Annotated in this window: 53 protein-coding genes and 1 riboswitch (2 of these 54 cut by a window edge); of the genes, 27 read left to right on the forward strand and 26 right to left on the reverse strand. The window is 64.7% G+C overall.

Features of this window, described 5'->3' with window-relative positions; all coding sequences use genetic code 11:
* From JG743_RS14025 to JG743_RS14040, 4 genes are all read right to left on the reverse strand, one after another.
* A protein-coding gene (locus JG743_RS14025) for a malate--CoA ligase subunit beta (protein ID WP_202301303.1) crosses the window boundary here: on the reverse strand, window positions 1–221 show its start. The gene continues 964 nt to the left of window position 1, outside the view; 221 of the gene's 1,185 nt are visible here — the first part of the coding sequence; the start codon lies at window positions 219–221; its stop codon lies beyond the left edge, outside the window.
* 19 nt (window positions 222–240) lie between these two features.
* Window positions 241–1,197 (reverse strand): HpcH/HpaI aldolase/citrate lyase family protein, encoded by a 957-nt coding sequence (locus JG743_RS14030; RefSeq protein ID WP_202301305.1) that lies wholly within the window; start codon window positions 1,195–1,197, stop codon window positions 241–243.
* Window positions 1,198–1,210: 13 nt separating this feature from the next.
* Window positions 1,211–2,401: an aminotransferase class V-fold PLP-dependent enzyme gene (locus JG743_RS14035; RefSeq protein ID WP_202301307.1), complete on the reverse strand. Its 1,191-nt coding sequence runs from the start codon at window positions 2,399–2,401 to the stop codon at window positions 1,211–1,213.
* Window positions 2,402–2,522: 121 nt separating this feature from the next.
* The gene (locus tag JG743_RS14040; RefSeq protein ID WP_202301309.1) at window positions 2,523–3,194 is read right to left on the reverse strand and encodes a LuxR C-terminal-related transcriptional regulator; all 672 of its coding nucleotides are present in this window, start codon (window positions 3,192–3,194) and stop codon (window positions 2,523–2,525) included.
* A gap of 389 nt (window positions 3,195–3,583) precedes the next feature.
* Between JG743_RS14040 and mgtE the strand changes: the two genes are divergently transcribed.
* A complete protein-coding gene (gene mgtE / locus JG743_RS14045; RefSeq protein ID WP_202301320.1) occupies window positions 3,584–5,002 on the forward strand; it encodes a magnesium transporter in 1,419 nt (472 codons plus the stop codon).
* A 126-nt stretch (window positions 5,003–5,128) separates the two neighbouring features.
* Complete coding sequence (locus JG743_RS14050; RefSeq protein WP_112618641.1) at window positions 5,129–5,515, forward strand: MerR family transcriptional regulator; 387 nt, start codon at window positions 5,129–5,131, stop codon at window positions 5,513–5,515.
* A gap of 30 nt (window positions 5,516–5,545) precedes the next feature.
* Here the strand turns inward: JG743_RS14050 and JG743_RS14055 are convergent, their stop codons facing one another.
* From JG743_RS14055 to JG743_RS14075, 5 genes are all read right to left on the reverse strand, one after another.
* Window positions 5,546–7,690, reverse strand: coding sequence for a beta-galactosidase (locus JG743_RS14055; protein ID WP_202301322.1), 2,145 nt, complete (start codon window positions 7,688–7,690; stop codon window positions 5,546–5,548).
* A gap of 28 nt (window positions 7,691–7,718) precedes the next feature.
* A complete protein-coding gene (locus JG743_RS14060) occupies window positions 7,719–8,864 on the reverse strand; it encodes an ABC transporter ATP-binding protein (protein WP_202301324.1) in 1,146 nt (381 codons plus the stop codon).
* A gap of 67 nt (window positions 8,865–8,931) precedes the next feature.
* Window positions 8,932–9,783 carry a carbohydrate ABC transporter permease gene (locus JG743_RS14065; RefSeq protein ID WP_202301326.1) on the reverse strand — a complete coding sequence of 284 codons (852 nt, stop codon included), beginning with the start codon at window positions 9,781–9,783 and terminating at the stop codon, window positions 8,932–8,934.
* Entirely contained in the window at window positions 9,783–10,667 is an 885-nt protein-coding gene (locus JG743_RS14070) for a carbohydrate ABC transporter permease (protein ID WP_202301328.1), read from the reverse strand. The genes JG743_RS14065 and JG743_RS14070 overlap by 1 nt, the downstream gene beginning before the upstream one ends.
* A 67-nt stretch (window positions 10,668–10,734) precedes the next feature.
* Window positions 10,735–12,006, reverse strand: coding sequence for an ABC transporter substrate-binding protein (locus tag JG743_RS14075; protein ID WP_202301330.1), 1,272 nt, complete (start codon window positions 12,004–12,006; stop codon window positions 10,735–10,737).
* A 114-nt stretch (window positions 12,007–12,120) separates the two neighbouring features.
* Between JG743_RS14075 and JG743_RS14080 the strand changes: the two genes are divergently transcribed.
* On the forward strand, window positions 12,121–13,299 hold the full coding sequence (locus JG743_RS14080) for an ROK family transcriptional regulator (RefSeq protein WP_202301332.1): 1,179 nt from the start codon (window positions 12,121–12,123) through the stop codon (window positions 13,297–13,299).
* Between the two features lie 43 nt (window positions 13,300–13,342).
* Here JG743_RS14080 and JG743_RS14085 read toward each other — a convergent pair whose 3' ends face one another.
* Together JG743_RS14085 and JG743_RS14090 are read right to left on the reverse strand one after the other, a co-directional pair.
* On the reverse strand, window positions 13,343–13,819 hold the full coding sequence (locus tag JG743_RS14085; RefSeq protein ID WP_202301334.1) for a methyltransferase family protein: 477 nt from the start codon (window positions 13,817–13,819) through the stop codon (window positions 13,343–13,345).
* Window positions 13,816–14,811 (reverse strand): DUF1624 domain-containing protein, encoded by a 996-nt coding sequence (locus JG743_RS14090; RefSeq protein ID WP_202301336.1) that lies wholly within the window; start codon window positions 14,809–14,811, stop codon window positions 13,816–13,818. Before JG743_RS14090 ends, JG743_RS14085 begins: the two co-directional genes overlap by 4 nt.
* A 261-nt stretch (window positions 14,812–15,072) precedes the next feature.
* On the opposite strand from JG743_RS14090, the gene JG743_RS14095 reads away from it, so the two are divergent.
* Window positions 15,073–16,272 (forward strand): MFS transporter, encoded by a 1,200-nt coding sequence (locus JG743_RS14095; protein WP_202301338.1) that lies wholly within the window; start codon window positions 15,073–15,075, stop codon window positions 16,270–16,272.
* 3 nt (window positions 16,273–16,275) lie between these two features.
* On the opposite strand, the gene JG743_RS14100 is transcribed toward JG743_RS14095, so the two are convergent.
* Entirely contained in the window at window positions 16,276–17,457 is a 1,182-nt protein-coding gene (locus tag JG743_RS14100) for an aromatic ring-hydroxylating oxygenase subunit alpha (RefSeq protein ID WP_202301340.1), read from the reverse strand.
* 133 nt (window positions 17,458–17,590) lie between these two features.
* Between JG743_RS14100 and JG743_RS14105 the strand changes: the two genes are divergently transcribed.
* The 6 genes from JG743_RS14105 to JG743_RS14130 all read left to right on the forward strand — a co-directional run bounded on the left by JG743_RS14105 (window position 17,591) and on the right by JG743_RS14130 (window position 21,043).
* Complete coding sequence (locus tag JG743_RS14105; RefSeq protein WP_202301350.1) at window positions 17,591–18,283, forward strand: gamma-glutamylcyclotransferase; 693 nt, start codon at window positions 17,591–17,593, stop codon at window positions 18,281–18,283.
* Window positions 18,284–18,347: 64 nt separating this feature from the next.
* Window positions 18,348–18,541, forward strand: a riboswitch (cobalamin riboswitch).
* Window positions 18,542–18,578: 37 nt separating this feature from the next.
* Window positions 18,579–18,758, forward strand: coding sequence for a CbtB domain-containing protein (locus JG743_RS14110; RefSeq protein WP_126054052.1), 180 nt, complete (start codon window positions 18,579–18,581; stop codon window positions 18,756–18,758).
* Window positions 18,759–18,773: 15 nt separating this feature from the next.
* A complete protein-coding gene (locus JG743_RS14115; RefSeq protein WP_202301352.1) occupies window positions 18,774–19,574 on the forward strand; it encodes a CbtA family protein in 801 nt (266 codons plus the stop codon).
* Window positions 19,567–20,088, forward strand: a complete 522-nt coding sequence (gene cobU, locus JG743_RS14120; RefSeq protein WP_202301354.1) for a bifunctional adenosylcobinamide kinase/adenosylcobinamide-phosphate guanylyltransferase — start codon at window positions 19,567–19,569, stop codon at window positions 20,086–20,088. The genes JG743_RS14115 and cobU overlap by 8 nt, the downstream gene beginning before the upstream one ends.
* Window position 20,089: 1 nt before the next feature.
* Window positions 20,090–20,704 (forward strand): cob(I)yrinic acid a,c-diamide adenosyltransferase, encoded by a 615-nt coding sequence (gene cobO, locus JG743_RS14125; RefSeq protein WP_202301356.1) that lies wholly within the window; start codon window positions 20,090–20,092, stop codon window positions 20,702–20,704.
* 24 nt (window positions 20,705–20,728) lie between these two features.
* Window positions 20,729–21,043: a hypothetical protein gene (locus JG743_RS14130; RefSeq protein WP_202301358.1), complete on the forward strand. Its 315-nt coding sequence runs from the start codon at window positions 20,729–20,731 to the stop codon at window positions 21,041–21,043.
* Window positions 21,044–21,058: 15 nt separating this feature from the next.
* Here the strand turns inward: JG743_RS14130 and cbiB are convergent, their stop codons facing one another.
* A complete protein-coding gene (gene cbiB / locus JG743_RS14135; protein WP_202301360.1) occupies window positions 21,059–22,051 on the reverse strand; it encodes an adenosylcobinamide-phosphate synthase CbiB in 993 nt (330 codons plus the stop codon).
* Between cbiB and cobD the strand changes: the two genes are divergently transcribed.
* Complete coding sequence (cobD, locus tag JG743_RS14140; protein ID WP_202301369.1) at window positions 22,050–23,105, forward strand: threonine-phosphate decarboxylase CobD; 1,056 nt, start codon at window positions 22,050–22,052, stop codon at window positions 23,103–23,105. The genes cbiB and cobD overlap by 2 nt on opposite strands.
* On the forward strand, window positions 23,102–23,611 hold the full coding sequence (locus JG743_RS14145) for a tyrosine phosphatase family protein (RefSeq protein WP_202301371.1): 510 nt from the start codon (window positions 23,102–23,104) through the stop codon (window positions 23,609–23,611). Before cobD ends, JG743_RS14145 begins: the two co-directional genes overlap by 4 nt.
* Window positions 23,612–23,618: 7 nt before the next feature.
* On the opposite strand, the gene JG743_RS14150 is transcribed toward JG743_RS14145, so the two are convergent.
* Together JG743_RS14150 and JG743_RS14155 are read right to left on the reverse strand one after the other, a co-directional pair.
* Window positions 23,619–24,422 carry a creatininase family protein gene (locus JG743_RS14150; RefSeq protein WP_202301373.1) on the reverse strand — a complete coding sequence of 268 codons (804 nt, stop codon included), beginning with the start codon at window positions 24,420–24,422 and terminating at the stop codon, window positions 23,619–23,621.
* A 56-nt stretch (window positions 24,423–24,478) separates the two neighbouring features.
* Window positions 24,479–24,862, reverse strand: a complete 384-nt coding sequence (locus tag JG743_RS14155) for a RidA family protein (RefSeq protein WP_202301375.1) — start codon at window positions 24,860–24,862, stop codon at window positions 24,479–24,481.
* A 255-nt stretch (window positions 24,863–25,117) separates the two neighbouring features.
* On the opposite strand from JG743_RS14155, the gene JG743_RS14160 reads away from it, so the two are divergent.
* From JG743_RS14160 to JG743_RS14190, 7 genes are read left to right on the forward strand one after another with little or no spacing between them, the layout of a single operon-like run.
* Window positions 25,118–26,122, forward strand: a complete 1,005-nt coding sequence (locus tag JG743_RS14160) for an ABC transporter substrate-binding protein (RefSeq protein WP_202301377.1) — start codon at window positions 25,118–25,120, stop codon at window positions 26,120–26,122.
* Window positions 26,123–26,124: 2 nt separating this feature from the next.
* The gene (locus tag JG743_RS14165) at window positions 26,125–26,949 is read left to right on the forward strand and encodes an ABC transporter ATP-binding protein (protein ID WP_202301379.1); all 825 of its coding nucleotides are present in this window, start codon (window positions 26,125–26,127) and stop codon (window positions 26,947–26,949) included.
* On the forward strand, window positions 26,936–27,787 hold the full coding sequence (locus JG743_RS14170; RefSeq protein WP_202301382.1) for an ABC transporter permease: 852 nt from the start codon (window positions 26,936–26,938) through the stop codon (window positions 27,785–27,787). The genes JG743_RS14165 and JG743_RS14170 overlap by 14 nt, the downstream gene beginning before the upstream one ends.
* A 33-nt stretch (window positions 27,788–27,820) precedes the next feature.
* On the forward strand, window positions 27,821–29,119 hold the full coding sequence (locus JG743_RS14175) for a cytosine deaminase (protein WP_202301384.1): 1,299 nt from the start codon (window positions 27,821–27,823) through the stop codon (window positions 29,117–29,119).
* A gap of 2 nt (window positions 29,120–29,121) precedes the next feature.
* Window positions 29,122–30,519 carry an FAD-binding oxidoreductase gene (locus JG743_RS14180; protein ID WP_202302614.1) on the forward strand — a complete coding sequence of 466 codons (1,398 nt, stop codon included), beginning with the start codon at window positions 29,122–29,124 and terminating at the stop codon, window positions 30,517–30,519.
* Between the two features lie 8 nt (window positions 30,520–30,527).
* Window positions 30,528–31,109: an NAD(P)H-dependent oxidoreductase gene (locus tag JG743_RS14185; RefSeq protein ID WP_202301394.1), complete on the forward strand. Its 582-nt coding sequence runs from the start codon at window positions 30,528–30,530 to the stop codon at window positions 31,107–31,109.
* On the forward strand, window positions 31,109–31,696 hold the full coding sequence (locus JG743_RS14190) for an NAD(P)H-dependent oxidoreductase (protein WP_202301396.1): 588 nt from the start codon (window positions 31,109–31,111) through the stop codon (window positions 31,694–31,696). The genes JG743_RS14185 and JG743_RS14190 overlap by 1 nt, the downstream gene beginning before the upstream one ends.
* A 46-nt stretch (window positions 31,697–31,742) precedes the next feature.
* Here the strand turns inward: JG743_RS14190 and JG743_RS14195 are convergent, their stop codons facing one another.
* Genes JG743_RS14195 through JG743_RS14215 form a run of 5 tightly spaced genes read right to left on the reverse strand, consistent with a single transcriptional unit; the run spans window position 31,743 to window position 39,321 of the window.
* A complete protein-coding gene (locus JG743_RS14195) occupies window positions 31,743–34,190 on the reverse strand; it encodes a GcvT family protein (protein WP_202301398.1) in 2,448 nt (815 codons plus the stop codon).
* Window positions 34,187–35,368 (reverse strand): pyridoxal phosphate-dependent aminotransferase, encoded by a 1,182-nt coding sequence (locus tag JG743_RS14200; protein WP_202301400.1) that lies wholly within the window; start codon window positions 35,366–35,368, stop codon window positions 34,187–34,189. Before JG743_RS14200 ends, JG743_RS14195 begins: the two co-directional genes overlap by 4 nt.
* Complete coding sequence (locus tag JG743_RS14205; RefSeq protein ID WP_202301402.1) at window positions 35,368–36,267, reverse strand: homocysteine S-methyltransferase family protein; 900 nt, start codon at window positions 36,265–36,267, stop codon at window positions 35,368–35,370. The genes JG743_RS14200 and JG743_RS14205 overlap by 1 nt, the downstream gene beginning before the upstream one ends.
* The gene (locus tag JG743_RS14210) at window positions 36,264–38,717 is read right to left on the reverse strand and encodes a GcvT family protein (protein WP_202301404.1); all 2,454 of its coding nucleotides are present in this window, start codon (window positions 38,715–38,717) and stop codon (window positions 36,264–36,266) included. Before JG743_RS14210 ends, JG743_RS14205 begins: the two co-directional genes overlap by 4 nt.
* 16 nt (window positions 38,718–38,733) lie before the next feature.
* Window positions 38,734–39,321: a helix-turn-helix domain-containing protein gene (locus JG743_RS14215; protein WP_202301406.1), complete on the reverse strand. Its 588-nt coding sequence runs from the start codon at window positions 39,319–39,321 to the stop codon at window positions 38,734–38,736.
* Window positions 39,322–39,557: 236 nt separating this feature from the next.
* Here JG743_RS14215 and JG743_RS14220 point away from each other — a divergent pair, with 236 nt between their 5' ends.
* Window positions 39,558–40,262 (forward strand): nitroreductase, encoded by a 705-nt coding sequence (locus tag JG743_RS14220; RefSeq protein ID WP_202301408.1) that lies wholly within the window; start codon window positions 39,558–39,560, stop codon window positions 40,260–40,262.
* Window positions 40,263–40,286: 24 nt separating this feature from the next.
* Here the strand turns inward: JG743_RS14220 and JG743_RS14225 are convergent, their stop codons facing one another.
* The 5 genes from JG743_RS14225 to JG743_RS14245 form a co-directional block, all read right to left on the reverse strand.
* On the reverse strand, window positions 40,287–41,729 hold the full coding sequence (locus tag JG743_RS14225; RefSeq protein WP_202301410.1) for an MFS transporter: 1,443 nt from the start codon (window positions 41,727–41,729) through the stop codon (window positions 40,287–40,289).
* A 130-nt stretch (window positions 41,730–41,859) separates the two neighbouring features.
* A complete protein-coding gene (locus tag JG743_RS14230; RefSeq protein ID WP_202301412.1) occupies window positions 41,860–42,447 on the reverse strand; it encodes a sarcosine oxidase subunit gamma in 588 nt (195 codons plus the stop codon).
* Window positions 42,440–45,433 carry a sarcosine oxidase subunit alpha gene (locus JG743_RS14235; protein WP_202301414.1) on the reverse strand — a complete coding sequence of 998 codons (2,994 nt, stop codon included), beginning with the start codon at window positions 45,431–45,433 and terminating at the stop codon, window positions 42,440–42,442. The genes JG743_RS14230 and JG743_RS14235 overlap by 8 nt, the downstream gene beginning before the upstream one ends.
* On the reverse strand, window positions 45,430–45,726 hold the full coding sequence (locus JG743_RS14240; RefSeq protein WP_202301416.1) for a sarcosine oxidase subunit delta: 297 nt from the start codon (window positions 45,724–45,726) through the stop codon (window positions 45,430–45,432). The genes JG743_RS14235 and JG743_RS14240 overlap by 4 nt, the downstream gene beginning before the upstream one ends.
* A gap of 12 nt (window positions 45,727–45,738) precedes the next feature.
* On the reverse strand, window positions 45,739–46,998 hold the full coding sequence (locus tag JG743_RS14245) for a sarcosine oxidase subunit beta (protein WP_202301418.1): 1,260 nt from the start codon (window positions 46,996–46,998) through the stop codon (window positions 45,739–45,741).
* A gap of 195 nt (window positions 46,999–47,193) precedes the next feature.
* On the opposite strand from JG743_RS14245, the gene JG743_RS14250 reads away from it, so the two are divergent.
* Complete coding sequence (locus JG743_RS14250; RefSeq protein WP_202301420.1) at window positions 47,194–49,683, forward strand: mechanosensitive ion channel family protein; 2,490 nt, start codon at window positions 47,194–47,196, stop codon at window positions 49,681–49,683.
* 40 nt (window positions 49,684–49,723) lie between these two features.
* Here JG743_RS14250 and JG743_RS14255 read toward each other — a convergent pair whose 3' ends face one another.
* The gene (locus tag JG743_RS14255) at window positions 49,724–50,155 is read right to left on the reverse strand and encodes a hypothetical protein (RefSeq protein WP_202301422.1); all 432 of its coding nucleotides are present in this window, start codon (window positions 50,153–50,155) and stop codon (window positions 49,724–49,726) included.
* A 189-nt stretch (window positions 50,156–50,344) separates the two neighbouring features.
* Here JG743_RS14255 and JG743_RS14260 point away from each other — a divergent pair, with 189 nt between their 5' ends.
* From JG743_RS14260 to JG743_RS14285, 6 genes are all read left to right on the forward strand, one after another.
* Window positions 50,345–50,608 carry a hypothetical protein gene (locus JG743_RS14260; protein WP_006335571.1) on the forward strand — a complete coding sequence of 88 codons (264 nt, stop codon included), beginning with the start codon at window positions 50,345–50,347 and terminating at the stop codon, window positions 50,606–50,608.
* A 203-nt stretch (window positions 50,609–50,811) separates the two neighbouring features.
* On the forward strand, window positions 50,812–52,251 hold the full coding sequence (locus tag JG743_RS14265) for a UbiA family prenyltransferase (RefSeq protein ID WP_202301424.1): 1,440 nt from the start codon (window positions 50,812–50,814) through the stop codon (window positions 52,249–52,251).
* Window positions 52,248–53,606: an FAD-binding oxidoreductase gene (locus tag JG743_RS14270; protein ID WP_244673137.1), complete on the forward strand. Its 1,359-nt coding sequence runs from the start codon at window positions 52,248–52,250 to the stop codon at window positions 53,604–53,606. The genes JG743_RS14265 and JG743_RS14270 overlap by 4 nt, the downstream gene beginning before the upstream one ends.
* A 122-nt stretch (window positions 53,607–53,728) precedes the next feature.
* Window positions 53,729–54,178 carry an EamA family transporter gene (locus tag JG743_RS14275; RefSeq protein WP_202301426.1) on the forward strand — a complete coding sequence of 150 codons (450 nt, stop codon included), beginning with the start codon at window positions 53,729–53,731 and terminating at the stop codon, window positions 54,176–54,178.
* Complete coding sequence (locus tag JG743_RS14280; protein ID WP_202301428.1) at window positions 54,175–55,182, forward strand: NAD-dependent epimerase/dehydratase family protein; 1,008 nt, start codon at window positions 54,175–54,177, stop codon at window positions 55,180–55,182. The genes JG743_RS14275 and JG743_RS14280 overlap by 4 nt, the downstream gene beginning before the upstream one ends.
* A gap of 30 nt (window positions 55,183–55,212) precedes the next feature.
* A protein-coding gene (locus JG743_RS14285; RefSeq protein ID WP_446720893.1) for an aspartate aminotransferase family protein crosses the window boundary here: on the forward strand, window positions 55,213–56,005 show its 5' portion. The gene runs 680 nt beyond the window's last position; only the first 793 of its 1,473 coding nucleotides appear in the window; it begins with the start codon at window positions 55,213–55,215; the stop codon falls past the right edge of the window.

Below are 56,005 nucleotides of genomic sequence, written 5' to 3' on the forward strand. Positions count from 1 at the left end.
TCGGCGGCGTTGGAGATCTCTTCGTCATTGGCGCAGAGCTTGATGCCGCCGGCCTTGCCGCGGGCGCCGGAGTGGACTTGCGCCTTCAGCACCCACTTGCTGCCGCCGATCTCGCGCGCCCGATAGGTCGCTTGCTCGGGACTGTAGGCAAGACCGCCGCGCGGCACGTGCACGCCGTGGCGGGCGAGCAGCTCCTTGGCCTGATATTCGTGAATGTCCATTTTTTCCTCCCGAAAACTCTCAGTGGGTCGCGGCCTGGCCAGCGCGCTCGATCGCCTCGTTGACCACCAGCACGTTGCGCGCCATGCGCTCCGACGCCGCGTCGATCATCTTGCCGTCGAGTGCGGCGGCACCTTTGCCCTGCGCCTCGGCCTCCTTCAGCACCTCGAGGATGCGCCTGGCGCGCGTGACCTCCTTTTCCGGCGGCGAGAAGACGTCGTTGGCGAGCGCGATCTGCGAAGGATGGATCGCCCATTTGCCCTCTATGCCGAGCGCGGCGGCGCGCCTCGCGGCCGCCTTGTAGCCCTCCGGATCGGAGAAGTCGCCGAACGGCCCGTCGATGGCGCGCAAGCCGTAGGCGCGGCAGGCGACCGTCATCCGCGACAGGGCGAAATGCCACTGGTCGCCGGGATAGTCTGGGTTGAGCCCGCCGATGTTGACGGTGCGCGCCTTGTTGCTGGCTGCATAGTCGGCGACGCCGAAATGCATCGCTTCCAGGCGGCCGGGCGTGGCCGCGATCGCCTCGACATTGGCCATGCCGAGCGCAGTCTCGATCAGCGCTTCGAGGCCGACGCGGGTCTTAAAACCCTTGGCCATCTCGATCTGGTTGACCATGGCCTCGACCATATAGAGGTCGGCCGGGACGCCGACCTTCGGCACCAGGATCGTGTCCAGCCGGTCGCCGGCCTGCTCCATGACGTCGACCACGTCGCGATACATGTAGTGGGTGTCGAGGCCGTTGATGCGCACCGATACGGTCTTGCCCTTGGCGCGCCAGTCGATGTCGTTGAGCGCCTCGATGATGTTCTTTCGGGCGCGCTCCTTGTCCGGCGGCGCGACCGCGTCCTCGATGTCGAGGAAGACGAAGTCGGCGGCGCTGTTCGCCGCCTTTTCGATCATCTCGGGGCTCGAGCCCGGGACCGCCAGCTCGCTGCGCTGCAGCCGGAGCTTCTTCAGATGGTTGATGGTGTGGCTCATGGTCCGATCCCCCTCACGCCGCCTCGGCGACCGGCAACGCGGCCGAGTCCCGGAAGTGCTGGATGGCGGCACCGACGCCGGCGCCGGGCGCCAGCCGCACGCCGCAATCGAGCAGCGTCATTTCAGCCGCCGACAGCGAGGCGAGTACCATCACCTCGTTCAGCCAGCCGAGGTGGCCGATGCGGAAGACCTTGCCCATCACCTTGTTGAGGCCGCCGCCGAGCGACGTCTGGTAGGCGCGGTAGGCGCGCTTGACGACGTCGCCGCTGTCGATGCCTTCCGGCACCAGGATGGCGCTGACCGTATCGGAGTGCCATTTGGGCGCCTTGGCGCAGAGCTTGAGGCCCCAGGCGTCGACCGCCTTGCGCACGCCTTCGGCGAGGCGATGGTGGCGGGCGAAGATGTTGTCCAGCCCTTCCTCGGCGATGAGGTCGAGCGAGGCGCGCAGGCCGCGCAGCAACTGGGTTGCCGGCGTGTAAGGGAAGTAGCCGGCATCGTTGGCGCGGATCATGTCCTCGAAGGAGAAGAAGCAGCGCCGGTGGGTCGCAAGCCTCGACGCCGCGAGTGCCTTCTTGCTCACCGACAGGAAGCCGAGGCCGGCGGGCAGCATGAAGCCCTTCTGCGAACCGCTGACGGCGCAGTCGACGCCCCATTCTTCCTGGCGGAAATCGATCGAGCCGATCGACGACACGCCGTCGACGAACAGCAGGGCAGGGTGATTTGCGTCGTCGAGCACCGCACGGCAGCCGGCGACATCGCTGGTGACACCGGTCGCGGTCTCATTCTGCGTGCAGAAGACCGCCTTGATGCGATGCGCCTTGTCCGCCTTCAGCCTCTCGGCATAGAGATCGAGCGGCACGCCGGTTCCCCATTCGCAATCGATGACGTCGACCTCGAAGCCGAGACGCTCGGCCATGTCGACCCACAGATGCGAGAACTGGCCGAAGCGCGACATCAGCACGCGGTCGCCGGGGCTGAGCACGTTGGTCATCGCCGCTTCCCAGGCGCCGGTGCCGGATGACGGATAGATGAAGACGCGGCCGGTCTCGTTCTTGAACACGCGTCTGATGTCCTCGAACAGCGGCAGGGTCAGATCCGGGAACGAGCTTGCGCGCATATCCTCCATGGGCAGGTTCATGGCCTGCCGGACCTGCTCCGGAATGTTGGTGGGTCCTGGGATGAAAAGATGGGTGAACCCAGCCATGCTCGAACTCCTCCGGTCGTTTGGGATGGTGGAGGAAGTTTCGTCTAGGTGGGCCTGAGCAACAACACTCTGGCGGGTAAGTTGTCACCGCGCGCGGGTAGCCCCGGCCTACCCGTTCGCCCTACCCGAAAGGCGATTTGGGCGCGCGGCGCTTCTCGCTCGAATAGAGCGCGACCGCCATGGCGCGGTTGCGGACGTCGAGCTTGTCGTAGAGATTCTTGAGGTGGTACTTCACCGTATTCTCGGAAATCCCGGTCCGCGTTGCGATCTGCAGGTTGGTCCAGCCGTCGGAAAGCACCGCCAGCAGCTCACGCTCGCGCACGGTGAGCTGGGCCAACGGCGTGTCATTGACCTTGTTGATGTCGATGTAAGGGATGCAGATGCGCCCATGCGCCACCGCCAGGATGGTCTCGAAGATGATCGGCGGATCGTCGAACTGGAAGCAATAGCCCTGGGCGCCGAGGCGCACGCACTGCTTGAGGATGCCGATGTCGTGGTCGTTGGAAAAGACGGTGATGCGCACATCGAGCTTGCGGCTCTGGACCTCTGCCAGGATGTCGGCGCCGTCCATGTCGGCGAGCTTCCAGCCGATGACGGCGACGTCGAATTCAGGTTCCGCCGCCAGTTCCAGCAATTGCTTGCCGCTTTGCACCGAAGCCACGAGCTCGAAGCGTCCGTCGCATTCCAGCATTTCACGAAGCGCCGAGACGACGAGCGGATTGCGTTCGGCGACGACCACGCGAACGCGCCGCTCTGCAATTGCCTCGTTTCCTCCGTCCGGCTTTATCTTCAAGGGCTTCCGGTTTTTCTCGTTGCGGCCTGGGCGAGCCCCGGCCGTGTTCCTCCATCCTGACAATTCTGCCCCAACCGCGCAGGCGTGCTCTTTCCCCAGCGACATGCGCTGTCGCGCCGCCTGAAGCCGGGCCGGCATCCTTTTTGATGAGATCGGCAGCCCTGGTGGCTACCGGACGATGTCTCCCATCAATGGAATGATCGGGCGGGGAAGAGCGTATTTCGTTTGATATTCCCGAGCGTTAGAGCGATAGGTTCGCAAATCGAATCGTGCTGCCAAGCCATCGTTCTTTCGAGCGTCGGATTTTCCCAAATGCGGTTTCCCCTTTGGGTTCGATGTTCTAGACCTGAACTCTAGCTTTTCCGGAATCCTGACGGCGGGAGGCGCTGGTGGAAGGCCAGGACAATCAGACGACCGACGCCAGGCCGCATGAGGAGGCCCACGCCGACATCTATGGCGAGGACGGCGCCGTCCTGTCATCCTTCCTGGCCCATGTCGGCGCGGCCATCGCCGACCGCGACACACTTACTCTAAAACGCGAAGTCGGCGACCTGCACCAGTCGGAGCTCGGCGACCTTATCGAGGCGCTGCACCCCGAGCAGCGCCGTGCGCTGGTCGAACTACTCGGCTCCGACTTCGACTTCTCCGCGCTGACCGAGGTCGACGAGGCGATCCGCCTCGACATCGTCGACAATCTGCCGAACGAGCAGATCGCGCAGGCGGTGCAGGAACTCGATTCCGACGACGCGGTCTACATCCTGGAGGACCTCGATCAGGCCGACCAGGACGAGATCCTGTCGCAGCTGCCGTTCACCGAGCGCATCAGGCTCAGGCGCTCGCTCGACTATCCGGAAGAATCGGCCGGCCGGCGCATGCAGACGGAATTTGTCGCGGTGCCGCCGTTCTGGACGATCGGCCAGACCATCGACTACATGCGCGAGGACAAAAACCTTCCCGACCGCTTCAGCCAGATCTTCGTCATCGACCCGAGCTTCAAGCTCGTCGGCGCCATCGACCTCGACCAGATCCTGCGCACCAAGCGCGCGGTGAAGGTCGAGGAGGTCATGCATGAGACAAGGCATGCCATCCCCGCCACCATGGACCAGGAAGAGGCGGCGCGGGAATTCGAGCAATACGACCTTTTGTCGGCCGCCGTGGTCGACGAGAACGAGCGGCTGGTCGGCGTGCTCACCATCGACGACGTCGTCGACGTCATCCAGCAGGAGGCCGAGGAGGACCTTCTGCGCATGGGCGGCGTCGGCGACGAGGAACTGTCCGACACGGTGCTTGCGACCTCGCGCTCGCGCGTGCCGTGGCTGCTGGTCAACCTTTTGACGGCCTTCCTGGCCGCCTCGGTGATCGGCCTGTTCGACCACACGATCGAGCATATCGTGGCGCTCGCGGTGCTGATGCCGATCGTCGCCGGCATGGGCGGCAATGCCGGCTCGCAGACGATGACCGTCACCGTGCGCGCGCTGGCGACGAAGGATATCGACATCTACAATGCCGCCCGCATCATCCGCCGCGAGGTCGGCGTCGGCTTCATCAACGGCATCGTGTTCGCGGTGCTGATCGGCATCGTCGCGGCGGCCTGGTTTCGCGACCCCAATCTGGGCGGCATCATCGCGGCGGCGATGATCATCAACATGTTCGCCGCGGCGCTGGCCGGCATCCTGATCCCGCTGCTGCTTGATCGCTTCAAGATCGATCCGGCGGTGGCGTCGGCCGTCTTCGTTACCACCGTCACCGACTGCGTCGGTTTCTTTGCCTTTCTGGGGTTGGCCACCTGGTGGTTCGCAGTGCCGTAAGGGCGCGATTGACTTTTACGTAAATGCCGTGCGAGGTTCGATCCGGCGTCCATTCGATTCCGCTCATGGAACGAAGGGGAGGGTGACGCCACCGGACGGCGCCGAGGACCGGCATCGGGAGCGACAATGCGGGAATACTATACGATCACCGAACTGACCCGCGAATTCGACGTGTCGACGCGCACGCTGCGCTTCTATGAGGACGAGGGGCTGGTGCAGCCGGTGCGGCGCGGCCGCACGAGGCTGTTCCGCCCATCCGACCGGCATCTCATCCGCCAGATCATGCGCGGCAAGCGGCTCGGCTTCTCGATCAACGAGATCCGCGAAATCATCCAGATGTACAAGGAGCCGCCCGGCGAGGTCGGCCAGCTCAAGCTGATGATCAAGCGCATCGAGGAAAAGCGCGAGGATCTCAGGCAGAAGCGGCGCGACCTGGAAGAGACGCTGGCCGAGCTCGACCAGGCGGAGGAATCCTGCGTCGAGCGGCTGGTGGAACTCGGCGTCAACACCTGAACGCCGGTTCCCTTGTCGGTCGGTGCCTTCTCAAGGACTGAGCAAAATCACCGCGCAGCCATAGGCCGCGATCTGCATGGGGCCGGCAGTCGGACCACCGGTCAGCAGGTCCAGGCCCTTGGGTACGCCCGGCACCGCCACGGGAACGTCCGTGGTATTTTGAATGAACATCAGTTGGCGATCCTCGGCCTCGCGGATCGACACCTCCACTCCATCGGGCAGTTCAGGAAGCAGAGGCGCCACGCCCGCCCTGGTCAGGACAACCTCGGCAATGGCTTCGGCAAGCTCCTGCGTGAGATAGGTGCCGACATAGACGACGCGGCCTTTTCCGAGCTGGCGTGAGGTGATCGCCGGCTGTCCGGCGCAAAAGCGGCTCGACCAAGTGCCCAGCACCTCGGTGTCCGGCTCGACCTCGAGCAGTTCGTAGAGGTGCGCGGCCTCGAATTGTCGGTTGCCGAAGGTGAAATGATACTTGCGCTGCGCCGATGAGGCCGAGAGGGGCGATGGCGGTACATAGGTGCCCGTCGCAGGCTGGCGGAACAAGGGAAACAGCCCGGCGCCGCCTTCCGGAACGAGGCGGCCGAACTCGGCGACCTTGACACCGCTCAGCGCCGAAAGATCGCGCCCGGGGGCCTGATCTCTGACGATGTGGTTGTTCTCGTCCCGGGTGCCGGTCAGCGCCGACAGGATCAATATGCCGCCGTTGCGGACGAAAGCCTCGACCGCGGCATTCCATTCCTTCTTCCACATCACCCAGTGTGGAACATAGAGCGCCTTAAGGCGCGACAGGTCATCTTCGGGGTGGATGAAGCCGCAGGCTATGCCTTTGCGGTAGCAGTGCCGGTGCAGCAGCGTGGCGTCGTCGAGCGGGCTCGGCAACCCCATCGCATAGGTCTTGTGTGCTTCCTGGTTGTCGAAATCGGCGCCGGCAATGCCGATGTCCATGCGCACGACAGTACCAAGGATTTGATCCTTGATGCCGGCGATCTCGTGGAAGAACCGGCTCGCCTCGTCGTAGCGGCGCCGGGGCACGTCGTCATGATCGATGATGCCCATCCAGTAGATTTCGGCGCCGAAATGCGCGGGGCGCCAGCGGAAGAACATGATGCCGTCGGCGCCGCGCGCCACCGATGTCATCGCCATGCGGCGCATCTCGCCCGGCTCCGGCGTCATGGTCGAGAATCCCGGCTGGCTGCCGAAGCCCGAAGCCTGCTCCGGCACGATGTAATTGCCGGAGTAGGCGCGGCAGATGTCGAGATGCAGCGCCTGCGTTGCCGCATGTCCGCCGGTGCGGCGCATCTCGTCGTACAGCATCGGGTAGATGTCGAAGCCGATGAAATCGAGGTCCTGTCCGAACTGGCCGCGGAAATCGATGTCGGCGAGCTGGCCAAGATTGTGGAAGATGAACCAGTCCGGATTGGTGGCGCGCAGGATCTCGACCTGGTCGTGCTGGAAGGCCGCCGTCGCCGCAGCCAGGAAGCGATGGTAGTCCTGCACATGCCCGGGGCTCGGATAGGACGGCATCAGCGGCCGGGGCAGGTCGATCTGCGAGAAATCATCATAGGCCGTCGCCCAGAAATGGCCGCCCCAGGCGAAGTTCAGCGCGCCGATCGCGCCGTATTTGTGCTGCAGGAATTTCTGGAACTCCAGCCGCGTCGCCGGCGCGAACGATTCCGAGACGGTCGTGTTGAGTTCGTTGTCGGTTTGCCAGCCGATGACGCGAGGATTGTTCCGGTAGTGCTCGGCCATGGCGCGCGTGATGCGGCGGCTGTGACCGCGAAACACCGGGCTGGTGGTGTCGGCGTGCTGACGCGATCCGTGGCTTGTCGAGCGGCCGTTGACGTCGACGCGCAGCACCTCGGGATAATTGACGGTCAGCCAGCGCGGCGGCGTTGCCGTCGGCGTGCACATGATCGTGTCGATCCCGACCGCGCCGAGAATCTCGATCGCCCGGTCGAACAGATCGAAGTCGAACTTGCCTTCATGGGGCTCGAAAACATGCCAGGCGAACTCACCCATCCGGACCGTGTTGACGCCGGCCGTAGCCATGCGCTCGGCGTCGCGCCGCCACCAGCCTTCGTCGACATGTTCGGGGTAGTGCGGTGCTCCCAGAAGGAAACGGTCGAGGCCGAGTGGTCGCCAAACCGAAAGCGGGGCGGGCTTCTTGCGCTGCATGCGGATGATACTCTTGGATTTTCAGGGGTCAGGTTGCGGGAACGGGTTTTCGCGGTGTCAGCGTGCGGCCATCGGGGCCGAAGAGATAGGCGTCGGCGATGTCGAAGCCGGCCGCCAGCCGGGCTCCGACATTGATGGGCGACACCTTGTTGAGCTGGACCGTGAAATTGCCAGTGCCGCTGTCCGAATTGGTCGCCTGAAGGGGGGAGGCATCGAGGTAGAGAACCGTTTCCCGTCCCAGATGTTCGACCAGCCGCACCTGGCCAGGGAACGATGCCTGGCCGGCGTCCGCCCGCTCGATCAGGTGCAGGTTTTCCGGCCGGATTCCGACCGTCACCGCGTCGCCAGCCGAAATGCCGGCCACATCGACGTCGCCGAAGGCAAGCGCCGGCAATCCCGCCGCTGTCAGCGTGAGGCTGGTCGCGCCGACGGTTTCCACCCGCGCTTCGATGAAGTTCATGCGCGGCGCGCCGAGAAAGCCGGCGACGAAGATGTTTGCCGGGTTGGCGTAGAGTTCGAGCGGCGAGCCGACCTGCTCGACCAGCCCCTTGTTCAGCACCACGATCCGGTCCGCCATGGTCATGGCCTCGATCTGGTCGTGGGTTACGTAGACCATGGTGGAGCCGAGCTGGGCGTGGAGGCTGGAAAGCTCCACCCGCATCTGGGTACGCAATGCCGCGTCGAGGTTCGACAGCGGTTCGTCGAACAGGAACACCTCCGGCGAGCGCGTGATGGCGCGGCCGATCGCGACACGCTGGCGCTGCCCGCCCGACAATTGCTTCGGACGCTTATCGAGTTGCTCCTCGAGGCGAAGGATCTGTGCGGCGCGCTTGACGGCGGCATCGATCTCGGCCTTCGGCCGCTTGGCCATGCGCAAGCCGAAGCCCATGTTTTCCGCCACCGTCATGTGCGGGTAAAGTGCGTAGGACTGGAAGACCATGGCGATACCGCGATCGCCGGGATCTTCCCTGGTGACATCGCGGCCGTTGATCACGACCTGGCCGGAATTGATGGTCTCAAGCCCGGCGATCGTCTTCAGCAAGGTCGACTTTCCGCAGCCTGAAGGCCCGACCATGACGACGAACTCGCCCTTTTCGATCTTCAGGTCGATCGCCTTCAGGGCATGATAGCCGGCATAGTGCTTGTCGACCTTGCGCAATTCCACGCTGCTCATCGCGAGGCGCCTTTCCGTGTTTGCCGGTTGCGTCCGTATGGTCCGACCTGAAGTCCCCGAACGAAGATCATCCCTTGACCGCCCCCATGGTGAGGCCGCTGATGAAGTGCTTCTGCATCAGGAAGAACATGACGACCGGCGGCAGGGCGACGAAGATCGTTGCCGCCGAGATGATGTTCCAGGCCGACGTCCATTCGCCGCGCAGATTGTTGAGCCCGGCCGTGACGGGTTTTACGGCATCGCTCTGGGTCAGCACGATCGCCCAGAAATAGTCGTTCCAGATGAAGGTGAAGGTAAGGATGGCGAGCGCCGCCAGCGCCGGCCGCACCAACGGAACCACTACATGGCGCAGCACCTGGAAGGGCGATGCGCCCTCGGCGCGCGCGGCCTGGAACAGTTCGCCCGGCAAGGCCGCGATGAAGTTGCGCATGAAAAGCGTGGCAAAGCCGGTCTGGAAGGCGATGTGGAAAACGATCAGGGCGTAGACGGTGTCATAGAGGCTCAGCCTCACCATCAGGTCACGCACCGGGATCATCATGATCTGCGCCGGCAGGAAATTGCCGCCGACGAAGAGCGCGAAAATGAGGTTTGAACCGCGGAACGGATAGCGGGACAGCACGAAGCCGGTCAAAGTCGACAGGATCAGCACGCCGATCACCGAGGGAATGGTGATCAGCAGGCTGTTGAGGAAGAAACGCAGCATCGCGGTCTGCTCGAAGACCGCCGTGTAGTTCTCGACCAGGCTGAATTTCTGCGGCCAGCCCCAGTAGTTGCCCGCCATCAGCTCTTCGTTGGAGCGGATCGATGTCAGCATGACGGCAACGAGCGGCAACAGCCAAAGCGCGACGACCAGGGTCACGCCGCCGATATAGAGTGCGCGCTTGGTTTTCGCGTCTTCGGGTATCGGGCGCGGGTACATCAGGCGTTGCTCCGTTCGGCCTTGATGAGGCCGTGCAGGTACCAGGCGATGAAGGCGATCATGATCACGAAGAGAACGGTGGCGATCGCGGCGCCGTAGCCGAAGCGGTAGGAAAAGATCGATTCCTCGTACATCTGGTAGGCAAGCACCGTCGAAGAGCCGTAAGGGCCGCCGGTGGTCATGACCGCGACCATGTCGAAGGAGCGCAGCGCGCCGATCACCGTGACCGCTATGGCGATGAACCCGACCTGGGATAGTTGCGGCAGGACTACATGGCGCAGCATTTGCCAGCCGCGTGCGCCGTCGACGCGTCCGGCGCCGATCAGGTCCTCGTTGAGGTTATTCAGTCCTGCCAGGAACAGCACCATGCAGAAGGCGATCTGCGGCCACAGACCGGCGGTGGCAACCGCGAGGGTGGCGAAGTTCTCGTCAGAAAGCAGCGCCGGCGCGGTGCCGCCGAACAGGCCAAAGATCAATTGCAGCAATCCGTAGGTCGGATCGTAGACCCAGCCGAAAACGACGCCCACGGTCACAGTCGCCAGCACCAGCGGGACAAAGAACAGCGATTTCAGGATGCGCATGCCGCGGATCTGCTGGTTGACGATCAGCGCCAGCGCGAGGCCGATCGGCGGCGCCAGCATGAAGATCAGCAGCCAGATGATATTGTTCTTTAGCGAGACGTAGAATTGCGGGTCTTCGGCCAGCTCGACATAGTTGGCAAGGCCGACCCAAGTTTTCGCGCCGATCCCATCCCAGTCGTGCAGCGAGATCCAGACCGTCTCAAAGGAGGCGGCAAGAATCACCAGGCTGAACAGGATGAGACCCGGCAGAAGGAGCAGGGCCGGTGTCATCCAATGACGATTTCTGCGCCAGAAGCGGGGCATGGGAATTCATCCAAAAAGAGAGACGGGACCGCCGGGGAGAGGCGGCGGCCCCCCAGGTCCGGGAGGACTAACCGAAGATCCGCTTGCGGGTCTTCTCCAGCCGCTCGAGGATCTGATCGCGCCGTTCGGGCTTGACCATGAATTCCTGGAGCCCTGTCATGCCTTCCTGGGCCATGTCCGGATCGGTGTCGCGATCGTAGTATTGCGACGTGCCGACCACTTTCTTCAGTTCCTCGACGGCGGCGTTTACCAGCGGGTCCTTGCTCGGCGGGCAGTCGTTGCGCGGCGGGATCGCGCCCTCGGCGGCGAGGAAGGCGCCGAGGTTTTCCGGTTTGTAGAAATAGGCGAGGAAGTCGCGCGCGCCTTGCTTGTTCTTCGCATTCGTGGGGACGTGAACGGAGTTGACGGAGAAGTCCTCATACCTGGCGACGCCGGTGGCGACTTCGGGAAATGGCGCATAGGCGAGTTGCGGAATATCGGCCTCCGGGAAGGCGGACCTGACGAAACCGCCGAGGTCCATCATGGCGGCTTTCTTCTGTGCAAGGGCGGCGCCGGCCTGCTCCCAGCCGAAGGAACTGTGGTTGGGCGAGAAGAACCCGGCCTTGATCAGATCGTTCCATTTGTCGAAGACGGGCGTCAGCATCGGATCGGTGTATTGCACCTTGCCGTCCATCAGCGCGATGTGCTTGTCGAGACCGTTGATGCGCAGGTTCATATGGTCGAACCAGCCGCCGGCCGGCCAAAGCTCCTTGGTGCCCATGCTCATCGGGACCATGCCCGCTGACTTCGCGGCGTCGCCGAAGGCGAGAAAGTCGGTCCAGGTCTTCGGCGGCGTCCAGTTGTGTTCGGCAAAGACATCCTTGCGGTAGAACAGGCCCCAGAGCAGGCCGCCCATCGGCAGGCCATACTGCTTGTCGCCGACGGTGACCGCATTTGTCGTGGCACCGAGCACGCTCTTGTAGTTCTCGCGGGCAAACAGATCGGAGATGTCGTCGAACAGGCTCTTGTTGACGAACGCCTTCATGCGGTTTCCGGAAAACCAGAAACAGATGTCGGGAGCGCCGACGACGAGATAGCTGCGGATCGCGGTCTTGTGCGCCTCGTGATCCATGTTGTTGATGGTGATCTTGGCGCCGGATTTCGCCTCGTATTCGGCTGCCAGCCTGTGCAGGATGTCGCGTTGCCCGACATTGCTGAGGTTGGAGATGATGGTGATTTCCTGCGCTTGCGCCAGGGCCGGCAAGCAAAGCCCGCTGGTGGCGGAAGCGGCGAGAGCCGCGCCGGTGCCCTTCAGGAAGCGGCGCCTTGTCGTGGACAGAGTCGTAACGTCGATTGCCATGGCTATTTTCTCCTCCCTGAGAGCAGCCGGATTCCGATTGAACCGTGGCGACTCGTAGCGTATGCAGGTGAAGTCGGTCAATAGTTAATTTACAAAATTAATAATGAGGCAGAGATGAAGCTCAAGGGTGATCAGCAGACGTCGCGCGCCATGAACCGACGATTGATCCTGAACATGATCAGAGCCGACGGACCGATGAGCAGGGCGGACATGGCCACGCGCAGCGGCCTGAGCCCGGCTGCGGTGACCTTCGTGGTCTCCGAACTGCTGGAAGAGAACATCCTCGTCGAGGGAGAAGCCAGCCTGGGGGCGCCGGGGCGGAGGCCTATCCCGATCAACATAAATTATGCCGGCCGGCTCGTCGTCGGGCTCAAGCTGAAGGTCGGCGCCATTGATTGCGTATTGACCGATCTTGCCACGACCCCGCTCGTGTCAAAGCAGGTGACGGTTCCCGACCCGTCGCCGCAAAGCACGGTCGAGGCCTGTGCGGCCGCCGTCAGGGAGCTGGTTGCGGATCGCAATGCGCCAAGCGGCGCGCAGCTCAGCGGAATAGGCATCGCGGTGCCCGGCGTCATCGACAATGGTGTTTGCCGGCTCAGCCACCGGTTCAACTGGATCGATGTGCCGATCGCGGCCATGCTCGCCGAGCTGGTCCATGTGCCGGTCTGGGCTGATGACGACACGAATGCGTTCGCCCTGGCGCAGCAATTGTTCGGCCTTGGCCGGCATCATCGTACTGTCGGCGCGCTGGCGATCGGCGCCGGCATAAGCTGCGCGGTGGTGATCGATGGTTCCGTGCATCACGGCGCGAGCGGCGCCGCAGGCAAGATGGGGCACTCCATCTACGATCCGAATGGGCCACAATGCGAGTGCGGCCGACACGGCTGCCTGCAGACCTTCTTCTCGGAGCCTGCTCTCGTGAAACGATGGCGTGAAGCGAAAGGCCTGTCGGGTGAGGTGACCCGTTACGACATGTTCAATGCGGCGCGGGCCGGTGACGAGACCGCTGTGAACATTCTCCGCGAGGCAGGTGAAGGCATAGGCAGGTTCCTGGGCGGCTTCTGCAACATCATCGATCCGGAGGTCATCGTCGGCGGCGGCGAAGCGGTCAGTTTCGGCGATTATCTGTTCGAGCCGATGCGCGACTCGCTGCGACGCCATGCCATGTGGGCGCCGCCACCGATTACCCCGGACTGGGCCGACGATTCCTGGGCCCGTGGCGCCGCCGCCCTCGCTACCCAGAGGCTGTTCGATTTTGAAAGCAGGCCCGGGGAAACCAGGGCCGTTATGTAGGCGAGAGACCGCTCAAGTCTGGGCGGCGATCACCTACACAAGCTCAAATCCAGCGCCTGACCTTCTTGGCGTAGTCGCGGTACTTCTTGCCGAATTTCGCCGCCAGAACCTTCTCCTCCTTTTCGACCGCCAGCTTTTGCGTGGCGAAGGCGGCGACGAACGCGAACAGCAGGAACCAGGCGATCCCCGTGATGAAGGCGACGCCGATCAACAGCAGCGTGTTGGCGAGATACATCGGGTTGCGGGTGATCGAGAACGGGCCCGACGTGACGAGATGGTCCGGCACCGCGTTCGGATTGAACGTAGTCTTCGCCCGCAGCATGACGCGGATCGCGGTGAACCAGAGCGCGGCGACGAAGAACAGGGCCACCCAGCCGGCGGCAAACATAAGGTCGCCCAACAAGTCGCCGATCCACGGCAGCGGATAGAGCAGGCCAAGCACGACGCTGGCGGCGATGGCAATGACATAGATCAGCGGCGGCCAGGGGATGAGCCCGGGTTTCGGCTGGCTGTCGGTCATTCCTGTCCTCCCTCCGTCGCGCTGTCGGTGCTCGCCGTGCAGGCGCCGGCGAGATCGGCGATGTGCGCTTTGAACTCCGGCGTCTGATCGCCGTTGTAGAGCCGGTCCAGCGTCCCTTCGCCCTGCAGCGTATCGAGCATGCAGCCACAATAGCTGGTGCAGAACTTGCTGTCGCGCTGCTGCTCGCAGGATATCTGGCAGGATTTGAGAAAGCTGGCGTCCTGGTCCAGCGGCGGCGCCGGCATCACTTGCGAAAACAGCCAGACCGAGCCGAACAGCAGCGGCTGGTGGATCAGATAGAAGGCCAGGCTGTGGCGGCCGATGAAGACCAGCGGGTTCGACCAGCGGCCGGGCGCCAGCTTCGCCAGGCGGGCAAGCAGGCCGGACGCGGAAGCGAGTTTCGTCACGGCAATGCCCAGCAGCACGGCGCCGAACCACGGAAACAGCGGCACATAGTCGTTGGAGCGAGGATTGGTCGCCGACAGGCCGACCCACCACAAGGCCGGATGGTCGAAGACCTCCGAGCGCAGATAGAGCGGGGCGGCAATCACGAGCGCCGCGACGATGGCCGTCAGCAGCGCCGGCAAGCGCAGGAAGGCGAGGCCAAGCAGGGAGGCGAGCGCGATCTCGTGCAATATGCCGAAGAAGATGAAGCCGTCGGGCGTGGCGATGCGGGTGATCAACGATATGGCCAGCGCCGCCACCGCGACCATGGCGAAACGCTTCCAGAAGCCCGGCCAGCGGATCTGCCGGCCGTGGGCGAGGAACAGGCTGACGCCGACCAGGAACAGGAAGGTCGAGGCGATGCAGCGCGCGTAGAGCCTCCACCAGCCGAAGGCGGTGAGGCCGGGATCGGTGTAGCCGAAATTCTCGAGGTCCCAGGTGAAATGGTAGCTCGCCATGGCCAGCAGCGCGATGCCGCGCACGATGTCGATGGCGACGATGCGCCCTTGCCTGGGCGTGTCCTGAACGGTCGGCGTTGGAAGGCTCATCGTCTCGCAATCTGATTCAGTCTTGCAAGACTGCTATCACGGTTCAACCCGACAAAAGAAGGCGGGACCGCCACTGCTTCGACGCCATATCCCGGCGGGCCTTCTTCGCGGCGGTCGAGGCCGGAACGAAAATCCGCTTTAGTCCAGCGGCGGAAAGCCTTTGACCGGCTTCGCTTTTCGGCTTGAGCGCGTCGGTTTCCTGCTAACTCACCTGATACTGGTCCGGCCAGATTTGGCCGGCGATTCACCGCCGGAGGGCCGATGTCCACCCATGTGCGCCATCCGATCTGGCTTCCGGCCCTGCGGCCGGCCGATGCGCGCACCTTCGCCTCGCTCTATGCGGTCGAATCCTTCGCGCGCGCCACGATATCGAGCGTCATCCCGATCCAGGCCTACGAGATCCTGCACAATGAGCAGGTCGTCTCGATCCTCTACACGATCGTGTCCTTGCTCGGACTCTCGGTCACGCTGTTCATGCCGATACTGATCCGCCGCTTTGCGCGGCGCTGGGTCTACACGGCCGGCTGCCTGATGCTCGCCATCGGCTCGCTCTTCTTCGTCACCCACACGCTGTGGGGGCAACTGGCCGGCATGCTCTGCCGCGTGATGGGCGCCAGCGCGCTGTCGATCACGCTCAACCTCTACATCATGGACCACATCCGCAAGACCGATTTCATGCAGGCCGAATCGCTGCGCATGGCGTGGTCGATGTTCGCCTGGACTGGCGGGCCGACGCTCGGCATCCTTCTCTACACGCGCTTCGGCATCTATGCCGCGCACGGCGCCGTCGTCGCCTTCGCGCTCGCGCTGCTCACGCTGTTCTGGACCTACAGACTGGGCGACAACCCGTCCATCAGCCCCGGCAAGAGCCGACCGGCCAATCCGCTCACCAATATCGGCCGCTTCGTCGCGCAGCCACGGCTCAGGCTCGCCTGGCTGATCGCTTTCGGCCGCTCCTGCTTCTGGACGACGTTCTTCGTCTATGGGCCGCTGTTCATGGTGATCACCGGCGAGGGCAAGCTCGCCGGTGGCCTGCTGGTTTCGGCGGGCAACGCGCTTTTGTTCATGGCGATCTTCTGGGGCAGGGCGGGAAAGCGCTTCGGCGGCCGGCGCACGATGACCTTCGCCTATTTCGCCATGTCGGCGATGTTGCTTGCGGCCGGCGCGGTCGGCGAGACGGCGCCGCTGCTCACCGGCGCCCTGCTTTTGTGCGGCGCCTTCTTCACCATCGCGCTCGACGCGCTCGGCTCGACCGCCTTCATGCGTTCGGTCAGGTCCTACGAGCGGGCGCAGATGGCTGCGGTCTATCGCACCTATCTCGACTTTTCCGAGCTGACGCCGCCGCTCGTCTATTCGGTGGTGCTGACGTTTTTCGGCCTCGGGTCGGTGTTCGCCACACTTGGCCTGCTGGCGGCCGCTTGCGGTTTCGTCACCTGGCGGTATCTGCCGAAGTCGCTCTGACGCTCAGGGCTTGGCAGGCTGCGCCGCATGCCGGGCGCGCACCCATTCGTGGAAGCGGTGCAGATCGTACTCCTCAGGCATCAGCACGCCGGCCTCGTGGCGCCTGGAGCGCAGGCCCTTCTGGTTGACCTCGCAGATCGCCGCGTCTTCCTCCAGCACCTGCCTGCCGAAGGCGACGATGTTGTCGATGTCGGCCTCGGGCGAGCCAATCGCCTCGGCCGGAAACAGCCATTCGGCGGTGAGTTCCGTCTGCTCCGGGCCGAGCGGCGTGAGCCGCACGGTGCGCACATAGTCGACATGGCCGACGATGAACATCGAGGGGAGCGAGGTCGCGTAGGTCTGGCCGGCGGCGCGCTCGGCCGGCGTCAGGCCGGAAAAGACCGGACCGTGCACATGCCCGTCGCGCGACCAGGTCTCGGCGCCGGCGCACAGGCCGCCGGAGAACTCCGGCGCGTCATTGTCGGCGTGGCGCGCCCATTCGGGATCGTCGTGCCTCGACATCAGGCCGCGGCCATAGATCGGTACCAGCCGCGACAGGTCCTTGTGGACGCCGGGGCAGTGCAGGCACTCGTTGAAATTCTCCCAGAAGATCTTCCAGTTGCAGTTCATCACCTTGCGCAGCGCATGGCCGGCGACCAGCGTCTCCAGCGGCCAGTTGGCGAGGCTGCCGGAAGCCCGATCGAAGGAGGCTTCCGCGGAGCCGCTGGAGTCGTCGGCGAGGTTGATGACGACGAAGCCGCGCCACACCGCGAGCGCCACGCCGTAGAGCGGGTAATCCGCCTTGTCGAAGCCTTCGGGCAGCGACTTCGACGGCACGCGCACGAGGTCGCCGCGCAGCGAATAGGACCAGGCGTGGTAGGGGCAGGTGAGCAACCTTGCCTTCAGCCGACCCTCGCCCTCCTGGCAAAGCTGCGAGCCGCGATGCCGGCAGGTGTTGTGGAAGGCGCGCAATTCGCCGGTTTCGTCGCGCAGCACGACGATCTCCTGCGTGCCGACGCGGAAGGTCCTGAATGCCAGCGGCTGGCCCAGGTCCGTTTCCCGGCAGACGAGCAGCCAGCTTCGGTACCAGATGGCATCGAGGTCGCGCCGGTAGGCTTCGGCGTCCCAATAGGCCGACGACGGCAGTGTAGGCTCTATCCGCGTCAGGCCGTTGTAGAGGTCGCGTTCCCTCGGGTCGGGCTGCATCTGTGGCTCCCTGGATGATCCAGCCGACACCCGGCCACCGTCTTTGTCAATCGTCACGCGCCACGGCCATTGTGACGTGCAATAGCCGACTCTAAGGTTGGCGCTTCACAAATCGGGTGTCCGGGGACAGTCCATGCCGCCAAGAACGATGTCGCTGACAGAGGAGCTGGTCGCACGATGCTATCGAGCTATCGAAGACAGCGGACCCGACCCCAACGCCGCGCATCTGGACGACGCCGACTATGCAGCGATGGTGGATGCGCTGGAGGCTCAGCTTCCCGCCACCGAACCGCTTTGGCTGTTCGGCTACGGTTCGCTGATCTGGAAGCCTGAAATCGATAATGTCGAGGAGCGTGTGGCGGTCGTGCGCGGCTGGCACAGGTCCTTCTGCATGAAAATGACGCGCTGGCGCGGCACCAGGGAGCGGCCTGGCCTGATGATGGCGCTGGATCGCGGCGGGCAATGCAAGGGTGTCGCCTTCAGGCTTGGCGACGCCGACCGGCGCCAGCAGCTCGACAGGATCTTGCGGCGCGAGGTGACGCTGAAACCGACCAGCTACCATCCGCGCCTGCTCACCCTTTCGAGCGATAGCGGTCCGCTGCAGGCGCTGGCCTTCGTCATCAACCGCAAGGGCACCACCTATGCCGGCCCGATTGAGGAAAAAGAGGTCGTCGAACGGCTGGCGACATCCTGCGGGCACTGGGGATCGGGCGCCGACTACCTCTACAACACGGTGAAGAACCTGGAGCAGCGCGGCATCCATGACCGCCATCTTTGGCGGCTGCAGCATCTGGTTGCCGAGCGGATTGCCGCTTCGGGCAGCTAGGCCAGATGGCGCATTTGCGCTGGTGGCCGCCGGAATTTGGTTTGCCGGGCGCGACGATTCTGCCTATAGTCCTGCCGTCGTCGGTTCCGTTTTTGGAGCCAAGAGGGAATGCGGTGCGGGCGAATTCGTCCAATGCCGTGGCTGCCCCCGCAACTGTGTGCGGTAGTCCTCTCCAAGGCCACTGAGGAATATCCTCGGGAAGGTGGGGAAGGGCGCTGATCCGCGAGCCAGGAGACCTGCCGGCGACAGCAACGTTGACTTCTATGCCCTCGGGTGGAGGGCGAAAGGACAAGACATGACGACCGCTTCCGTCTCCCTCGGCACCTCCGTCTCTTCGCAGTCGCGTTTCATGCAGCTGGCCATGGCCGCGCTGCTCGGCATTTTCGTCGTCGGCTTTGTCGGCTTCTCGCATCTCGATGCGGTCCACAATGCCGCTCACGACTATCGCCACTCGATGGCCTTTCCCTGCCACTGACGAGGATCTGACATCATGAATCTGTTTCGCAACGTCGTGTTCATCGCGGCGATTGCAGGGCTCGTGGCCGGCGTCGTCCTCGCCTGCCTGCAGGCCTATGCAACCGTGCCGCTGATCCTCAAGGCCGAAGTCTACGAACAGGCCGGCGGCGGCCATCATCATGACCATGCCGCGGCGCCTGCCGAGACCGGCAACGCCATGAGTTCCGCCGCGCCGGCCGGCAATGCCATGAGCTCTGCGGCGCCGGCTCCGGCCGAAGCCGCCGCTCCGGCGGAAGACGAAGGCTGGGCGCCGGCCGATGGCTTCGAACGCTTCGCCTTCAGCGTGCTGGCCAACATCGTCACCGGCATCGGCTTCGCGCTGGTGCTGGTCGCGGTTTCGGAATTCGCCGGCGGCATCGGCAGCTGGCGCCAGGGCGTGTTCTGGGGTCTCGCCGGCTTTGCCGTATTCACCCTGGCGCCTGGCCTCGGCCTGCCGCCGGAACTGCCGGCGATGCCGGCGGCCGAACTCCTGCCGCGCCAGATCTGGTGGACGGCGACAGTGGTCGCGACCGCCGCCGGACTTGGCCTGATCGCTTTTCGCAAGTCGCTGCCGCTGGCGATCTTGGCCGTGGCCCTGATCGTCGCGCCGCACATCGTCGGCGCGCCGCAGCCGGAAAGCTTCGAGACACCGATCCCGGAAGGCCTGCATCACCAGTTCGTGGTGGCGGTGACAGTCACCAATCTGGTGTTCTGGCTGGTGCTGGGTGGCGCCGTCGGCGTGGTGCGCGGCCGCTTCACCGGCACGGCGACCAGCCTGCGCGACAGCTTTGCCTGATCGCGCCAGCGGGACGCTGACCTTCATCCTCGGCGGTGCGCGCTCCGGCAAGAGCGCGCATGCCGAGACCCTGGTGACGGCTGGCCCGCCGCCTTGGACCTACATCGCCACCGCCGAAGCCTATGATGACGAGATGCGCGAGCGCATCGCGCTGCATCGTGGGCGGCGCAGCGAGGGCTGGATGACGATAGACGCGCCGCTCGATCTTGCCGGCGCGATCGAGGCGCTGCCCGATGGGCAGGCTGTCCTGATCGACTGCCTGACACTGTGGCTGACCAACCATATGCTGGCCGAGCACAACCTCGATGCCGAATGCCGGCGATTGACGGATTTGCTGTCGCGGCCGCGCGGGTCGTGGTTTGTTGTGTCCAACGAGGTCGGCCTGGGCATCGTGCCCGACAATGCCCTGGCAAGGCGCTTTCGCGATGCCGGCGGCCGGCTCAACCAGCAGGTCGCGGCAGTCGCCGATACCGTGCTGCTGATGGTGGCAGGGCTGCCGCTGAAGGTGAAGTGAGATGACCGAAGTCGATCCAAAGGACGAGGAGCGCCACCGCGCCAAGATGGCTAAGCGCAAGGCGGTGCAGGATGCGGAAGTGGCGGGCAAGACGATCGAGAAGGGGTTGCTGATCGTCAACACCGGACCGGGCAAGGGCAAGACCACCGCCGCCTTCGGGCTGGCGCTGAGGATGCTCGGCTACGGCAAGCGCGTCGGCGTCGTCCAGTTCATCAAGGGCAAATGGCACACTGGCGAGAAAGACGCCTTTGCCGCCTTTGGCGACCGCGTCGTCTGGCATGCGATGGGCGAGGGGTTCACCTGGGAGACCCAGGATCTGAAGCGCGACATCGCCGCCGCCGAGGCCGCCTTGGCCAGGGCGCTCGAACTGATGGCTGATCCTTCGATCAGCCTTGTGGTGCTCGACGAGCTCAACATCGCCCTGCGTTACGACTATCTCGATCTTGAAAAGGTGGTTGCGGCGCTGAAAGGTCGTCGCGAGGGCCTGCATGTGGTGGTCACGGGACGCAACGCCAAGCCGGCGCTGGTCGAGGCGGCCGATCTCGTCACCGAAATGGGGCTGACCAAGCACCATTTCGCTGCCGGCGTGAAGGCGCAGCAAGGGATAGAATTCTGACCGCCTACCCTCGGGAGATGTCCGTTGGAACAAGCAGTGATTGTCTATCTTCTTCTGACCGGCGGCCCGTTTGGGACGCAGCAAGAGCGGCAATCGGTTCAGGTCTTAGAGGATCGTTTGGAACAGGTTGTTTCGAATGCTAATGCCGGTGAGTTTGATGGCGACGAGTTTGGCGAGGGCGAATGCGTCCTCTACTTATATGGGCCAGACGCTGAGAAGCTCTTTTCTGCGATTGAACCGGTTCTGAAATCGTCGCCAGTGGCTACTGGTGGTTACGCGATCAAAAGGTTCGGCGATGCTGCAGATTTAAGTGCAAAGGAAGTCCGCGTTGTCTGGTGAGTCAGGCCGCCGCAGTCACACCGGTGAGATCAAAATATCCAGGTAGATCACGATGGCCGACAGGATCGCGAACAGCGCGATCAGCAGCCAGTCGGCAACCTGGTAGAGCTTCAGCGCCTGCCTGATGTCGAGGCTTTCCGCCTCGCGCCGGCCGCCTTCGCCCATGAAGGCATCCTCGACGACGACGCCGCCATAGCTGCGCGGGCCGGCCAGCGCGAGGCCCAAGGCTCCGGCCATGGCCGCCTCCGGCCAGCCGGCGTTGGGCGAACGATGCTTGTTTGCGTCACGTCGCATGGCTTGCCAGGCGTTGCGGGGGTCGGCGCCTTTGACGAAGAAGGCCGCCAGCACGATCAGCAGTCCGGTCAGCCGCGATGCCGGCAGGTTGATCCAGTCGTCGAAGCGCGCCGCCGCCCAACCGAAAGCCTCATGGCGCGGCGTGCGGTGGCCGATCATCGAATCAGCGGTGTTGGCGGCCTTGTAGGCGACGCCTCCGGCGAGCCCGCAGACGCCGGTCCAGAAGGCGGGAGCCACGATGCCATCGGAAAAATTCTCGGCCAGGCTTTCGATGGCGGCGCGGGCGACGCCGGCCTTGTCGAGCTTTTCCGGATCGCGGCCGACGATGCGCGAGACGGCAATGCGGCCAAGCGTCAATCCGCCGGTGTCGAGCGCGTCGGCCACGGCCTCGACATGCTCGGCGAGGCTCTTTTGCGACAGCAGCGACGACGCCAGGATTGCCGTGATGATCAGGCCGGTAGGAAAGGTCTGCCAGAGCAGGAGTTGCACGGCGAAGGCGATGGCCGCCGGTACCAGCACGATGACCAGGAGGGCCATGACGCCTCGTCGGCGACGCTGAGCGTCGGAATCAGTGGCGCGGTTGAGCGTGCGGTCGAGAAAGGATATCAGCCTGCCAAACCAGGTGACGGGATGGCCGATGGCGCTGAACAGCCAGTCCGGGTAACCCAGCGCCCGCTCGATGGCCAATGACAGGAAGGCGATCAGGATTGACATGAAGCTTCTTGATGGAGCGATTGCAGCGGTGGATCATGGCGGCAGCCTCGGCCGGGCGAGCGCGCTCTTCCCTCACGCGCCACGGCCTTTCGTCGATCTCTCGACGGGTATCAATCCGCACTCCTATCCGCTTTTCGAACTGCCCGCCACCACCCTGTCGCGATTGCCGGAAGCAGCGCGTCTGGGCGAGCTTCGCGCGGTCGCGGCAACCGCCTATGGCGCGCCGTCGCCGGCGCAAGTGGCGGCCGCCCCCGGCACGCAGATCCTGCTGCCGCGCGTCGCCTCGCTGGTGAGGCCCGGCATGGCGCTGGTGCTCGGCCCGACCTATGCCGAGCACAGCCGAGCCGCTGCCATCGCCGGCCATGTCGCGACCGAGGTCGACGATGTCGAGGCGCTTGCCGAGGCGGATCTCGCCGTGGTCGTCAATCCCAACAATCCGGACGGTCGCGTCGTCGAGCGTGAAAGGCTGCTTCGGCTTGCAGCGCAGCTTCGCGCCAAAGGCGGCCTGCTGGTCGTCGACGAGGCGTTCATGGATGTCGGGCCAGATGCGGAAAGCCTGGCCGGCGATGTCGGGCAGGGCGGCATCGTCGTGCTGCGCTCCTTCGGCAAGTTCTTCGGCCTTGCCGGCCTCAGGCTCGGCTTTGCGCTAGCCGACACGCTGACGGTCCAGCGGCTGGAGACGCAATTCGGGCCCTGGGCGGTGGCAGGCCCGGCGCTCGAATACGGCATCCGCGCGCTTGGCGACATCACCTGGCAGGCCGCCATGCGGCAGCGGCTGGCTCAGGATGCGGCGCGGCTCGACGGGCTGTTCGCCCGCTTCGGCACTGCCGTGGCCGGCGGCACCACGCTGTTCCGCCATCTTTCCTTGCCCGGGGCGGCCGACCTGTTTTCGGCGCTGGGCCAGCGTGGCGTCCTGCTTCGGCATTTCGCCGACCGGCCACACGTCCTGCGCGCCGGCCTGCCCGGCGAGGAGGCGGATTGGCAGCGGCTCGAAGCGGCGCTTGCCGATTGGGCTTCATTGCGCAACGATCAGGCAGAGGAACCAAATCCATGATCCATGTCTGTTCGCTGTCGAAAGTCGAGGAGACCGTGGCGAGAACCGGCGCCGAGCGCTTGCTGTCGCTGCTTGCCGCCGGCACTGAAGTGGCGCGCCCGGCCTCGATCGCGGCGGAAAACCACCTGCATCTGGTCATGCACGACATCGCCGTCGCCCAGGAAGGCATGACCATGCCGGGCGAGGAGCATGTGCGTGCCCTGCTCGATTTCGGCTATCGCTGGGACCGGGCGAAGCCGCTGGTCGTGCATTGCTATGCCGGCATCAGCCGTTCCACAGCCTCGGCCTATATCATCGCGGCGGCACTCGCGCCGAAGCGCGACGAGGCGGAACTGGCACAGACGCTGCGGGCGCTGTCGCCGTCCGCAACCCCCAATCCGCGGCTGATCGCCGTCGCTGATGCACTCCTTGGCCGCGAAGGCCGCATGATCGCCGCGATCGAGGCGATCGGGCGCGGCGCCGATGCTTTTGAGGGCACGCCCTTCGAACTCAATATCGAGGCCTGAACCCGGGTTACGACAGCCAGTCCGCGAGCTTCGCCTTCCGGACATCCTTAACCAGGCTGATGAAGCCGTCGGCCTGATGCTCGGCGGTCAGCCGGCCCTTCTCGGCCGTGGCGATCGAGGCATCGCCTACGACGCCGTTCGGATTGAGGTCGCTGGCGATCCAGGCGAAGGCATGGGTTCCGGTGTGGCGCAGCAGCGCGAATTCCTTCTCGGCGCGGCCGACATTGCTGATAAAATTCTCGGCCTTGCCCATGTCGACGAGGTCGGGCCGGAAATGCAGCATCAGCGAGGTCTCGACGTCGCCGCCATGGATGCCGTGACGATCCTCCAGCTCGGTGTACATGCCGGCCGGACGGCCGAAGCGCTGCCAGCTCGTCTTGACCGCCAGCATTTTTGCGCGCACGCGCAGTTCGCGCGTGATGATGCCCATGATCTCCTCGTTGCCGCCATGCGAGTTGACGACGATCAGTTTTCTCACCCCGGCGCGGGCGATCGAGAGGCCAAGCTCGGTCCAGGCGTCGACCAAGGTCGTCGCCGGCAGAGTGAGCGTGCCCGCAGCATGCAAATGCTCGTTCGACTTGCCCACCGCCTGCACCGGTAGGATGCGGATGTCGAGATCGTCGGGCAGACGGGCGATGACGGTTTCCAGCATCCCGTTCATGATCGACGTATCGGTCGACACCGGCAAATGCGGCCCGTGCTGCTCGATCGCCGCCACCGGCAGCACGGCGATCGTCGCTTCCTGATCGATCGTGGCGTATTCGGTGGTCCGGTAATCGCCCCACCACACGCGTCTTTTCGCAACGGTCATGACATGCCTCTTCAAATCGTCGAGCCAGACCTAGCGCGGCTGGCATCGCCTGTCGATCATCCGGCGGCGATCACCTCGACCTCGACCTTGAATTCCGGCCGGGCGAAGCCGGAGACGATCATCAGTGTCGAGGCGGGCGCCGGGCTGGCGAACAGCCGGTCGCGCACATCCATATAAGGCCTCAGGAAGGCGCGGTCGGTGACATAGGTGTTGATGCGCACGATATCGGCAAGGCCAAGCCCGGCCTCGCCGAGAATCGCCGCAATGTTCTTGAAACAGAGTTCGGCCTGCGCCCCGGCATCTTCCGGGATCTGGTCGTCCGCGGTCATGGCGACCTGGCCCGAACACAACACCAGCCGCTTGCCGGCGGGCACTTCGACGCCGTGGCTGTAGCGGGCGAAGGGCGGCTTGATCGACTTCGGCGTGAGGAATCGGAACATCGCAATCTCCTGTCTGTGTCTAGAGGTAAGGCCTGATCGAAGACGCCTTCAAGATGGCTGTGCCCATTGCCCTTGCGATTATGGACAGGCGTCCAAAAAATAGGCACGATGCTCCCGTACAGCATGACCCGTCCGCTCCTCGCAGCGACTGTCGCACAAGCAGGCGGCCCGGGCGGTGGCATGTGTCTTGCTTCTTGAACCAATGGTGTCGAACCCGGTGCGCAGCGTGCCGGAGCAAATTTGAGGGTGATGTTTATGGTCGGAAAACGGAAGATTTTGGCGGGCGCTCTTGTGCTGCTTGCAGCGGGTACGTTGGGTGCGGCGGCGAACGAGAAAGTCACCTTCGGCACCAATTGGCTGGCCGAACCGGAGCATGGCGGCTACTACCAGGCGGTCGCTGACGGCACCTACGCCGCCTGCGGGCTTGACGTGACCATCATGCAGGGCGGCCCGCAGGTCAGCGGCCGGCCGATGCTGCTGGCCGGCAAGATCGATTTCTACATGGGCGGCAACCTGCTTTCGGCCTTCGATGCCGTGCAGCAGGGCATCCCGATGCGCGTCGTCGCCGCGGACTTCCAGAAGGACCCGCAGGTCATCATGTCCCAGCCGGGGCAGGGGCTGGACAAGTGGGAAGACCTGAAAAACGCCGACCAGTACATTCTCGGCGACGAGGGCGCGCAGACCTTCTTCCAGTGGATGGTCACCGAGCTCGGCTTCGATGCCGCCAAGCGCGTGCCCTACACGTTCAACCCGGCGCCCTTCATCGCCAACAAGAAGTCGATCCAGCAGGGCTACGTCACCTCGGAGCCGTTCGCGGTGCAGAAGGCGGGCGGCTTCGTGCCGAACCAGTTCCTGCTCGCCGACTATGGCTGGGACACCTATGCGACAACGGTCGAGGTCATGCAGGACACGATCGACAAGCGGCCGGAGGTGGTTCAGTGCTTCGTCGATGGCTCGGCCAAGGGCTGGTACAACTACCTCTACGGCGACAACAAGGCCGCCAACGACATGATCAAGAAGGACAATCCGGATATGACGGATGAGCAGATCGCCTTCTCGATCGAACAGCTGAAGAAGTTCGGCGTGGTCGATTCCGGCGACACCGAGAAGCTGGGCATCGGCGCCATGACGGAAGCGCGCATCCAGAGCTTCTACGACAAGATGGTCAAGGCCAAGGTCGCGCAGCCGGGCATCGATATCAAGAAGGCCTATACGCTCGCCTTCATCAACAAGGGCATCGGGCTGGACCTGAAGAAGTAATCGTGAAGCTGGAGAAAGTGGCGCAGGCGCCGGCAATGGCATCGGGTGAAGGCCCGATGCTGTTGGCGCTGCGCGATGTCGGCAAGGTCTTTTCCAACGGCGTCACGGCGCTGAGCGACGTCGACCTGACCATCCGGGAAGGCGATTTCCTCAGCCTGCTCGGCCCGTCGGGCTGCGGCAAGTCGACGGCGCTCAGGCTGATCGCCGGCCTGTCGACGCCGACCTCGGGACTGCTCGACTGGCGCGGCAATATCGACCGGTCGAACATCGGCTTCGTCTTCCAGGAGCCAACGCTGCTGCCCTGGGCCAGTGTCTTCGATAATGTCTGGCTGCCGCTCAGGCTGAAGGGTGTGTCGCGCGCCAAGGCGGAGCCTGCTGTGATGGATATGCTGGCGCGCGTCCACCTCACCGGTTTCGAGAACGCCGTGCCGCGCGAGCTTTCCGGCGGCATGAAGATGCGCGTCTCGATCGCGCGCGCCATGGTGACCAAGCCGCGCATCCTGTTGATGGACGAACCGTTCGCTGCGCTGGACGAGATCACCCGCTTCAAGCTCAACAACGACCTCCTGGAGCTGTGGCAGGACGAACGCTTCACCGTCGTCTTCGTCACCCACAGCGTCTTCGAGAGCGTGTTCCTGTCGAGCCGCGTCGTCGTCATGGCGGCACGGCCGGGCCGCGTCTTTGGCGAGCTGGCCGTCGACGCGCCCTATCCGCGCGATGAGGCGTTCCGCACCTCGCCCGATTATGCCGCGCTCTGCCGCCAGGCGTCCGACGTTCTGGTCAACGCCATCAACTCAACCGCCGGACCGCACCATGACGGCCATTGAAGACAGTGCATTGAAGCTCGATCCGGAAGAGGCGCGCCGCGTCCGCCAGGAGCGGCTGGAGCGGATCGGCAAATGGGTGCTGCCGCTGACGATCATGATCCTGGCGATCTGGCTGTGGGACCGCATCTGCGTCTGGAACGAGATACCGCAATACATCCTGCCGCGACCGGGCGTGGTGCTGCAGACGCTGCATGACGATGCCGGCCTTTTGTTCTCCTCGCTGCTGGTGACGCTCAGGATCACCTTCCTCAGCCTGCTCCTTGCCGTCATCGGCGGCGTCGGATTGGCGGTGCTTTTCGCGCAGTCGAAATGGGTGGAGATGTCGTTCTTCCCCTTTGCCATCGTGCTGCAGGTGACGCCGATCGTCGCCATCTTCCCGCTGATCAACATCTACATCAACAACCAGACGACGAAGCTTCTGCTGTGCGCCTGGATCGTCGCCTTCTTCCCGATCCTCTCCAACACCACGCTTGGGCTGAACTCCGTCGACCGCAACCTGCGCGACCTGTTCAAGCTCAACGGCGCGACCCGCTGGCAACAGTTGCGCTATCTGCGCCTGCCGGCGGCCATGCCCTATTTCCTCGGCGGCCTGAAGATCGCCGGCGGCCTATCGCTGATCGGCGCGGTGGTGGCCGAATTCGTCGCCGGGGCGCAGGGCCAGTCGTCGGGGCTCGCCTCGCGCATCATCGAGGCCGGCTACCGGCTCAACGCGCCGCGCCTGTTCGCGGCGCTGATCCTGATCTCGCTGACCGGCATCCTGATCTTCCTGGTGCTGTCGTTGGTGTCGCATCTGATCCTGCGCCGCTGGCACGAGAGCGCGCTCAAGCAGGAGCGGTAGGGTGGTTGGTCTCGTCTCCCAGGAGAGCAGCAGTTGATTCCGGACTCAGCGTCATATCGACTAGGCAACGTCCGTGTTCATCAATCACTGACGCCGGGCCTCGCCGCAACCTTCGACAGCGACGGCTTCGCGCTCGCCGACATCGCCGTGACCGATGGCAAGATTTCCAGCATTGCAGCACGCGGCAAATCGAAAGCGCCGGCCGATGCCATAGACCTTGCCGGCCGCATCGTGCTGCCGTGCTTCGTCGACTGCCACACCCACATCGACAAGGGTCATATCTGGCCGCGAAAACCCAATCCCGACGGCACCTTCATGGGGGCGCTCAACGCCACGGGCGCCGACCGTGCTGCCCGCTGGAGCGCCGAGGATGTCGCCCGCCGCATGGATTTCTCGCTGCGCTCGGCCTACGCGCACGGCACCAGGGCCTTGCGCACGCACCTCGACAGTGTTGCGCCGCAGGAAGAGATTTCCTGGCCGGTGTTCGAGACGATGCGGGAAAAATGGCGCGGGCGGATCGAATTGCAGGCCGCCTGCCTGCTCGGCATCGAAGGCGTGCGCGACAAGGCCTGGTTCGAACGGCTGGCCAAACGCGTCGCCGCCGCCAAGGGGGTGCTCGGTGTCGTAACCTATATGGTGCCTGATCTCGAAGAGCTTCTCGACCGGGTATTCGGGCAGGCGATCAAGCACGGGCTCGACCTCGATTTTCATGCCGACGAAACCGACGATGTCGCCGCCATATCGCTGAAGAAGATCGCCGAGGCCTCGTTGTGGAACGGTTTTGAGGGCAACATCCTGGTCGGCCATTGCTGCTCGCTGGCGCGCCAGCCTGACCTCGAAGTGCTCGACACGCTGGACAAGGTGGCAAAGGCCGGACTAGCCGTGGTGTCGCTGCCGATGTGCAACCTCTATCTGCAGGACCGGCGCGGCGACGGAACAACGCCGCGCTGGCGCGGTGTGACGCTGCTGCACGAGATGAGGGCGCGGGGCATTCCGGTGGCTGTCGCCTCCGACAACACGCGCGATCCGTTCCACGCCTATGGCGATCTCGATATGCTCGAAGTCTACCGCATGGCGACGCGCATCCTGCATTTCGACCATCCGGTCGGCGACTGGCCGCAAGCGGTGGCGGCGACGCCGGCCAAGGTGATGCGGCTCGACGGTTTCGGCACGCTCGCTACCGGCGGCAACGCCGATTTCATTGTCTTCAAGGGGCGGAGCTGGACCGAATTGCTGTCGCGGCCCGAATCGGATCGCATCGTGGTGCGGGGGGGCAGGGCGATCGAGCGCCGGCTGCCCGACTATGCCGAACTCGACGAACTGATGGTGTGACAATGGATATTGCGGCGCTGAAGCGCGATCTCGACGGGCTCAAGATCGACGACCATCCGGCAATCGTCCAGCAGAAAAGCCGCGACTTCTACTGGTACAGCCCGGTGCTGAAACAGCAGCTCGATCATGTCACCGGCGACCTGATCGTCACGCCGAAGACCGAGGACGAGGTGATCCGCGTGCTCGCCGCCTGCCACCGCCAAGGCGTTCCGGTGACGCCGCGCGGCAGCGGCACCGGCAATTACGGACAGGCGATGCCGCTGTCGGGCGGCGTGGTGCTGAACCTCGCCGAGATGAACGCGGTCAAGGCGATCGCGCCGGGCCGCGTGGTGACCGGACCAGGCGCGGTGCTGGCCGACATCGACAAGGCGACGCGCGCCCATTCGGCCCAGGAGCTGCGCATGTCACCGTCGACCTACAATACGGCGTCGATCGGCGGCTTCGTCGCCGGCGGCTCGGGCGGCGTCGGATCGATCCGCTGGGGCGGTCTGCGTGACCTTGGCAACGTCATCCGGCTCAGGACCGTGACGATGGAAGCGGAGCCGCGCGTCATGGAGCTCACCGGCGAGGACGTGCTCAAGGTCATGCACGCCTACGGCACCAACGGCATCATCACCGAGGTCGAGATGCCGCTGACCGCCTCCTATGACTGGATCGACGTCATCGTCGGCTTCGACGATTTCATGGAGGCGGCCGGCTTCGGCAACGACCTCGCCGTCCAGGACGGCATATTGGCGAAGCTGATCACGCCGATCGCCGCGCCCATCCCCTATGACTATTTCAAGCGGCACCAGAAATTCTTCCGCCGCGGACAGAGCATCGTGGTGTGCATGATCGCGCCGCATGCGATGGACGCCTTCGTTGCCTTCGTGCGCAGTACCAAGGGCGAGGTCGTGTTCCGGGCCGACCAGGAGGCCGACCTCAAGGGTCTGCCGCCGGCCTATGAGCTGACCTGGAACCACACGACGCTGCGGGCGATCCGGGTCGATCCGACGATCACCTATCTGCAGGCGCGCTATCCGTCGCCCGATCATCTCGCCCACGTCAAGGCGATGGTCGACCGCTTCGGCGACGAGGTGCCGGCGCATCTCGAATTCATCCGCTTCGACGGCGCGATCGGTGCCGCCGGTCTGCCGCTGGTGCGCTACACCACGGAAGAGCGGCTGGACGAGATCATCCGCATCCATGAGGACAATGGCTGCTGGATCTTCAATCCGCACCGCTACACGCTTGAAGAGGGCGGCATGAAGCGTACCGACGATGTCCAACTCGCCTTCAAGCGCGAGACCGACCCGCAAGGGCTACTCAACCCCGGCAAGATGATCGCCTGGGAAAACCCCGACTACGACTACCGTTCGAGCAAGTCGTTCCTGTTCAAGGGGCTGCAAAAGGCGGGCTAAGGCAACGCATGAATATCCTCGTCCTTTACGCTCATCCGGTCGAGACCAGCTTCAATGCCGGCCTGCACCGGACGATCGTCGAGCGGCTGAGCGCGGCGGGGCACACGATCGACGATTGCGACCTCTATGCCGAGGATTTCGACCCCAGGCTCACACGGACCGAACGGCTCGGCTACCACGACCAGCGCGGACCGGGCGATGCCGTGGCCGGCTATGTCGAAAGGCTGCAAAGAGCGGAAGCGCTGGTGCTGTCGTTCCCGGTGTGGAACTACGGCTATCCGGCGATCCTGAAAGGCTTTTTCGACCGCGTCTTCCTGCCCGGCGTGTCGTTCAAGCTGGTCGACGGCAAGGTGCAGCCGACGCTGCACAATATAGGCAAGCTGGCCGCCGTCACCACCTATGGCGGCAGCCGCTTCCGGGCCATGCTGATGGGCGATCCACCGCGCAAGGTGGTCAAGCGCATGCTGCGGGCCACCATCAAGCCCGGCGCTCCCGTCTCCTACCTCGCGCATTATTCGATGAACCTGTCGACCGACGAGACGCGCAACGCCTTCACGGCGAAGGTCGCGGCCAGCATGGATCAATTCTGATGCGCGTGCTGGTGGTCTATTGCCATCCGGTGCCCGAGAGTTTTTGCGCCTCGATCCGCGACAGCGTCATCGAGGTGCTGACGGCGAGGGGCTGGGAGGTACGTCTGCTCGACCTCTATGCCGAGAATTTCAATCCGGTGATGAGCTGCGAGGAGCGGCGTTTCTACAACGAGCGCGCGCCACAGGATCCGGCACTGAGGCCACATTTCGATCATCTGATGTGGGCCGAGGCTATCCTGTTCGTCTATCCGACCTGGTGGTACGGGCTGCCGGCGATGCTGAAGGGCTGGCTCGACCGGGTGTGGGCGACCGATGTTGCCTTCAAGCTGCCGGCCGGCAAAGGGCGGATCAAGTCGCTGATGACGCATGTCACCAAGGTCGGCGTGATCACCACCTGCGGCGCACCGACCTGGTGGAGCGTCGTCGTCGGCCAACCCGGCCGCAAGACCATCCTGCGCGGCATGCGCGCGCTCTGCGCCCCGCGCTGCCGGACGCTCTTTCTGGCGCACTATCTGATGGATGCCTCGACCCCGAAAAGCCGGGCGGCGTTTTTGGCGAAGGTGCGCGCGAAGCTGGAGCGGTTTTGAAGTGCGTCGCTTTCCCTTCTCCCACAAGGGGAGAAGGGGAATAGCGCTACATTCTGACCCTTTCGGCTTTCGGGTCATACATCGGCTTCAGCGAGGCTTCAGCCGCAAAACGCTCGCCGGCGATCTCAACCTCGTAGGACGAGGCCAGCACGTCCGCCTCGCTCTCGCCCTTGCACGGCACATAGCCGAGGCCGATGGCGCCGCCGAGATGGTGGCCATAATTGCCCGATGTGATCGGGCCGACGATCCTGCCGTCGCGCAAGATCGCCTCATTGTGGAAGAGCAGGGGCTGCGGGTCCTTCAGACGGAACTGCACCAGCCGGCGTGACAGGCCGGCTTCCTTCTTCCGCAGCACCGCGTCGCGGCCGATGAAGCCGCTTTTGGCCGTCTTGACGGCGAAGCCGAGGCCGGCTTCCAACACATTGTCCTCGTCGGTGATGTCGTGGCCGAAATGGCGGAACGCTTTTTCGATGCGGCAGGAATCGAGCGTATGCAGACCGCACAGTTTCAGGCCGACATCGGCGCCGGCATCGGCTATCGCCTCGAAGACGTGGGCTGCCTGCTCTGTCGAGACATAGAGCTCCCAGCCGAGCTCGCCGACATAGGTGACGCGGTGGGCGCGGGCGAGGCCCATGCCGATCTCGATCTCCTGGAACGTGCCGAAGGGGTTCGCCTCGTTGGAGAAGTCGTTCGGGCTCACCTTCTGGATCAGCTTTCGCGAGTCCGGCCCCATCAGGCAAAGCACGGCCTCGGCCGCGGTCACGTCGGTGATGACGACGAACTCGTCGGCGACGTGGCGCCTCAGCCAGGCGAGGTCGCGCTGCAAGGTGGCGCCGGGCACGACGAGGAAGTAAGCCGTGTCCGACAGGCGCGACACGGTTAGATCGCTCTCGATGCCGCCCTTGGCGTTGAGCATCTGCGTGTAGACGATCCTACCCGGCGCGACGTCCATGTCGTTGGCGCAGAGCCGCTGCAGGAAGGCGCAGGCATCGCGGCCCTCGACCCGGATCTTGCCGAACGAGGTCATGTCGAACAGGCCGACGCCGTTGCGGACGGCGAGGTGCTCTTCGCGCTGGTTGTCGAACCAGTTCTGCCGCTTCCACGAATAGCGGTACTCGCGCTCCTGGCCGTCACGCGCGAACCAGTTGGCGCGCTCCCAGCCGGCGACCTCGCCGAACACGGCGCCGCGCGCCTTCAGATGCTCATGCAGAGGCGAGCGGCGGACGCCGCGCGACGTCGCCATCTGGCGGTAGGGGAAATGGTCGGCATAGAGCAGACCGAGCGTTTCGGAGACGCGCTCCTTGAGATAGCGCCGGTTCTTCTGGAACGGCTGGGCGCGGCGGATATCGACCTCCCACAGGTCGAAGGGCGCTTCACCATCGTTGATCCATTGCGCCAGCGCCATGCCGGCGCCGCCGGACGAGACGATGCCGATCGAATTGTAGCCGGTCGCCATCCAGTAGCCTGACAGCTCCGGCGCCTCGCCGAGATAGTAGCGGTCGTCCGGCGTGAAACTTTCGGGGCCGTTGAAGAAGGTATGGATTCCGGCGGTGCCCAGCATCGGCATGCGGTTGACGCCCATTTCGAGGATGGGCTCGAAATGGTCCATGTCCTCGGGCAGCTGGTCGAAGCAGAAATCCTCGCGAATGCCCTCCATGCCCCAAGGTTTCGCCACGGGCTCGAAAGCGCCGAGCATCATCTTGCCGGCGTCTTCCTTGTAGTAGGCGCACTCGTCCGGCACGCGCAGCACCGGCAGGCGGGTCAGTCCTGGGATCGGCTCGGTGACGAGGTAGAAATGCTCGCAGGCGTGCAGCGGGATGGTGACGCCGTTCTGGCGTCCGAGCTCGCGCGCCCACATGCCGGCGCAGTTGACGACGATGTCGGTCTCGATCGTGCCTTGCTCTTCGCCCTGTGCCCAGGATACGCCGGAGACACGGCCGTTCTTGGTGTGGACCTTGGTGACCTTGACGTTTTCGATGATGGCGGCACCCCGCTGGCGCGCGCCCTTGGCAAGCGCCATGGCGATGTTGGCCGGGTCACACTGGCCATCGAGCGGCAAATGCACGGCGCCGACCACATCGGACACATTGAGATGCGGATACATCTGCTTGACTTCGCTCGGCGAAATCTCGCGCACGTCGACATCGAAGGCGCGGGCCAGCGAGGCCTGCCGGTAGATCTCGTGCTTGCGCTCCTCGGTCAACGCCACGGTGATCGAGCCGACCTGGCGCATGCCGGTGCCGACATCGGTCTCGGCTTCGAGCTTGACGTAGAGGTCGGCAGAATATTTCGCCAGACGGGTCATGTTCTGCGAGGCACGCAGCTGGCCGATCAGGCCGGCGGCATGCCAGGTCGTGCCGCAGGTGAGTTGCTTGCGTTCGAGCAGCACGATGTCGGTCCAGCCGAGCTTGGCCAGGTGATAGGCGACCGAGCAGCCGGAGACGCCGCCGCCGATGATGACGGCGCGGGCTTTGCTGGGAATGCTTTTACTCATGCGGCCTCGCGGCGGTAGGCGGAAGCGAAGCGGCGCAGGCGAAGCGCTGCCTCCTTGAGGATGGGCTCGGGCTGGCAGAGGCTGACGCGGATGTGTCCGGCGGCAGCCTCGCCGAAGCTCGCACCCGGCATGACGCCGACCCTTTCCTTGTCGAGCAGTGCCCAGGCGAACTTCTCGTCGTCAGGCTCGATCGCCGAAACGTCGAGCATGACATACATGCCGCCCTCGGAGCCGCGCACGGTGACGTCGTTCATGCCGCGGATCGCTTCGAGGAACAGCGTGCGCCGCCCGGCATAGCGCTCGGCGATCTCCTTGACGCCATAGCCATTCTCGAGCGCTTCGGCGCAGGCGATCGAGATGAAGGCCGGCAGGCCGTAGGTCGTCACCAGGTTGAGGTTGATGAGCAGCGCGATCATTTCCCTGGGGCCGGTCAGCCAGCCCATGCGCCAGCCGGTCATGCCGTGGCTCTTCGACATCGAATTGATGACCAGCGTGCGCTCCGCCATGCCGGGCAGGGAACGCGGCGAGATGTGCTCGCCGCCACCCAGCGTCCAGTAGACCTCATCCGACAGCAGCCAGAGATCATGCTCCCGGCAGACTTTGGCCACGTCCTCCAGCCGCTCGCGCGAATAGACGGCGCCGGTCGGGTTGTTCGGCGTGTTGATCAGAATGGCGCGGGTGTTGGCCTTGAGTGCGGCGCGGATCATGTCGGCGCGTGGCTGGAAGCCGTCCTCGGCCGGCGTCTCGACAACGGTGAAGTCGGCGCCGGCGGCGCTGAAGGTATTGGGATAAGTGGCGTAATAGGGCGCGACGACGATGGCATGGTCGCCGGGGTCGAGCACGGCCTGCACGGCGGCATAAAGCGCCGCCTGTCCGCCTGGTGTGGCGATGACCTGGTCGGGCTCCGTGGCGACGCCGGCGCAGGCGGTGGAGGTCGCCGCCATCGCCTTGCGCAGGCGCGGCAGGCCGGGCAGCGGCGTGTAGTGGTGGTTGCTGGCGCGAACCGCCGTCACGCAGGCCTCAATGGTTTCCGAAGGCGTGTCGAAGTCGTGGTCGCCGACCGACAGCATGATGATGTCCTCGCCGGCCTGCTTGCGAGTCCAGGCGGCGAAATGCACCTCCCAGCCGTCCTTGCCCGAAGGCACGATGCCGGCAATGCGCGATGAGGGTCTGGGCATCATTGAACTCCCGAGATTCTGTGACCGGCCCGCTCGAGCCGGTCGCGCAGGGCGGCGATATGGGCGGGGCCGACCTCGCAGCAGCCGCCGACGATATGGGCGCCGGCCTCGACCCAACCGATGGCCTGGCCGGCATAGGCCTCGGGGTCGAGGTCGTGGCGGGCATGCAGCACGTCGACCGTGCCGCCATGCTTCAGCGCCTCGACCGCGGTGAAGCCGTTGGCATAGGCGCCGACCGGACCGCCAAGCGCGATCAGTTCGGGCAGTGCGGCGCTGACGGCTTCCGGCCGGCAGCAATTGACCAGCCTGGCCGCGACCGGCAGGTCACCGAGCGCGGCCGACGCGGCGGCTATCGCTTCGCCGCTGCGCAGGCGCGGTGTGCCGTGGTCCGCGAGCGTCCACGACACCCAGACGGGTTTGCCGCTTTCGCTCGCCGCCGTGACGGCGGCGCGCGCCTCGTCGGCCGAGGCCATGGTCTCGCACAGGAAGAGGTCGACGCCATCGGCCTGCTCGGCGACGATGCGGCGATAGGTATCGAGTGTCTCCTCGAAGGAGATGGTCAGCGCCGGCGCGTAGCTGCCGAACAGAGGCGACAGGCAGCCGGCGATTGCCGCATCGCCGGCTTGTTCGCAAGCTTGCCTGGCGAGTTCAATGCCGCGCGCCTGAAGCGGCTTGAACAGGTCTTCCGCACCCTCGCGCGCCAGGCGCTCCGGCGTCGCGGAATAGGTGTTGATGGTGATGACGCGGGCGCCCGCCTGGATGAACTCCGCATGCAGGTCGCGCACCAGATCCGGTTCGTCGATCAGCACCCTGGCCGACCACAGTGGCGTCGGCTCGGATTTGCTGCGTCGGACCAGTTCCTGGCCCATGCCGCCGTCGGTGAGGATTACGGACTTCATGCCCTTAGTCTTTCATTCTTCGGATCCCAGAGCGGCTCGTCCTTCTGCACCACCGCCTTGAAGCGGTCGCCGAAGATCTCGACCTCCACCGGGGTGCCCGGCTCGGCGAGGTCGGCGCGCAGCATGCCGAGTGCGATCGATTTGTCGATGCGATGACCCCAGCCGCCCGACGTCGTCTCGCCGACGATCCTGCCGTCATGCCAGAGCGTCGACATATAGGGCGCGTCGCAATCACCGGGGTCCTCGACGACCAAAGTGACAAAGCGCTTCTTCACGCCCTGCTGCTTTTCGTTGAGCAGTGCCGCCTTGCCGCAGAAGTCAGGCTTGTCCCATTTGACGAAGCGCTCCAGCCCACCCTGCAGGATCGAATAGTCGGTCGAAAGATCGCCCTTCCAGGCGCGGTAGCCTTTTTCGAGCCGGAGCGAATCCAGCGCATACATGCCGAACGGCTTCAGCCCGTGGTTTTGTCCGGCGGAGCAGACGGCATCGAAGACCGTTGCCGTATCGGCGACCTTGGTGTGGATCTCCCAGCCGAGCTCGCCGGCGAAGGAGACACGCACCAGCTTCGCCCAGCGCCCGGCGATCGTCGTTTCCTGATGCGTCAGCCAGGGAAGCGTAAGATCGGCGTGGCAGCCCTCGGCAAGGATCTTGCGCGAGTTCGGGCCGGCGAGGATCTGGGTGGAATACGCCTCGGTGCGGTCGGTCACGGTGAAGGCCGCGTCCACCGGCATGCGTGACTTCAGCCATTCGAAATCGTGCCATTGCGCCACCGCGGCGGTGATCAGCGTCATCTGCTCCTCGCCGTGGCGCACGACCGACATTTCGGTGACGATGCGGCCCTTGTCGTCGGAGAAATAGACAAGGCCGATGCGGCCGGATTTTGGCACCAGGCCGGTGACCTGCAGCGCCAGCCAGTCGGCGGCGCCCGGACCTTCGAGGTTGAAGCGCGAGAAGCCGGGCAGGTCGAGGATGCCGGCGGCATCGCGCACCGCCAGGCATTCCTCGCGCACGCGGTGCTGCCACGGCCCGTCGCGGCGGAAGGTGAGGGTGGATTCCTCCGAGGTGTCGTCGCCCGGCTTGGCGTACCAGGTGGCGCGTTCCCAGCCATTATAGGCGTCGAACCGGCCGCCAAGTGCCTTGATGCGATCATGCAGCGGAGACAGTTTGCGGTTGCGACCCTCCGGCCAGGCATGGCGCGGGAACTGGATGGCATACTCGTTGCCGTAGATCTCCATGCCCTTGGCGACGCAATAATCGGGCGCCGAGGCAAAGCTGGTGAAGCGGCGCGGATCGCAGGACCACATGTCCCATTCGGTCTGACCTTGTGTGACCCACTCGGCCAGCACCTTGCCGGCGCCGCCGCCCTGGGCGATGCCGAAGGTGAAGACGCAGGCCTCGAAGGCGTTCGGCACGCCAGGCATCGGCCCGATCAGCGGGTTGCCGTCCGGCGCGTAGGGGATCGGCCCGTTGATCACCTTGGAGAGGCCGGCGGTGCCGAGGATCGGCACGCGCGCGACGGCGTCGGCGAGGTAGTGCTCCAGCCGGTCGAGGTCGTCGGGGAAGAGCTGGAAGGAAAAATCCTCCGGCATCGGATCGTTGTGGGTCGCCCAATGCGCGCGGCAATTGCGCTCATAAGGGCCGAGATTCATGCCGGTCTTTTCCTGGCGCAGGTAGTAGGAGGTGTCGACGTCGCGCAGCAGCGGCAGTTTCTTGCCCTGTTCCTTGGACCAGGCGGCAAGCTCGGGGATTTCCTCGAACAATATGTACTGATGGCTCATCACCATCATCGGCACTTCGCGGCCAAACATTTTTCCAACCTCGGCGGCGCGATAGCCGGCGGCGTTCACGACGATCTCGCAGCGGATTTCGCCTTGCGGTGTCGCGACCACCCATTCGTCGTTCTCACGACGAACACCGGTGACCGGGCAGAAGCGGATGATTTTTGCCCCCATGTCGCGAGCGCCCTTGGCGAGCGCCTGGGTCAGCTGGGCCGGATCAATGTCGCCGTCGCTCGGGTCGTAGAGCGCGCCTTTCAACTCATGCGTTTCAATGAAGGGATAGCGGCGCTTGATCTCGTCCAGCCCGACGACGTCGATGTCCATGCCCTGGTAGCGGCCCATGCCCTTGGCGCGCTGGAACTCCTGCATGCGCTCTTTCGTGTGGGCGAGCCTGAGCGAGCCGGTGACGTGGTAGTTCATCGGATAGTCGACCGCGTCGGCGAGGCCGCGATAAAGCTCGGTCGAATAGCGCTGCATGTTCATCAGCGACCAAGACGAGGAGAAGGTCGGCACGTTGCCGGCGGCATGCCAGGTCGAGCCGGAGGTCAGCTCGTTCTTTTCCAGGAGCACGCAATCGGTCCAGCCCGCCTTGCAAAGGTGGTAGAGCGAGGAGGCGCCGACGACACCGCCTCCGATGATCACCACGCGTGCCGTGGTCGGCAAACCGGCCATGCTTCTTCCCTTTCAATCAGTAGACAGGCGGCGACACCACCCAGATGACCACCGCCGGCTCGGTACCCGGATTGCGCCAGCGGAACGGCTTGCCCTCGAAGCGGAACGAGTCGCCTTCGCCGAGCCGGTGCCAGGCGCCGGCAATCTCGATCTCGAAAACTCCCGACACGACATAGCCGGCTTCTTCGGTCGGACGGCGCGCCTCGGCCTTCAGTTCGGCGCCCGGCGCGAAGACCGAGCGAAGCATCTCGAAGCTACCGCCGAGATCGGGCGACAGAAGCTCCTCCACAAGTCCGGATTCGCTTGTGCCAAGCGAGCGGCGGCTGCCGGCGCGCACGACCACGCCGCGCTCCTTCTCGACGGGCACGTCATGGCTGAAGAACAGGCTGATCGGCACGCCGAACAGGTCGGCGAAAGCCCTGAGGTCGCCGAGCGAAGGGACCGACAGGCCGCGCTCGACCTGGCTGACCCAGCCGACGGAGCGGCCGAGTTTCATGCCGATCTCGGCCAGCGTCAGCCCGCGCGCCTTGCGCAGCGCACGGATGTCGCCGGCCAGCAACCGCTCGCCATTGTCCTGTTCCGGCCTGGGAGCGGTTGAGACCATCGGCCTTCCGATGAAAAATTGCAGATAAATTTCATGAGAGGGCAACTGCATGAAAAAATCAAGGGGATTTTCATAGCCCCACAAGATTTGCTTGCGCGTTTTTTGCGGTTCATGCAAAGGCTCGGCGACGAACGGCGAATGGGGACGTCCGGTCGGGGACCAGGTTTCAAGGAGTCTGTGCGTGGTCCTTCGCGGGAGCCGGTTTCGGTTCCCGGTCACGCGCAAAGGGACGACCCATGCTGGAAAACAACAGCCGGATTGCCAAGGATGCGGCGATCGTCGACGAGGCGATCACGTCGCGCCGCTCGGTGCGCGCCTTCCTGCCGGACATGGTCGACGACGAGACGGTCCGCGACATCCTTTCCGTTGCCTCGCGCGCGCCTTCGGGCACCAATATGCAGCCGTGGCGGGTCTATGTGACCAAGGGCGAGGTCAAGCAGCGCATCTCCGACGCCATCCTCAGTTCCGGCATCCGCGCCGAAAAGGCCGAATGGGACGAGTACCGCTACTATCCAGACCAGTTCTTCGAGCCCTATCTCACCCGTCGCCGGGCGAATGGCTTCGGTCTCTATGGCGCCCTCGGCATCGGCCGGCGCGAGGTCGACAGGATGCGGGCGCAGCACGACCGCAACTTCGTCTTCTTCGATGCGCCCGTCGGTATGATCTTCACCGTCGACCGCCGGCTGAACAAGGGATCGTGGATCGACTACGGTATGTTCCTGCAAAACATCATGGTGGCGGCGCGGGGCAGGGGCCTGCATACCTGTCCGCAGGCGGCCTTCGCGCCCTACCATCGGCAGATCCGCCCGGTGCTCAACATCCCAGACGAGGAGATCGTCGTCTGCGGCATGGCGCTGGGCTACGAGGACAAGTCCAAGCCCGAGAACGAGTTCCGCACCGACCGCGCGCCGCTGGAAGACTGGGTTACGTTCAGCGAGTAAGGGTCGCCTGCTCGAGCCCCCGGCCTACTCGGTGTTCATATGCGCGCCGTGGCCGCTGACATGGGCGCCGTCCTGCGGTGTCAGCCGCAGATACGCAAACAGTGCGCAGAGCGTGATCAGGCCCTCGATCAAGAACAGGATGCGGAAGTCGTTGACGCTGGCCTGGCTGCCGCCGGCGAGCAGCGACAACAACGCCGCTGCCAGGCCGACGCTGATCGCCACCGCAAGCTGCCAGAGGATGTAATAGAGCGCGCTGAAGCGGGCGAACTGCTCCGGCGCGATATCCGAATAGGAAAGGTTCCCGGTTGAAGCCCATTGCACCGAGCGGAAGACGCCGAAGGTGAAAATGTAGGCGAGCACGATCCATGCTGGCAGGCTTGCCTGCATCAGGGCGAAGCCCGCGACAAGGCAGGCGACGATGGGCGTGTTGGTGACCAGCACGCGCCTGAAGCCGAAACGGTTCAGGATGCGGGGCATGAAGAAGCGCATCAGAAGCGAGCCGATCGCGGCGATGAAGGTCAGCGATCCGGCCTGCACCGCGCTCATGCCGAAGCCGAGCTGGAACATCAGCGGCAACAGGAAGACGACCGAACTCAGGCCGATCGTGTCGAGGCCGCCGCCGGTGAGGAAACTGATGCGGAAGGTGCGGATGCGCAAGAGGTTGAGGTCAAGCAGCGGGTTGCGGGTGCGCAGGCAATAGAGGGCCGCGACTGTGAGGATGGCGATCGCCAGTCCGAGCTCGGCGGCGATGATGCCGGCGGCGGCATCCTTCGCGGCGAGCGAATCCATGCCGAAGACAAGCAGCGCCATGCCACTGCCAACCAGCAGGAAGCCCGGAAAGTCGAACGGCGTGCGGACCGGCTTGGTCGTCGAGGGAAACAGCGAGGCAGCCAGCAGCGCCGCGGTCAGCGCGATCGGGATGTTGATGTAGAAGATCCAGCGCCACGACACGTAAGTGGTGAGCGCGCCGCCCACCAGCGGCCCGACCAATGGTCCCGACTGGCCGGCGAGCGAGATGTACATGTTGATCTTGAGCGTGCGGTCACGCGGGAAGCTCGACAGGATCACCACCTGGCCGAGCGTGCCCGTCAGCGCGCCGCCGAAACCCTGCAGGGCCCGCGAGGCGACGAGCATCCAGATGTTTTCCGACAGGCCGCAGAGCGCCGATGCGCTGGCGAAGACGAGCAGGGCAAAGCAATAGACGTTGCGCAGGCCGAAGCGGTCCGCCGCCCAGCCGCCGAGCGGCATCGAGATGATCAGGCTGGCGACATAGACGGTGATCAGAAGGCCGAGCTGGCTTGGCGGGCGGGCGAGGCTTTCGCCGATGCCGGGCAGCGCGGTCACCACGACATTCTGGTCGAGGCTAGTCATGAAGACGCCGCAGGCGACCGTCGCCGGCAACAGCATCGACGCCTCGCCCGCCGATGCAAAGCGGGTCGTGGCCGTCGCCGAAGTCTCTGCAGTCATGGGAGGATATGGTCGAACTGGTTGCCTGGACGGGCACCTGCTGCGGCAAAGGCCCGTGATTGCCTATCTATCGGCCCGGCTGGCCCAGGCCTCAAGCAGCAGTTGTGGCCGTCCGTAGTGCCAGCCAGCGCTACTGCACCTCGTAGCCGACTTCCTCGCTGGCGTGGCACAGCGCCTTCCAGAAGGAGCGGGCGAAGGAGCGGAAGACATAGATGTCGAACTGATCGGCGCCGGTGCGCTGGATCTGCGCGAACACGTCGTGATGGGTGGTCGAGCGGCCGGCGCCGACCGGGAAGGCCGGCAGGGCGAAATCGATGGCGAAGAACTTCGCCAGCACCCATTCGGCCTTGGGGCCGGCGATGCGGATGGCGGTGCGGCCATGCGACAGGTCGGTGACGGTGCCTATGTCCGGCGTGATGACGCCGCTGAACGCGGCCGCAAGGCCCTCGGCGTCGTCGACAACGGTGAACTTGCCGGGCGCGAAGCCGAATGCCGATCTGGCGCCGCTGGTGACGCCGCCGCCGGCGCCGTCGGGCAGGGCAAGGCCAGCAACCTTGTATATGCCCGACATAAGCCGCTTCTCCTCGCCCGGCCATGCTGCGAGCTGCAGGATCGAGCCCGGCCGCGTCTCGGACAGGATGACATCGACGCCATGTTCGAAATTGCCGTGCGAGCCCGCGTGGTACTCCGGCTCGAGCGGAGATTGACGTTCAACCATGCATGCGGCTCCCGTCCGGGTCGTAGAAGTGGTTGGAGACGATCTCGATCGGCCCGAAGCGGTTGCGCAGCGGGTCGGAGACGAATGCGCGCGTGCCACGCCTGGCCTTGCCGGCCTTGACCAGCGCCAGCGCGATATGCTTGCCGAGCGCCGGCGAATAGCAGCAGGCGGTGATGTGGCCGATCGAATCGTGCGGACTGGCTTCGTCCAGTTCCTCGACGATGTGCGCGCCGCCGTTGAACGGGCGATTGTCGAGCGAGACCAGGCCGACCAGTTGCAGCCGGTCCGACGCGATCAGGCCCTCGCGATCCATCATGGCCGAGCCGATGAAGGGCTTCTTCTTCGACAGCATCCAGTCGAGGTGCAGGTCGCGCGCCGTGGTGCGGCCGTCGATCTCGGCGCCGGTGACATGGCCCTTCTCGATGCGCATCGTGCCCAGAGCCTCGAGCCCGTAGGTGACCAGGCCGAACGGCCTGCCGGCCGCGATCAGCGCCTCCCAGACGTGGGTGCCGTAGCCGGCGCCGGAATAGACCTCGAAGGCCATTTCACCGGAGAAGGAGAGACGGCAGATCATCACCGGGACGCCCGCGATCTGCCCATGGACGATGCCCATGAAGGGCAGGGTGGCGTTGTCGACGGCGGTTCCGGTGACGCAGGCCGCAAGGATGGCTCTCGCCTTCGGCCCGCCGATGGCGGCGCCCGCCCATTCGTCGGTGACCGAGGTGACGGTGACCTTCAGCTCCGGCCAGATGACGTCGAGGAAATATTCCAGATGCTGCATCACCTTGCCGGCGTTGGCGGTGGTGGTGGTCATCAGGAAATCCTGCTCGCCGAGCCGCCAGGTGGTGCCGTCGTCGAAAGCAAGGCCATCCTCGCGCAGCATCAGGCCGTAGCGGGCCTTGCCGACGGCGAGCGTCGAAAACATGTTGGTGTAGACGCGGTCGAGGAATTCCGCCGCGTCCGGTCCCTGCACGGCGATCTTGCCCAGCGTCGAGACGTCGACGATGCCGGCGCTCTCGCGCGTGGCCTTGGCTTCGCGGACATAGGCCTGCTCGACCGTCTCGCCGGCAAGGCCGTAGATCATCGGCCGGTACCAGAGGCCCGCCGCATACATCCTCGCGCCATTGGCGATGTGCCAGTCATGCATCGGCGTCAGTCGCTCCGGCTTGAGGTCGCCGAACCGCTCGGCCGCCAGCGAGCCGATCGACACCGCCGTGTAGGGCGGGCGGAAGCGCGTCGTGCCAACGTCGGGGATCGGCTTGCCGAGCGCCTCGGCCATAATGGCGAGGCCCGGCACGTTCGAACTCTTGCCCTGGTCGGTGGCCATGCCAAGCGTGGTGTAGCGCTTGAGATGCTCGACCGAGACGAAGCCCTCGCGATGCGCCAGCCGCACGTCTTCGGCCGTCACGTCGTGCTGGAAATCGACGAAGCTCTTGCCTTTCGCCTTGATCTCGAACACCGGCGCCGGGTCTGGCTCGCCGGGCGCGGCTTCGACGTCCGGCAAGGCCGCCGGCGCATCTGTGCCGCCGGCTGCGGCGACGCCGGCGGTGCGGCCTTCGGCGATGGCCTCCGCGGTCGAGAAACTGCCAGTGAAGGCGCCGGCGCCGATCCAGCGTTGCGTCGGCTTCGGCGGCAGGAAGGCCTGCCTGGCCGGGTCCCACTCAGCCTTCGCGCCGGCCTGGCTGGCGAGGTGGATCGTCGGCGACCAGCCGCCCGACATCAGCAGGCAGTCGGCGTGGATGCTGCGCGCGTCGCCGGCGAGCGCGCCGCTCAGCATGTCGAAGCGCTGCACCTTGAGGCCGGACAGCGCCTTGCCACCCTCGGTGGCGACCACGGCATGGCCGGACAGGATCTCCGCCTCGGCCTCGGTGGCCAGTCGGCGCATTTCGTCCGACAGGTCGGGGCGGACGTCGACGATGGCGACGATCGCGGCCCCTGCCTTCCTCAGTGCCAGGGCCGAACGGTAGGCGCTGTCATTGTTGGTGAACAGGGCAATCCTCTCGCCGGGCAGCACGCCATATTCGTTGGCGTAGCGCTCCGCGGCATGCGCCAGCATGACGCCCGGCCGGTCATTGCCGGGGAAAACCAGTGGCCGTTCGAAGGAGCCGGTGGCAAGCACCACCGTTTTGGCGCGGATCGCCCAGTATCGATGGCGCGGCTCGCCCTTGGCCGGGCTCTCCTTGTGGTCGCTGACCCGCTCGAGCGCGGCAAGCGTGTTGCCGTCATAATAGCCCCAGACCGTGGTGCGCGGCAAAAGCCGCACATTGTCGTTGCCTTCGAGCTGGCCGGCGACGCGCGCCGCCCAGTCGGCCGCCGGCATGCCGTCGATCGTCTCGCCGGACCAGTTGGCCGAGCCGCCGAAACGTGGATCCAACTCGGCAAGGATGACGCGCGCGCCCTGGTCGGCGGCCGCCTTCGCGGCCGTCAGCCCGGCCGGGCCGGAGCCGACCACCAGCACGTCGCAGAAGGCGTTCATGCGCTCGTAGCGCGACGTATCGGCGGCGGTGCCAGCCCTGCCCAGACCGGCGGCGCGGCGGATGAAATGCTCGCAGAACATCCAGAAGCGGGTGCCCTTCAGCGGGCCGATCGCCGGCCCCATGAAGGTCTTGTAGTAGAAGCCGGCCGACAGGAGTTTGCCGCCGAGCTGATTGACCGCGCTGACGTCCCAGGCGAGCGAGGGGAAACGGTTCTGGCTAACGGCGGTGAGCCCGTCATAGATCTCGACCATCGTGGCCGCGATGTTCGGTTCGCGGACCTCGCCGCGCAGCACCGTCACCAGCGCGTTCGGTTCCTCGACGCCGGCGGTGAGCACGCCGCGCGGGCGATGGTACTTGAACGAGCGGCCGAACAGCGTCACGCCGTTGGCGAGCAGCGCCGAGGCCAGCGTATCGCCGGCATGGCCGGTATAGGACACACCGTCGAAGGTGAAGCGGATGGTGCGCAGCCGGTCGGTCCGGCCGCCGGTCTCGGCGCGACGCGGGCTCACGACTTGGCCTCCGTCCTGTGCCGGGTGGCGGATTTGTGGCCGCCATGCGCGAAGGCCGTGCTGGAAATTTCATGCGTCAGCGTGTTGCGCACGACCCTGACATGGGCGCGGCAGCCGCCGGAATGTTGCCAGATCTCATTATGGTCGCCGGCCGGGTTCAGCCGGTCGTAGACATAGGCGTTCCAGGCGTCGAGGTCCTGCGAGTTGGGTTGCGGGCGCTGGCGGTTGCCGTCGCCCTGGTAGGTGAACTCGATGACGTCGCGCGGGCCGCAATAGGGACATGTGATAAGCATCTTGTTTCAACCCTAATGCAGCCGAGGCGTCGCGCCCTGGCCTTTGTCGTCGATGACGAGGCCACGATAGAAGCGGTCGAGCGTGAAGGGCGCGTTGAGCTCGTGCGGCTCGTCCTTGGCGATGGTCCAGGCAAAGCACAAGCCGGAGGCCGGCGTCGCCTTGAAGCCGCCGTAGCACCAGCCGCAATTGAGATACATGCCAGGCAGCGGGCCGGCGGTGATGATCGGCGAGCCGTCCATTGTCATGTCGCAGAGACCGCCCCAGGAGCGCAGCATGCGCACGCGCGCCAGGCCGGGGAACAGCGCCAGCATCTCGCTCATCACCTCATCGACGATCGGCAGACTGCCGCGCTGGGCATAGCTGTTGTAGCCGTCGAGGTCGCCGCCATAGACCAGGCCGCCCTTGTCGGACTGCGAGATGTAGAAGTGGCCCATGCCGAAGGTCAGGATGGTGTCGATGATCGGCTTCAGCGATTCCGACACGAAGGCCTGCAGCACATGGCTCTCGATCGGCATCTTGTCGATGCCGGCCAGCTGCATGACGCGGCCGGTGCTGCCGGCAACGGCGAGCGCCACCTTCTTGGCCCGGATCTCGCCGCGCGTCGTCGACACGCCGGTGATGCGGTCGCCGTCGCGCAGGAAGCCGGTGACCTCGCAATTCTCGACGATGTCGACGCCGCGCCGGTCGGCACCGCGCGCATAGCCCCAGGCCACCGCATCGTGGCGGGCGCTGCCGGCGCGCCGCTGCATCAGGCCGCCAATGACAGGGAACCGCGCCGAGCCGGAAACGTCGAGCGCCGGCACGAGCCGCTTGATCTGGTCGACGGTCATCAGCTCGGCATCGACGCCGAGATGGCGCATGGCGTTGCCGCGCCTGGCATAGTCGTCGAACTGGGCGGGCGTATGCGCCAGGTTCAGACAGCCGCGCTGCGAGAACATGACGTTGTAGTTCAGGTCGTGCGAGAGGTTTTCCCAAAGCTTCATCGAATGCTCGTAGAAGCGGGTGTTGGAAGGCAAAAGGTAGTTCGAGCGCACCGCGGTGGTGTTGCGGCCGACATTGCCTGAGCCCAGCCAGCCCTTCTCCAGCACCGCGACATTGGTGATGCCGTGCTCCTTGGCGAGGTAGTAGGCGGTCGACAGGCCGTGCCCGCCACCGCCGATGACGATCACGTCGTAGGATGCCTTCGGGTCCGGCTTGCGCCAGGCCGGCTTCCAGTCCTTGTTGCCGCTGAGCGCGTTCTTGAGGAGCGAAAAGGCCGAATATTCCGCCATGTTTCATGTCGTCCGGTTTGTGCGATGCGGCAGACTATAGAGCAGGCGGCGGGCGCAAAGCCAAGATTGCGCCATCGCTTTTCGACTGGCCGACTTCCACTTGCCTGACCGGGGACGGCTTGCCGCGGGGTATGGCGGTCTTTATCAAGAACGAAATTTTCGAAGTCTTTTCGGCAGCGAGTCGCCATCAACGTCATGTTCTTCCGATTGCTTCGCCTGATCCTGGTTCTGATGCTCGCCGTTTGCGCGCAGCCTTCGCTCGATGCAATGGCGCAGGCGATCGGCCAGGGTTCGGCGCAACTGATCGCCGACCAGCAGAAGGTCGTCCAGGATCTGACGGCCAAGACCGATGGTCTCGAAAAGAAGGTCGCCGACGACGCCGAGGACGACGCGGCACTTGTCGACATCCGCCTGCAGCTCGAGGATCTGTCGCGGGCGGCGCTGAACAGCGCACTGGCCTTCCGCTCGCGCCTTGCCGACATCAACAATCGGATCGACGTGCTTGGCCCGCCGCCGGCGCAGGGGCAGCCGCAGGAGCCGGCGATCGTCACCAACGAGCGCGGCGCGCTGGCCGCCGAAAAGGCCGAGATCAACGCCGTCATCGCCGGCGCACAAAACCTGTCGATCCGCATCAACGGGCTGATCGACAAGATCGGCGTCATGCGCAGCGACCTTTTCCGCAATTTCCTTGCCAAACGCTACGAACTGACGGACGCGCTCAGTCCGCAGGCCTTTTCCGATGCGCACGAGCAATTCACCGGCCTTTACAAGGCCGTCTCGTCCTGGCTGACCTTCGCCTTCAAATTCAAACTCCAGGCCGTCCTCGCCGCGGCCCTGATGGCGCTGGGACTGGCGGCGGTGCTGCTGGTCGGCGGGCGGCGCCTGTTCGGGCGCATCTTCGAAGCCGACCCGTCCGTCGAGGAGCCGTCCTATCTCAGCCGGCTTTCCGTGGCGTTCTGGTCGACGCTGCTGCCGTCCGCGGCGCTCGCGGTCTTCCTCGCCTCGACCGTGTTCTTCTTCAACTATTACAATGTGCTGCGCGGCGACATCGGCGTCTTCCTCAATGCGCTGCTCGCCGTCATCGCGGTGGTGTTCTGCGTCAACCGGCTGACCAACGCCGCGCTCGAGCCGCGCCTGCCGAACTGGCGCCTGATCCCGGTCGAGACCGGTCCGGCGCGCTGGCTGGTGCGGCTGACGACGGCGATGGCGGTGGTCATCGGCTTCAACAATTTCCTGTCCGTGGTCAACGACAAGATGGGCTCGCCGCTGTCGCTGACCATCGCGCGCAGCTTCGTTGCGACCATCATCGTCGGCGTCATCCTGATCCTGATGGGTCTGCTGAAGCCGTTCCGGGCGCGCGATGGAACATGGCGCCCGTGGCCGGCCTGGCTTCGCGTCACCGCCATCGCGCTCGGTTTGTTCACCATCGCGGCGGCGCTGCTCGGCTATATCGGCCTTGCGCTGTTCGTCTCGCTGCAGGTGGTGGTCACCGGCACCGTGCTCGTCACCGCCTATATCGGCTTCCTGTCGGCACGGGCGATCGGCGAGGAGGGCGGCTTCGCCGATACGTCGGTCGGTCGCTGGCTGACCGCCAATTCCAGCTATGACGAAACCGCGCTCGACCAGCTCGGCCTCGTCGTCAGCATCGCCATCAACCTGATGATCGTGCTGGTGTTCCTGCCGCTGATCCTGCTGATGTGGGGGTTCCAACCCGGCGACATCCAGGCGTGGGCTTACAAGCTGGCGACGGGCGTCACCATCGGCTCGGTGACGATCTCGTTCACCGGCATCCTTAGCGGCATCGTCGTCTTCGTCATCGGCTATTTCCTGACGCGCTGGTTCCAGGGCTGGCTCGACGGCTCGGTGATGGCGCGCGGCAGGGTCGATACCGGGGTGCGCAACTCGATCCGGCTGGCGGTCGGCTATGCCGGCGTCGCCGTTGCCGGCCTCGTCGGCATCTCGGCGGCCGGCATCGACCTGTCAAACCTGGCACTCGTTGCCGGCGCCCTGTCGCTCGGTATCGGCTTCGGCCTGCAGAATGTGGTGTCGAACTTCGTCTCCGGCCTGATCCTGCTTGCCGAGCGTCCGTTCAAGGTCGGCGACTGGATCGTCGCCGGCGACACCACCGGCACGGTCAAGAAGATCAGCGTGCGCGCCACCGAGATCGAGACGTTCCAGCGGCAGTCGGTGATCCTGCCCAACTCGAACCTGATCAACAACGCGGTCGGCAACTGGACGCACCGCAACAAGCTCGGCCGGATCGACATCAAGGTCGGCGTCGCCTATGGCAGCGACGTCAAGCGGGTGCATGCGCTTCTGCTCGACATCGCGCGCAGCCATCCGCTGGTGCTGAAAAACCCCGAACCGTTCGTGCTGTTCGCCAATTTCGGCACCGCCGCGCTCGAATTCGAGATACGGGTGTTCCTCGCCGACATCCTGAACGGCAACATCGTGCAGAACGACATCCGCTTTGCCATCTTCGATGAGTTCAACAGCGAGCATATCGAAATCCCCTCGACCCCGCGCGCAGTGGTCGAAGCGAAGAAGGCCGAGGCATGGCCGCTCGACGACGACAAGATGGAGGCCGACTTCGCCGAGAAGGAGCAAGCGGAGGCTGAAGCCGCGATCGAGAAGGCGCGCCAGGCGAAGTCGAGGCGCAAAGGCAGCAAACCCGATCCGGATTGAGACTTAGAATTCAGGCAAGACCTGACGGGTGCAAACGGGATCAGAAGCCCAGCCGGTCGATCTCTGCGACGGGATACATTCGTGAGAGGTGATACCGGTTCTGCTCATCGGTATATCCGAGAAGCTTCCCCTCCAGCCACTCCAACTGCGGGCACCAGGCGCCGCGATGCAGAAGTTCGAGAAGCAACCAATAGCTTGCCACCCTCCATTCTTCGCCTTCGAGGGCATAGAAATAATAGTCGATCTTGATCAGGGTCCCGCCCAGTCCTTTCCTTTCAACCGTCCGGACATGCTCGGACAGCTTTCCGTTGGCAACATGAGTTGCGAAGTCTTGATTGGCCAATGCATCGGACTTTTCAAAGCCGTCGATGCGCTCGTGTACGAACACGGCAAAGGGCTTGGTCCCTGCAAGCATCATCTCCAGCTCGCGGTTGGTGTGCTGGGGGTAGGGGTAAGGCTCTTTGCGGTTCATCTGTTTAGTTCCCGTGACAGCCGAGTCAGAACTGGCCGACGCGGCGCATCAACGCTCCGAAAGCCAATTGCGGCATGAATGCGGCATTCAGTTGCGGTTCAGCTTCGATCTCATATAAGCTCGCATGCAAAGGGCGAGAATGCCTTGCAAATGCAACAAGAAGGCGGTGTGGAAACACCGATATTGCAAATGTGGAAGTCTGTCGTCGCCGCCATCGCTTTTCTTGCCGTGGGCGGGTCGGCTTTCGCCGCCAGCGCGGTCAACAAGGACGCCGAAACACGGACGCTGATCGTGACCGAGGGCGGCGGCAAGACGGAGCTGGCGTTGGCCGCCGGCGAAACCGTGGAATTCTGCCCGAACGGCTGTTTCGTCACCTTGCCGAACGGTGACCTTGAAGCCCTTACCGGCTCGGAAACGGTCGAGATCTCGGGCGGCGTCGCCCGCATCAAGTAAACCGGGCAGCATCTCTCGCGAAGGCCGGGCCAAGTGCCCGGCCTTTTATTGTTTCCGGTAGCAGTTGTTTAACAATGACCGGGGAAATACCACGGCACAGCCTGGCCGCAACCTGACGTTTTAACGTTCGCTGCGTCATCTCCCGCTATATCCGATCCGAAGACGCCAAACACGGCGCGAAGGATCAGGCAGGGCAGTAAATCATGGACGCGCGGTCGGACAGGAACGCAATTCCGCTTGCGGTCGATCTCGACGGCACGCTGATTGCAACCGATCTTCTGTGGGAAGGCCTGTTCATCCTTCTCAAGCAGAATCCGCTCTATGTCTTCCTGGTGCCGTTCTGGCTGGCCGGCGGGCCGGCCAGGCTGAAGCAGGAGATCGCGGCCCGCATCGACATCGATCCGGCTTCGCTGCCTTATCGCGAGGCGCTGCTCGATCGGCTCCGCACCGAGCATCGGGAAGGTCGCAAGATCGTGCTGGCGACCGGCACGCCGCGCAAGTTCGCCGAGGCGATCGCCTCGCATCTGGGCATATTCGAGCGCGTCCTGGCAACCGATGGTCCGCACAACATGACCTCAGGCAGGAAACGCGACTCGCTGGTCGCCGCCTATGGCGACGGCGGCTTCGACTATGCGGGCAACAGCCGGCATGACCTCCAGGTCTTCGACGCCGCGCGCAGCGCGATCGTGGTGGCGCCCGACCGCCAGGCCGCGCGCTGGCAGGCCGCGCATGACGCCGAAACGGTCGCGGCGCCGAAGCCGACCTTGAAGACGTTCGTCAAGATGCTGCGCGTGCATCAATGGCTGAAGAATGCGCTGATCGCGGTGCCGATGGTGCTGTCGCACGAGTACTTCAACATCGACATGATCTGGGAATGTGTGCTGGCGTTCATCTCCTTCAGCGCGACGGCTTCCGCCATCTACATCCTCAACGACTTCTTCGACCTCGCGCTCGACCGCAAGCATCCGACCAAGCGCAGCCGCCCCTTCGCCAGCGGCGCGCTGTCGATCCCGTTCGGCTTCGGCGCGATGGTGGCGCTGATCGCCGTCGGCATCGCCGCCGGTCTGTTGCTGCCGATAGAATTCCTTGGCGTGCTCGGCGGCTATATGGTCGTCACCACCGCCTATTCGCTGTCGTTCAAGCGCATGCTCCTGGTCGATGTGCTGACGCTGGCCGGCCTCTACACGATCCGGGTGATGGCGGGTGCCGCGGCTACCGGCGTCGACGTCTCCTTCTGGCTGCTCGCCTTCTCGATCTTCTTCTTCCTGTCGCTGGCTCTGGTGAAGCGCTTCGTCGAATTGCGCACCACCGCCATTCCACCGGGTGAACGCATTGCCGGCCGCGGCTACCGCACCGAGGATCAGGAGATCGTCGCCCAGGCCGGCATGGCCTCCGCCTTCTCCTCGGCCCTAGTGCTCGCGCTCTACATGGACAGCGTCGCAGTGCGCGAACTCTATCCGCATCCATGGGTGATGTGGCCGCTGGCGCCGATCGTGCTCTACCTAACCATGCGTGTCTGGATCCTCGCGCGCCGCGATGAGATGCACGACGATCCGGTCGTCTTCATCATCAGCGACTGGCGCAGCCAGATCGTTGTCGCCATCGGCGCCGCCCTTCTGGTCGCGGGAGGCTGGGGCTGGTGATCAGGGGCGGCGAACGTTTCGGCAGTTTCGGGCTGGCGACGCCTCCGGCACGCCATTCCATACCGGCCGACGATGCCATCGCGCTGCTGAAGAGCGGTGCGGCCAAGCCGGGCTCGCTGCTCGGCTATGGCAATGGCCGTTCCTATGGCGACACCTGCCAGAACAAGGGCGGCTCGGTGGCCGACATGCGGCCGCTCAACCACATCCGCGCCTTCAATGCCGAGACAGGCGTGGTCGAGGCCGATGCCGGCGTGCTTCTGTCCGACATCATCGCCCATGCAGCACCCTACGGCTTCTTCCCGGCGGTGGTTCCCGGCACGCAACTCGTGACGCTCGGCGGGGCGATTGCCAACGACGTCCACGGCAAGAACCATCACCGGCGCGGCACGTTCGGCTGCCATGTCGAATCGCTGACGTTGCTGCGTTCGGACGGCAGGACCTATCGCTGCTCCTCGACGGACAATGCGCGGCTGTTCCGGGCAACCATCGGCGGCATGGGGCTGACCGGGCTGATCCTGTCGGCCTCGATCCGGCTGATGCGGGTGCCCTCGCTCGACATCGTCGAGACGGCGACGCCATTTCGCGATCTCGGCGAATTCTTCGAGCTCGCCGAGGCGGCCGACCAGGCCAATGAATATGCCGTCGCCTGGATCGACCAGCTCGCCCACGGACATGAGCGAGGGCGCGGCTTGCTGTTCACCGGCAACCATGCCGAGCATGGCTCGCACACGGCGACCCGCGCCGGCGCCCGCCTTTCGGTGCCGCTGCAGCCGCCGTTCAATGTGCTCAACCGGCCATTCCTCACCGTCTTCAACGCCGCTTACCGGTGGAAGAAGGGGCGGTCGCCGGCGCCGCGCCAGGTTGGCTACCAGGGCTTCTTCTTTCCGCTCGACGGTGTTGGCGACTGGAACCGGCTCTACGGGCCGAAAGGCCTTTTCCAGCACCAGAGCGTGGTGCCGGAGGAGACCGCGCGGCATGCTGTGCCGGCACTGCTGGAGGCGGTAAGGCGCGCCGGACAAGGGTCGTTCCTCACCGTGCTGAAACGCTTCGGCAAAGTCCGCTCGCCGGCGCTGCTGTCGTTTCCGAGGCCCGGTTACACGCTGACGCTCGACTTCCCCAACCGGGGCGACAAGACACTCAGGCTGCTCTCCGAACTCGACCGCATCACGGTCGAGGCGGGCGGCGCGGTCAACCCCTACAAGGACGCGCGCATGGGCGCCGAGACCTTCGCGGCGTCCTTCCCGGACTGGCAGCGGCTGGAGACGTTGCGCGACCCCGCATTCATGTCCGACTTCTGGGTACGGACGGCAAAGAAATTGGATGAAAGGCGAGGGACGGCAGAGGCGGCGGATTAGGTAGAACTCGAATAAATCATGGTAAACAAAACGTTAAGACCAGGGTTTACTCGAAACAGTCACGTGGTTTCACGAAATTTTTGCAGGTTTGTAGTAGGACCGCTGCGGGGCAGGGTGGCAACATGAAATACATCGTCTTCATTCTCTTCACGGTCATGACCAATGCCGCGGCGCAGCTGATGCTGAAGCAAGGCATGATGTCGCTCGGGCCGATTTCGTTCGAGGGCACCAATCCGCTCCTGAAGCTGCTGCAGATCGTCTTCAGCCCCTGGGTATTCCTCGGGCTCTGCACTTTCGTCATCTCGATGGCCTCGCACCTCTATGTGCTGTCCAAGGTCGAGCTCAGCTTCGCCTATCCGTTCCTCAGCCTTGCCTACGTTGCGGTGGCGGTGTTCGCCTACTTCGTCTTCCGCGAGGACCTCAACGGTTGGCGCATTGCCGGCATCGCCTGCATCTGCGTCGGCACGGTGCTGATCGCCCAGAGTGGCCAGGATTTGGGTGGGCGCGGGCATGAGGACCAGACCGCTTCCATCACACAAGACAAGATCGGCAGCAGCGAGATCGTTCGATGAGACATGTGATTTTCGGCGGCGACGGTTTCGTCGGTCGTCACCTTGCTCCCAAGCTTGTTGCCGACGGCGAAGAGGTCGTTGTCGCCGACATCGTCAAGAGCGATCTGCCGCACTATCGCTCGGCCCGTTTCGTCACATGCGACGTCACCGATCCGGCCTCGGTCGCGGCGGTCGGGCTCAAGGGCGACGACATGGTCTACAACCTTTCGGCGAAGATGCTGTCGCCGATCCAGGTGCGCGCCAAGCGGCACGACTTCTTCTTCCCGGTCAACTTCCACGGCACCGAGCACATCATCAAGGCGATGGACAAGGCCGGCGCGTCGAAGCTCGTCCACTACACGACCGACATGATCTACGGCCATACGGTGACGCTGCCGATGACAGAGGAGCATCCGGTCGCGCCGCTCGGCGAGTACGGCCTGTCGAAGCTGAAGACCGAGGAGCTTGCCGCCGAGTGGCGCAAGCGCGGCATGTCGATCTCGCTGTTCAGGCCGCGCCTGATCATCGGCCCCGGCCGCCTCGGCATTTTGGAAAAACTGTTCAAGCTGATCGACTGGAATTGCCCCGTGCCGATGATCGGCTCGGGCAAAAATCCCTACCAGTTCATCTCGGTGTTCGACTGCGCGGAGGCCGCCCGCGCGGCCTGGAAGGCGGGCGTGCCGAACGAGGCCTACAATCTCGGCTCGCTCAACCCGCCGCCGGTCAAAAAACTGCTCGGCGATCTGATCCGGCATGCCGGCTCGAAATCGATCCTGATCCCTACACCGGGCTGGGCGGTCAAGCGCACGCTCGACCTGCTCGACCTCGTCAACATGCCGATCATGGATCCGGAACAGTATCTTATCGCCGATGAGGAGTGCGTGCTGGACGTGTCCAAGGCCGAGCGTCAGCTCGGCTGGGTACCGCAATATCGCGACGAGGACATGCTGATCGCCGCCTATAGCGAATACCGCGCCAAGAAGGACGGCCATGCCGTCGCCACCGAACATGTGCCCGCCGAATAAGGCGACCAAGGCCAACAGGAGATTTTCGAGATGACCGTCATGGCCAAGCCGGAACACACGGGCACGCGCACGCTGGTCGATGCGCCGGCGCTGTCGCCCGCAACCATCGCCAAGCCCGACCTGATCAGCGTCGAGCAGGCCAAGGCGATGGATGTCGCCCGCATCACCGACCTGTTCAAGGCGCATCTCAACCCTGGACAGCTGCATTTCATGAAGCTGCTCGGCTTCCACAAGATCAAGATCGAGCGCGCCGAAGGCATGTTCTACATCGACCAGAACGGCCGCAAGATCCTCGACTTCTTCGGCGGTTTCGGTTCGCTGGCCTTCGGCCACAACCACCCGCGCATTCTGGAAGCCCGGAAAAAATTTCAAGAGGAGAAGCGGCAGGAGATCGCCATCGCCTTCATGTCGCAGTATGCGGCGGCCCTGGCACACAACATCGCCAAGTGCTCGCCCGGCGACCTCGACATGGTTTTCCTCGGCTCGTCCGGGTCGGAAGCGATGGAAGCGGCGGTGAAGCTTGCCGAACGCGCCGCCGGCCCGAAGCGGCCGAAGGTCGTCTATGCCGAGAATTCCTTCCACGGCAAGACCAAGGGCGTGCTGGCGATCACCGACGGCCAGCTCTATCGCGCCGACTTCAAGGTGGCGGACAATGTCGTGCGCGTGCCCTTCGCCGACATCGACGCGGTGGAGCGCCTGTTCAAGAGCGATCCCGAGATCGGCGTCATCGTGCTCGAAACCATCCAGGGCGGCGGCGGCATCATCCAGGCAGAGGCGCAGTACTGGCGGAAGCTGCGCGCGCTCTGCGACCAGTACGGCGTGC

It is taken from the genome of Mesorhizobium sp. 131-2-1 (assembly GCF_016756535.1).
GTDB lineage: Bacteria > Pseudomonadota > Alphaproteobacteria > Rhizobiales > Rhizobiaceae > Mesorhizobium.

What these genes read in the sequence shown, in the direction of transcription:
- JG743_RS14210 (WP_202301404.1), bottom strand. Translation starts at nt 38,717, where the DNA reads ATGGCCGGTTTGCCGACCACGGCACGCGTGGTGATCATCGGAGGCGGT.
- JG743_RS14105 (WP_202301350.1), top strand. Translation starts at nt 17,591, where the DNA reads ATGCCGCCAAGAACGATGTCGCTGACAGAGGAGCTGGTCGCACGATGC.
- JG743_RS14160 (WP_202301377.1), top strand. Translation starts at nt 25,118, where the DNA reads ATGGTCGGAAAACGGAAGATTTTGGCGGGCGCTCTTGTGCTGCTTGCA.
- JG743_RS14205 (WP_202301402.1), bottom strand. Translation starts at nt 36,267, where the DNA reads ATGAAGTCCGTAATCCTCACCGACGGCGGCATGGGCCAGGAACTGGTC.
- JG743_RS14085 (WP_202301334.1), bottom strand. Translation starts at nt 13,819, where the DNA reads ATGACCGACAGCCAGCCGAAACCCGGGCTCATCCCCTGGCCGCCGCTG.
- cobD (WP_202301369.1), top strand. Translation starts at nt 22,050, where the DNA reads ATGAAGCTTCTTGATGGAGCGATTGCAGCGGTGGATCATGGCGGCAGC.
- JG743_RS14060 (WP_202301324.1), bottom strand. Translation starts at nt 8,864, where the DNA reads ATGAGCAGCGTGGAATTGCGCAAGGTCGACAAGCACTATGCCGGCTAT.
- JG743_RS14030 (WP_202301305.1), bottom strand. Translation starts at nt 1,197, where the DNA reads ATGAGCCACACCATCAACCATCTGAAGAAGCTCCGGCTGCAGCGCAGC.
- JG743_RS14245 (WP_202301418.1), bottom strand. Translation starts at nt 46,998, where the DNA reads ATGGCGGAATATTCGGCCTTTTCGCTCCTCAAGAACGCGCTCAGCGGC.
- JG743_RS14155 (WP_202301375.1), bottom strand. Translation starts at nt 24,862, where the DNA reads ATGTTCCGATTCCTCACGCCGAAGTCGATCAAGCCGCCCTTCGCCCGC.
- JG743_RS14110 (WP_126054052.1), top strand. Translation starts at nt 18,579, where the DNA reads ATGACGACCGCTTCCGTCTCCCTCGGCACCTCCGTCTCTTCGCAGTCG.
- JG743_RS14260 (WP_006335571.1), top strand. Translation starts at nt 50,345, where the DNA reads ATGTGGAAGTCTGTCGTCGCCGCCATCGCTTTTCTTGCCGTGGGCGGG.
- JG743_RS14230 (WP_202301412.1), bottom strand. Translation starts at nt 42,447, where the DNA reads ATGGTTGAACGTCAATCTCCGCTCGAGCCGGAGTACCACGCGGGCTCG.
- JG743_RS14255 (WP_202301422.1), bottom strand. Translation starts at nt 50,155, where the DNA reads ATGAACCGCAAAGAGCCTTACCCCTACCCCCAGCACACCAACCGCGAG.
- JG743_RS14240 (WP_202301416.1), bottom strand. Translation starts at nt 45,726, where the DNA reads ATGCTTATCACATGTCCCTATTGCGGCCCGCGCGACGTCATCGAGTTC.
- JG743_RS14075 (WP_202301330.1), bottom strand. Translation starts at nt 12,006, where the DNA reads ATGGCAATCGACGTTACGACTCTGTCCACGACAAGGCGCCGCTTCCTG.
- JG743_RS14150 (WP_202301373.1), bottom strand. Translation starts at nt 24,422, where the DNA reads ATGACCGTTGCGAAAAGACGCGTGTGGTGGGGCGATTACCGGACCACC.
- JG743_RS14055 (WP_202301322.1), bottom strand. Translation starts at nt 7,690, where the DNA reads ATGCAGCGCAAGAAGCCCGCCCCGCTTTCGGTTTGGCGACCACTCGGC.
- cobO (WP_202301356.1), top strand. Translation starts at nt 20,090, where the DNA reads ATGACCGAAGTCGATCCAAAGGACGAGGAGCGCCACCGCGCCAAGATG.
- cbiB (WP_202301360.1), bottom strand. Translation starts at nt 22,051, where the DNA reads ATGTCAATCCTGATCGCCTTCCTGTCATTGGCCATCGAGCGGGCGCTG.
- JG743_RS14225 (WP_202301410.1), bottom strand. Translation starts at nt 41,729, where the DNA reads ATGACTGCAGAGACTTCGGCGACGGCCACGACCCGCTTTGCATCGGCG.
- JG743_RS14170 (WP_202301382.1), top strand. Translation starts at nt 26,936, where the DNA reads ATGACGGCCATTGAAGACAGTGCATTGAAGCTCGATCCGGAAGAGGCG.
- JG743_RS14250 (WP_202301420.1), top strand. Translation starts at nt 47,194, where the DNA reads ATGTTCTTCCGATTGCTTCGCCTGATCCTGGTTCTGATGCTCGCCGTT.
- JG743_RS14065 (WP_202301326.1), bottom strand. Translation starts at nt 9,783, where the DNA reads ATGTACCCGCGCCCGATACCCGAAGACGCGAAAACCAAGCGCGCACTC.
- JG743_RS14090 (WP_202301336.1), bottom strand. Translation starts at nt 14,811, where the DNA reads ATGAGCCTTCCAACGCCGACCGTTCAGGACACGCCCAGGCAAGGGCGC.
- JG743_RS14115 (WP_202301352.1), top strand. Translation starts at nt 18,774, where the DNA reads ATGAATCTGTTTCGCAACGTCGTGTTCATCGCGGCGATTGCAGGGCTC.
- JG743_RS14215 (WP_202301406.1), bottom strand. Translation starts at nt 39,321, where the DNA reads ATGGTCTCAACCGCTCCCAGGCCGGAACAGGACAATGGCGAGCGGTTG.
- JG743_RS14195 (WP_202301398.1), bottom strand. Translation starts at nt 34,190, where the DNA reads ATGAGTAAAAGCATTCCCAGCAAAGCCCGCGCCGTCATCATCGGCGGC.
- JG743_RS14265 (WP_202301424.1), top strand. Translation starts at nt 50,812, where the DNA reads ATGGACGCGCGGTCGGACAGGAACGCAATTCCGCTTGCGGTCGATCTC.
- JG743_RS14180 (WP_202302614.1), top strand. Translation starts at nt 29,122, where the DNA reads ATGGATATTGCGGCGCTGAAGCGCGATCTCGACGGGCTCAAGATCGAC.
- JG743_RS14190 (WP_202301396.1), top strand. Translation starts at nt 31,109, where the DNA reads ATGCGCGTGCTGGTGGTCTATTGCCATCCGGTGCCCGAGAGTTTTTGC.
- JG743_RS14280 (WP_202301428.1), top strand. Translation starts at nt 54,175, where the DNA reads ATGAGACATGTGATTTTCGGCGGCGACGGTTTCGTCGGTCGTCACCTT.
- JG743_RS14070 (WP_202301328.1), bottom strand. Translation starts at nt 10,667, where the DNA reads ATGCCCCGCTTCTGGCGCAGAAATCGTCATTGGATGACACCGGCCCTG.
- JG743_RS14050 (WP_112618641.1), top strand. Translation starts at nt 5,129, where the DNA reads ATGCGGGAATACTATACGATCACCGAACTGACCCGCGAATTCGACGTG.
- JG743_RS14035 (WP_202301307.1), bottom strand. Translation starts at nt 2,401, where the DNA reads ATGGCTGGGTTCACCCATCTTTTCATCCCAGGACCCACCAACATTCCG.
- JG743_RS14220 (WP_202301408.1), top strand. Translation starts at nt 39,558, where the DNA reads ATGCTGGAAAACAACAGCCGGATTGCCAAGGATGCGGCGATCGTCGAC.
- JG743_RS14185 (WP_202301394.1), top strand. Translation starts at nt 30,528, where the DNA reads ATGAATATCCTCGTCCTTTACGCTCATCCGGTCGAGACCAGCTTCAAT.
- JG743_RS14080 (WP_202301332.1), top strand. Translation starts at nt 12,121, where the DNA reads ATGAAGCTCAAGGGTGATCAGCAGACGTCGCGCGCCATGAACCGACGA.
- JG743_RS14200 (WP_202301400.1), bottom strand. Translation starts at nt 35,368, where the DNA reads ATGCCCAGACCCTCATCGCGCATTGCCGGCATCGTGCCTTCGGGCAAG.
- JG743_RS14100 (WP_202301340.1), bottom strand. Translation starts at nt 17,457, where the DNA reads ATGCAGCCCGACCCGAGGGAACGCGACCTCTACAACGGCCTGACGCGG.
- JG743_RS14095 (WP_202301338.1), top strand. Translation starts at nt 15,073, where the DNA reads ATGTCCACCCATGTGCGCCATCCGATCTGGCTTCCGGCCCTGCGGCCG.
- JG743_RS14275 (WP_202301426.1), top strand. Translation starts at nt 53,729, where the DNA reads ATGAAATACATCGTCTTCATTCTCTTCACGGTCATGACCAATGCCGCG.
- JG743_RS14145 (WP_202301371.1), top strand. Translation starts at nt 23,102, where the DNA reads ATGATCCATGTCTGTTCGCTGTCGAAAGTCGAGGAGACCGTGGCGAGA.